The organism is Paracoccus sp. S3-43 (assembly GCF_029027965.1).
GTDB lineage: Bacteria > Pseudomonadota > Alphaproteobacteria > Rhodobacterales > Rhodobacteraceae > Paracoccus.
This window is the reverse complement of sequence record NZ_CP119082.1, coordinates 2741172-2796088: the sequence shown is the minus strand read 5'-3', so window position 1 is coordinate 2796088 and position 54917 is coordinate 2741172. Positions and strand designations below refer to the sequence as shown.

The window sequence follows — 54917 nt, the reverse complement described above, 5'->3', positions numbered from 1 at the left end:
GCGTTCTTCGACCCGCGCCTGCTGGAGTTCGACCGCGTCTGGGCCGCTGCGGGCACGCCGCGCCACATCTTCGCCATCGCCCCGCAGGTGCTGCTGGACCTGACTGCGGCGAAGCTGGCGGATTTCACCGGCTGAGCAGGCGGTCCATCAGCGGGCTGTCCGGCCGCTCCAGCCCCTCGATCACGTCGTAATGGTGGCGTTCCGGTTCGACCAGGCAGTCGGTCGCGGCGCCCAGGCCCGCCCAGATATCGGCCAGCAGCCGGGCCTGGCGGAGGAATTCGGGCCGCTCGTCGGCGCCGACCCAGGTGGTGACCGGGATGCCGGGGCGGGGCGCCAGCAGGGCCGGGCTGTCCGCCGCCGCCTCGGCCGCATCGAGGCGCAGCGTGGCGTTCATCGCCGTGTGCAAAAGCGGCCGCAGGTCGGCCAGCGGAGAGATCGGCACACAGCCCGTCACCCGCGCCGCCACCGCATCGGGCAGGGTGGCGTCGTCGCAGATCATCCGCGCGGCCAGATGTCCGCCCGCCGAATGGCCGGTCAGGACGATGGGCCCGCCGATGCGCCCGGCGGCCTCGGCGATGGCGGCGGCGACCTGATGCACCATCTGCGCGATCCGGGCCTGGGGCGCCAGGGTATAGCCGGGCAGGGCCGCCGCCCAGCCGCGCGCCAAGGCGCCCGCCGCCAGATGCGACCACAGATCGGGCGTGGTCTCCATCCAGTAGCCGCCGTGGACGAAGACCATCAGGCCCCGCGCGGGTCCGTCGGGGTGGAACAGGTGGCCCCGGCCCACGGCCTGGGGCGGGTGGGCGTCGCGGAACCGGGCGGCCGCGTCCTGCCAGCGGGCAAAAAAGCCCTTGCCCCCCGGAATATGGACGGTATTGGCATAGGCGTCGTCCCAATCGGTGACGTGATACGGCATCCTGCCCTCTCTTTCGCGCAGGAGAGGCTGCTGCTAGCCTGCGGTCAAGAGGGAGAGGACCATGACCGATTTCGCCGCCACCCGCCGCGCCTTCCACCTGCCGCAGGGCATCACCTATCTGGACGGCAATTCGCTGGGACCGATGCCGGTGGCGGCCAGGGACCGCGTGGCCCGGATGATGGCCGAGGAATGGTCGCAGATGCTGATCACCGGCTGGAACAAGGCGGGCTGGTATGTCCAGCCGCGCCGCATCGGCGACCGCATCGCCCGGCTGATCGGCGCGGGACCGGGGCAGGTGGTGATGGGCGACACGCTGTCGATCAAGGTGTTCCAGGCGCTCAGCGCCGCGCTGCGGCTGCGGCCCGGCCGGCGGGTGATCCTGTCGGACAGCGGCAATTTCCCGTCCGATCTGTATGTCGCGCAGGGCCTGGCCCAGGCGGTCGGGGCCGAGCTGCGCGTGGTCCCGCCCGAGGAGGTCGAGGCCGCGATCACCCCTGACTTGGCCGTCCTGATGCTGACCGAGGTCGATTACCGCACCGGGCGGCGTCACGACATGGCCGCGCTGACCGCCCGCGCGCATGAGGCTGGCGCGCTGACGGTGTGGGATCTGGCGCATTCGGCGGGGGCGGTGGATGTGGACCTGACCGGGGCGGACGCCGATTTCGCGGTCGGCTGCACCTATAAATACCTGAACGGCGGGCCGGGGGCGCCCGCCTTCATCTGGACCCATCCGCGCCATGCCGATGCCGCCCAGCCGATCCTGCAAGGCTGGATGGGCCATGACGCGCCCTTCGCCTTTGACCTGGATTACCGCCCGGCTTCGGGGGTCGAGCGGATGCGTGTCGGCACCCCGCCCGTGATCGCGCTGACCGCGCTGGACGCCGCCCTGGATGTCTGGGAAGAGGTCAGCCTGTCCGATCTGCGCGCCCGGTCCATCGACCTGACCCAGGCCTTCGTCGCCGGGGTCGAGGCGCGATGCCCGGACGTGACGCTGAATTCGCCGCGCGATCCGGCCCGGCGCGGGTCGCAGATCGGCTTTCGCCATCCCCAAGCCTATGCGGTGATGCAGGCGCTGATCGCGGCGGGCGTGGTGGGCGATTTCCGCGCCCCCGATGTGCTGCGATTCGGCTTCGCGCCGCTGTATAACGACCTGGACGACGTGGAACGGGCGGTCGACGCGCTGGCCCGCCTGTTGCAGGGCGGCCTCTGGGATGATGAAAAGTTTCGGCAGAAGGCCGCGGTGACGTAAAGGCAGGGGCTTCCCTTGGCGCCGATTGTGACGCAGACATGTCATATTTCGATGGGACATTTTGATGGGCGGCTGGCGGTTGGCATGGGGCATTGCGGTTGCGGGATTGTCGGCATTTCCGGCGGTTGCGCAAAATGACCTGTTGCGCGTCGAGCTGGTCTCGGCCCGCGAACAGCCGGTGCAGATCGACCTGCAACTGTCGGGCAGCCTGACCGCCGCCGACAGCGTGCAGATGAGCTTTCGCCAGCCCGGACGCGTGACCGACGTGCTGGTCGACGAAGGCGACCGCGTGACCGAGGGCCAGGAACTGGCGCGCCTCGATTCGGTCCAGCAGGACCAGGCCCTGCGCGTGGCCCAGGCGGGTCTTGACGCCGCCCGCGCGGGCTTGGCGCAGGCCCGCCTGGCCAGCGAACGGGCCGATGCCCTGCTGGCGCGCGGCGTCGGCACCCGCGCCGCCCGCGACGACGCCCTGCGCGCCCTGTCCGAGGCGCAGGGCACCGTCGAACGCGCCGAAAGCAGCCTGGACCAGACCCGCCGCGCGGTCGAGGATACGGTCATGCGGGCGCCCCAGGATGCGGTCGTCACCGCCCGCGACATGGCCCCCGGCCAGATCGTCGGCGCCGCGCAGCCGGTCCTGACCCTGGCCACGCTGGACGGGCTGGAGGCCGTGTTCAACGCCCCCGACCATCCCGGCCTGGACAGCGCCAAGGGCGCAGTCGTGCGGCTGGACACCCTGGACATCGACCGCCCCGAGATGCGGGGCACCGTGTCCGAGATCTCGCCCCTGGTGGATCCGGCCTCGGGGACGGTGGCGATGCGGGTCCGGATCGACGGTGTGGCGGCCGATACCGCGCTGTTGGGCGCGGCGGTGCGGGGGCATGTGGATATCGCCGTGGACCGGGGCATCGCGGTGCCCTGGACGGCGCTGATGCGCGAGGGCGGCCGGCCCGCCGTCTGGCGCGTCGATGCCGACAGCCGTGTCAGCCTGGTGCCCGTGACCATCGCACAGTTCGCCGACGGCGTGGTCTATCTTTCGGACGGGATCGCGGCGGGGGATGTGGTGGTCGGCGCGGGCTCTCAGCTTCTCTATCCCGGACGGCAGGTCCGGCAGGCCAGGGTCTTGCCATGATCCGGACGACATGCCTGCTGGCCGCCTTGTCCCTGGTTCTGGCCGCACCGGCCGGGGCGCTGGATCTGCCCGGATGGCTGGATTTCCGCTCTCATGCCGAAGCTGCCGCCCCGATCCGGCCCATCGTGTCCGAGATCGTCGAGGATCGCGGCCGGGACGCGCGGTGGATCCCCGGCGTGGTGGCGTCGCGCACGCAGGTCACGATGGCGTTCCAGACGCTGGGCCGGATGGTGTCGCGCCCCGTCGATCTGGGCGACCGGGTCCGGCAGGGCGATGTGCTGGCCAACCTGGCCGCCGAGGATCTGGAGGCAACCACCCGCGCCGCCGAGGCCGCCCTGGCCGCGGCCGAGGTTCAGCGCGACACGGCCCGCCTGACGCTGGAACGGACCAAGGCCCTGGCGGCCCGCAACGTCGCCAGCGCCGCGCAGCTGGAGCAGGCCCAACGCGCCGCCACCGCCGCCCAGGCCGGGGCCGAACAGGCCCGCTCGGCCTTGGTGCAGGCGCGCGATTCCCAGGGCCATGCGCGGATGACCGCGCCCTTTTCGGGCGTCGTCAGCGCGGTCTACGAGGCCCCCGGCAGCGTGCTGGGCGCGGGAACGCCGGTCCTGCAACTGTCGGCCGAGGATCAGCGCGAGGCGGTGATCGACCTGCCCGAATCGGCGCTTGCGGGCCTTCCCGACAATGCCGTCTTCACCCTGTGGCAGCGCACCGACCCCGACCGGCAGGTGCAGGCCGTGCTGGACCGGATCGACCCCGTGGCCGACATGGCGACCCGCACCCGCAGGCTGTATCTGACCCTGCCGCCCGACGCGCCCTTCCGCCTGGGCGCGCTGATCCGCGCCCGGCTGGGCAGCGCCAGCGAACCCGCGCTGATGCTGTCCCAGGCGGCGATCTTCCTGCGCGACGGCGCGCCGCATGTCTGGCGCGTGGTCCGTAACGAGGGCGGCGCCCATGTCGAGGCGGTTCCCGTCACCCCCAGCGTCGCCTTCCAGGGCCGCGTCCTGATCGGCGCGGGGCTGTCCCCCGGCGACGAGGTGGTGATCCGGGGCGTCAATTCGCTGACCGACGGCCAGCCCGTCGGCGAAAGGGTCGATCCGTGAAGCGTTTCAACCTGTCCGACTGGGCGCTGAACCACCGCAGCTTCGTGTGGTTCCTGCTGATCGTCTCGCTGGTGGCGGGGACGCTCAGCTATACCAAGCTGGGGCGCGAGGAAGACCCGAATTTCACCATCAAGATCATGGTGATCAGCGCCGCCCTGCCCGGCGCCACCGTGGACGAGACGCTGACCCAGGTCACCACGCGCATCGAAAAGAAGCTTGAGGAACTGGACGAGCTTTACTTTACCCGATCCGTCACCATGCCGGGCCAGGCGGTCGTCTATCTGGAGCTGCTGCCCACCACGCGCGGTCCCAAGGTGCCCGAGATCTGGAAGCGCGTGCGCGAGATGATGTCCGACATCCGCCCGGATTTCCCGCAGGAATTCGCGGGCTTCCAGTTCAACGACGATTTCGGCGATGTGTTCGGCAACATCTATGCCTTCACCGCCGACGGATACAGCCCGCGCGAATTGCGCGACCGGGTGGAACGCATCCGCAAGCAGGTGACGGGTCTGGACGCCGCCGGCAAGACCGAATTGCTGGGCGAACAGAAAGAGCAGATCTTCCTGGAATTCTCGGCCGCGCGGCTGGCGGCCCTGGGTCTCAACCAGCAGCAGGTGATCGCCACCCTGGCCCAGCAGAACGCCATCTCTCCCTCGGGGGTGATCCAGGCCGGGCCGGAACAGGTGCTGGTCCGCGTCGGCGGGCAGTTCGCCGACGCCCAGTCCATCGCCGCCGTGAACCTGCGGGTGGGCGAACGGTTCTTCAACCTGGGCGATGTGGCGACCGTCACGCGCGGCTATGAGGATCCGCCGCAATCGCTGTTCCGATACAACGGCAAGCCCGCGATCGGCTTGCAGGTGGGGATGCGCGAGGGCGAGAACATCCTGGAATTCGGCAAGGAACTGGACGCGCTGATGACCCGCGTCGCGGCCGGGCTGCCCATCGGGATCGAGATGGCCAAGGTCGCCGACCAGCCGCATGTGGTCGATTACGCCGTCGGCCATTTCGTGAAGGCCCTTGCCGAGGCGGTGCTGATCGTGCTGGTCGTCAGCTTCATCAGCCTGGGCTTCCGTGCCGGTTTCGTCGTGACGCTGACCATCCCGCTGGTGCTGGCGATCACCTTCGTGATCCTGGATCTGTACGGCATCACCTTGCAGCGGATTTCGCTGGGGGCGCTGATCATCGCGCTTGGCCTGCTGGTCGACGACGCGATGATCGCCATCGAGACGATGATTTCCCGCCTGGAAATCGGCGAACCGCTGGAAAACGCGGCCAGCTATGCCTGGACCTCGATCGCCTTCCCGATGCTGACCGGCACGCTGGTCACGGTGGCGGGCTTCATTCCCATCGGGCTGAACAATTCCGCGGCGGGGGAATTCACCTTCTCGCTGTTCGTGGTGATCGCGGTGTCGCTGGTCGTGTCCTGGATCGTGGCGGTGCTGTTCGCGCCGCTCTTGGGCGTGACCCTGCTGCGCCCCCACATGGTCCACCACGAGCCCCGGCCCGGCTGGCTGCGCCGCCGTTTCCACGGGCTGCTGCTGTGGTCGATGCGGTTCAAGTGGATCGTGATCGCGGTCACGCTGGTCCTGTTCGCGCTGTCCGTCTGGGGGATGCGCTTCGTCGAACAGCAGTTCTTTCCGACCTCGGACCGGACCGAGGTTCTGGTCGATATCGCGGAACGCCAGAACGCGTCGATCGCCAGGACGCGCGCCGACATGGACCGGCTGGAACAGATCCTGGCGGGCAATGACGACGTGCTGTTCTGGACATCCTATGTCGGCAGCGGGGCGCCGCGCTTCGTGCTGGCGATGGATGTGCCGACGCCGGGGCCCTATATGGGCCAGATCGTCATCCAGACCCCGGACCTGGCCGCGCGCGACCGGCTGAAGGCGCTGCTGATGGAGCGGGCGGCGCAGGATTTCGCGGGCGTCGACATCTATGTCAAGGATCTGGAAATCGGCCCTCCGGTCGGCAAGCCCGTGCAATACCGCATCAGCGCCCCCGATCCCGACGCCGCCCGCGACGCCGCGCGCGACCTTGCCGCCGTGCTGGCGAAAGAACCGCGCCTGCGCGACATCTCGATGGACTGGAACGAACCGGCGCGGGTGGTGCGCCTGGAAATCGATCAGGACCAGGCGCGCCGGCTGGGCGTCCCCACGCAAGAGGTCGCCGACACGCTGTCGGCGCTGTTCTCGGGCACGACGATCACCCAGCTTCGCGACGACATCTTCCTGATCGACGTGGTCGGGCGCGGCGAGGCGGAGGACCGCACCTCGATCGAATCGATCCGCAACCTGCAAATCCGCCTGCCCGACGGAGGGAGCACGCCGCTGATCTCGATCGTGTCGCTGGATTACGTCACCGAACAGCCGCTGATCGCGCAGCGCAACGGCCTGCCGACCGTGACCGTCAAGGCGGCGGTATCCACCAAGGACCAGCCCGCGACCCTGGTCGACGCCCTGGTTCCGGCGGTGGCGGAGTTCCAGGCCGGCCTGCCGCCCGACGTGACCATCACCGTGGGCGGCACGGTCGAGACATCGGCCGACAGCCAGGAACCCATCGCCGCCGTGGTGCCGGTGATGCTGCTGATCATGGCGCTGCTGGTGATGGCGCAGATGCAAAGCTTCCGGCTGGCGATGATCGTCTTTGCCGCAGCCCCCGTGGGCCTGATCGGGGTGGTCGCGGTGCTGGTGCCCTTCGGCGTGCCGATGGGCTTCGTCGCGATCCTGGGAATCCTGGCGCTGATCGGCATCCTGATCCGCAACTCGGTCATCCTGGTCCACGAGATTCAGGAGCTGCGGCATCGGGGACATACGCCCTGGAGGGCCGTGTTCGAGGCGTCGGACAGCCGCGCCCGGCCGATCCTGCTGACGGCGGCGGCGGCGTCGCTGGCGCTGATCCCGATCTCGCGCCAGGTGTTCTGGGGGCCGATGGCCTTTTCTATGATGGGCGGCATCATCGCGGGGACGCTGATCACGCTGGTCTTTGTCCCGGCGCTCTATTGCGCGGTGATGCGGGTCAGGCCGGATCCGGCTTGACGCCGGATCGCGGGCGGCGGGGCCGGTCACTCCAGGTCGGTCAGTCCAGGTCGGGGAAGAACCTGTCCGAGGGCGTGAAGATCTCGCAGCCCGTCGCCGTGACGCCGATGGAATGCTCGAACTGCGCCGACAGCGACTTGTCGCGGGTCACGGCGGTCCAGTCGTCGGCCAGCACCTTGGTTTCCGGGCGGCCCAGATTGATCATCGGCTCGATGGTGAAGAACATGCCTTCCTCCAGCACCGGGCCTTTGCCGGGGCGGCCGAAATGCAGCACGTTCGGCGGCGCGTGGAAGACCCGGCCCAGCCCGTGGCCGCAGAAGTCGCGCACCACCGACATGCCGCGCCCTTCGGCATAGGACTGGATCGCCGCGCCGATATCGCCGAAGGTGGCGCCGGGGCGCACGGCCTCGATCCCCTTCATCAGCGCGTCATGCGTGACTTGGATCAGCCGCTTGGCCTTGATCGGGGCCTTGCCCGCGACATACATGCGGCTGCTGTCGCCATACCAGCCGTCGACGATCACCGTCACGTCGATGTTCAGGATGTCGCCATTGGCCAGCACCTTGTCGCCCGGAATGCCGTGGCAGACGACATGGTTCACGCTGATGCAGCTGGCATGTTCATAGCCGCGATAGCCGATGGTGGCGGATGTCGCCCCCAGTTCCGTCACGCGGCGGGTGATGAAATCGTCAAGCGCGCCGGTGGTGACGCCGGGCCGGACCAGCGGCCCCACCTCGTCCAGGATCTGCGACGCCACGGCCCCGGCCTTGTGCATTCCCGCAAAATCCTCGCGCGCGTGGATGCGGATGCCTTCCTTGGTGATATGGCTCTGGTCCATCGGTGATCCTTTCGTCTGGCGGCATAGATAGACCCGGATGATCCCTTGTTCCAGCCCCGCGCGTGCGCATAGATGCAGGCAAGCACAGGTTTCAGGGGACGGAACGATGCAATCCGACAATCCGACGGCGGCGATCCTGGTGATCGGGGACGAAATCCTGTCGGGCCGCACGCGCGAGGGCAATGCCCATCACCTGGCGCAGGTGCTGTCCGCGACCGGCTTCGACCTGCGCGAAATCCGCGTCGTGGCCGACGATCACGACCGCATCGTCGCGGCGATCCGCGCCCTGGACGGCAGCCTGGGCGGGGATTACGACCTGCTGTTCACCTCGGGCGGGATCGGGCCGACCCATGACGACATCACCGCCGATGCCGTGGCCGACGCCCATGGCACCACGGTCGAGATCAACCCCGACGCGCGCGCCATCCTGCAAGCCCGCTGCGACCGCCTGGGGTATGAGCTGACCGAGAATCGCTTGCGCATGGCGCGCATCCCGGTGGGGGCCAGGCTGATCGACAACGCCGTATCCGGCGCGCCGGGTTTTTCCATCGGCAACACCCATGTGATGGCGGGCGTGCCCGAGGTGTTCCGGGGCATGGTGGACTGGCTGATCCCGCGCCTGTCCGGCGGGCGCCCTGTCCGGTCCGAAAGCGTCGAGGTGCGGCGCGGCGAAAGCGACGTGGCAGAGGATCTGAAGGCCGTGGCGGGCGACTATCCCGACCTGTCGCTGGGATCCTATCCCTTCCAGGACCAGACCGGCTGGGGCACGAACCTGGTGGTGCGCGGCCTTGACGCGGATCGCGTCGCCCAGGCGATGGCGGCGCTGAAAGACCGGCTGGGCCTGTGATGGACGCCGCCCTGGCCCAGGCGTTCGAGCGGACCTGGCCCGCCGCCGATCACGCGGATGCCGGGGGGTTCCGGGTGGGCCGGGGCCTGGGGGCGGGCGGCCGGGTCAGTTCCGCGCGCGCCGTGGGCGCATGGTCGCCCGAGGACTTCGCCGGGGTCGAGGCGATCCATCGCGGCTGGGGCCAGCAGCCGATGTTCCGCGTCCCGGACGGCGACGCTGCCCTGGCCGAGGCCCTGGCCGCTGCCGGATACCGGCGCGAATCCCCGACCGCGATCATGCAGGCGCCGGTCGCCGCGCTGACCGGCGATCCCATCCCGCCGGTGACCGCCTTCGCGATCTGGCCGCCGCTGGCCATTCAGCGCGACATCTGGGCGGCGGGAAACATCGACCCGGCGCGGCAGGCGGTGATGGACCGGGTGGCGGGGCCAAAGACCGCGATCCTGGGGCGCATGGACGACCGTGCGGCGGGGGCGGCCTTCGCCGCGATCCACGGCGAGGTGGCCATGGTCCACGCCGTCGAGGTTCTGCCCGCCTTTCGCCGCCGGGGCATGGCGGGCTGGATGGTGCGCCAGGCGGCGATCTGGGCCGCCGGACAGGGCGCGACGCGGATCGGCCTGGCCGTCAGCCGGGGCAATGCGGGCGCATGGGCGACCTGGAACCGGCTGGGCTTTGCCGAGGCCGCCGGTTACGCCTATTACGCCCTCGCGCCCTGAGGGCCGAGCTTATTCCACCTGGCCCGGCACCGTCGCCTCCTCGGGCTTTTCGATCCTGTGCTTGAGGTCGTCCAGGCGTTCCACGGCGCTGCGGGCATACTCGCCGATCCAGCGGTCATGGATGCGCTTGATCGGGATCGCGTCCAGATGGTTCCAGCGCTGCCGCCCGACGCGGCGGACCACGACGATCCCCGCACCCTCCAGCACCCCAAGATGCTGCATGACGGCGCAGCGGCCGATGTCGGTCAGGGTCGCCGCCAACTCGCCCGTGGTCTGCGGCCGGTCGCGCAGCGCGTCCATGATCCGCCGCCGCACCGGCGCCGCAAGCGCCCGAAAAACCTTGTCGTCGTCATCCATATCTGACATGTTATATTTCTATAACATGATTCGAGGCCTGGCAAGGCAAGGATGGCATCATGGAACTGAGATTCGAGGTGAGCGCGCGCATCGCTCGGCCGGTGGCCGAGGTGTTCGAGGCGGTCGCGGACCCGGCGAAGCTTTCGGGCTATTTCACCACCGGCGGCGCCCAGGGGCGGCTTGAGACGGGGGCGACCGTGACCTGGGACTTCCACGATTTTCCGGGCGCCTTTCCGGTCAAGGTGGTCGAGGTGCAGCCGGAACGCAGCATCGTGCTGGAATGGGAGGCGTCGGACAGCCGCCCCGGCGCGCCCCGCATGACCCGCGTCACCATGCGCTTCGAACCGCTGGACGGCGGGACGCGCACCCTTGTCTCGATCGCCGAGGAAGGCTTCAGCCAGACCGAGGCCGGTCTGAAGGCAAGCTATGGTAACTGCATGGGATGGTCCCAGATGCTTGCCGCGCTGAAGGCGTATCTCGAATACGGCCTGAACCTGCGCGAGGGCATGTATAAGTGACTGCCCGACAGGTCACAGCGCCGCGCGGAGGCTGGCGGCGATCAGGCCCGGCACCTCGGGCGCAAGGCCGATGGGGGGCAGGCGCGGGCCGGTGAAGCCCGCCCGGTCCAGGGCCGTGGGCAGGTCGTCCAGGACGTGATCCGCCCGCAGCGCGAACAGCGGCAGGCTGACCGCGCGGCTCAGCCCGCGCGCGGCATCGGCGATGAAGGGTTCCTGTTCGACAAAGCCGGTGACGACGCGGGCGACATGCGGGGCGACGGTTTCCGCAAGCGCGGTGGTGATGGCGAAGGACGCCTGCGACCGCTGCGATCCATGCGCCGTCAGCAGCAGCGTCGTGTCCCGCGGCGCCCAGCCCTGGGTCGCGGCCGCCCTTTGGGCTTGGGCCACGATCAGGCCGGGCAGGGCGGGATCGGTGCCGAAGGGGCGCAGCACCCGCGCGCGCCCCGCGCCCGCCTGGGCAAGCCGCCGGGGCAGTTCGGTGCGGGTGAACCAGCCCTCGGCCATGAACATCGGATAGATCAGGCTGTCGTCCTCGGCCACCGCCGCCAGCGCGCCGGGCATCGCCAGCGTCGCGCCCGCGACCGGGCAGCCGGGATCGCAGGCGGCGACCTGGGCGGCCAGAGCCTCGATGGCCCGCTGCTGCGGGCCGGGATCGCCGGGCTGACCGTGGGAGACGATGACCGCCCGCATCAGTCGCGGAAATATCGGGCGAAAGCCTCGGGCATGGGGAATTCCCGCAGCGCGCGGGCGCGGCCTTCGGGCGACATCTTGGCGGCGGTCTTTTCGATGATGCGCGGCATCTTCTCGTCCGGCTGCTCGGCCATGAAATCGCCCAGATACCAGCGGATGAAGGTGAAGCAGATCACGTCCTCCAGCGCCTGCACCTGATCGTCGCGCTTGAGGCCCTGCTTGGTCAGCATCTTGCGGGCCTGGGCGATGTCGTCCTGCTCGTAGCCCGCATCGGCCATGATCCCGGCAATGCGCTCGGCATGGCGGCGGCCCTGTTCCTGGCGCCATTGCAGATAGCCCGCCCGGTCCATCGGATAGGCGTCGCGCGGCAGCAGCCAGCGTTCGATATGCTGGCCCCGGCAGGCGATCCGCAGCGCGTCCGGGGCGTCGGGGAACAGCCGCTGCTGCTGTTCCGTCATCCGCTGGCCGTAGAGCAGGTTGGCGGGCTTGCCGTCCTCAAGGTTCGGATCCCGGGCATTGGCGGCGTCGATGGCTTGGAAGGCATGGTCCAGTCGGGTTGTCATGGGCGCGTCCTTTTTGCCGCAGTTTCACCCGCTGGCGGTCCCGCCCGCAAGCCGCTAGATGAGGGGCATGAGTGGATGGGGCGAATATCTGGCCGCCTGGGCCTGTTTTCTGGGCGCGCACCTGATTCCGGCGCTGCCCGGCCCGCGCGGCTGGCTGGTGGCGCGGCTGGGGCGGCGCGGCTATCTGGTGGCCTTCAGCCTGCTGTCGATCGGGCTTCTGTCCTGGTTGATCCTGGCGGCAGGACGCGCGCCCCATGTCCATCTGTGGGACCAGCCCCTGTGGAGCCGCTGGCTGGTCAATATCGCCATGCCGCTGGCGATTCTGGTCGCCGTCCTGGCGGTCGGCTTGTCGGGGCTGATCGTGGCCTTTACCTTGTGGGCGGGCGCGCATCTGGTCGCGAACGGCGATCTGGCCCATGCGATCCTCTTCGGCGGGATGCTGGTCTTTGCGCTGTCTGGCGTGGCGCGGTCGGGGTTGCCGGGGGTGTTCCGGGTGACCTGGCAGCGGCTGGTGCTGGCGGTTCTGATCTGGGCGGCGCTGCTGCATCTGCATCCGCTGCTGATCGGCGTGTCGCCGCTGCCTGCCTGACGGCAGGCGAAGGCCGGGGGCGCTTCGCCCCCCGGACCCCCCGAGGATATTTCTGCCAAAGTGAAATCAGGTCAGGCGGAAGCCCTCGGGGATGGAGGCATGGCCGTCCAGGATCAGGTCGGCCATCGCCTGGGCGATCTTCGGGGCCATGCCGAAGCCGATCTTGAAGCCGCCATTAGCGACGAAATGGCCGGGGCGGCCCGGCCACGGTCCCAGAATCGGGGCGCGGCTTTGCGCGCGGGGGCGGACGCCCGCCCAGCGGTCGATCACCGGGGCGTCGCGAAGCTGCGGGCAGATCGCGCGGGCCTGGGCGATCAACGCCTCGATCCGGTCGTCGGGGTCCAGGTGGTCATAGTCGTTTTCCGAGGTCGAGCCGATCGCCACCGTGCCGTCCGCATGGGGCACGACATGCAGGCCGTCGGCGAAGACCTGCGGCGCGTCGGGGGCGGCGTGGCGCAGCAGCGCCGACTGGCCCTTGACGCCCTTGCCGATGGGGCGGCCGAGGTCGCGGGACAGATCCGCCAGGCCCGGCGTGCCGGTCGCCCAGATAACCGGGCCGATGAGGGGGCCGGGCTGCTGGCCTTCGATGATCTCTCCGCCGCGGGTGCGGATCGCGGCGGCCAGCGCCGCGCCCGCCGCGCGGGGGGACAGGCGCGCGGTCAATCCGTCGAACAGCCACAGGCCCGAGGGGCTGTCGGGGATCAGGCCGCCCGCCGGGGTGTCGGTCAGACGCATCGCGCAGTCCTGGGGCCAGCGGGCGGCGGCGGCGATGCGGTCTTGCAGGCGGTCGGCGGCGGCGACGGGTTGCAGGCGGCCGGTGCGGGCGTAGCCGCTGGGCAGGCCGGAGGCGGCCTCGACCCCCGACCAGAAGGCCGGGGCCATCAGCAGGCTGTCCAGCTGGAATTGTTTCTTGGGGTTCCAGTTTTCCGGCGCATGGGGGGCCAGGGCGCCGACATGGCCGCCCGAGGATCCGGCGCCGATCCGCGCGGCCTCGAACAGGCGGACGGGGGCGCCGCGCCGGGTCATCTCCCAGGCGCAGGTCAGGCCGAAGATGCCGCCGCCGATGATCGTGACGCTTGTCAAGGCCCCTGCCTTTCCCCTAGCTGCCGTCATGAGCGCGTTACCCGATCCCGACCCCGCCCGCCACCCGCAGCTTGACTGGCGCGACGGCGGCGTGCCGGTTTCCACCCGCTTCGACGATCCCTATTTCAGCCTTGCGGGCGGGCTGGCCGAGACCCGGCACGTCTTCCTGGACGGCAACGGCCTGCCCGCGCGGCTGCGGCCTGGGTTCCATGTGGCGGAACTGGGCTTCGGGACCGGGCTGAACTGCCTGGCCCTGGCGCAGGTGGCGGCGGTGCCGGTGGTGATGACCAGTTTCGAGGGCTGGCCGATGTCCCTTGCGCAACTGGAACAGGCCCATGCGGCCTTCCCGGAACTGGCCGATCCGGCGGCGCAACTGCGCGCGGGCTGGGGCCGAGAGGTGATCCGCGTGGGGCAGGTGGAACTGCATCTGCGGATCGGCGACGTGGCGCTGACCCTGCCCGGCTGGGACGGGCGGGCCGATGCCTGGTTCCTCGACGGCTTTTCGCCCGCCAAGAACCCCGAGATGTGGTGCGACGAGATCATGGTCCATGTCGGGCGCTGCACGGCGCCGGGGGGCAGCTTCGCCACCTATACGGCGGCGGGCGGGGTGCGGCGCGCCCTGGCCCAGGCCGGGTTCCGGGTCGAGCGCCGCCCCGGCTTCGGCCGCAAGCGGCACATGAGCGCCGGCGTGAAACCCTAGCGCCCGACCGGCGGGATGCGGGTCGGAGCATAGACGGCCTCGGGGTGGGGCGGGTGGCCGTGGGTGCGCGCCCAGAACCCCGGACCGCCCAGCCGCAGGAAGCGGGGCAGGGCCAGCAGCGCCCCGGCCAGAAACCCCCCGGCATGGGCCCAATAGGCGGTCCCGCCCTGATCGCCGGGCGAGGACGAGCCGCCGAAGATCTGGATCGCCAGCCAGACGCCCAGAACGATCCAGGCGGGCAAGGTGAAGACCTTGAAGAAGACGATGAAGATCGCGACGGTATCGACCCGCGCGCGGGGAAACAGCAGCAGATAGCCGCCCATCACCCCGGCGATCGCCCCCGATGCGCCGACCATCGGAATGGGCGACAGCGGCTCGGCCAGGGTCTGCGCCGCAGCCGCCGCGAGGCCCGCGATCAGGTAGAAGGCCAGAAAGCCCATATGGCCCAGCTGTTCCTCCATGTTGTCGCCGAAAACCCACAGGAACAGCATGTTGCCCGCAAGATGCAGAATCCCGCCATGCAGGAACATATGCGTCAGAAGGCCCCACAGCAGCTCGCCATGCGTCACCGCCAGCGGATAGAGCGCCAGCCGCGTCCACAGCCATTCGCCGCCCTGCACCGCCGGCAGGGTCAGCAGGAACATCGCGATATTGGCGGCGATCAGCGCATAGGTGATCCGCGGGCTTTGCTGCGACGGATTGTGGTCGCGGATCGGGAACACCGGGTCAGCGTCCGGCCGCGATCAGGCCGATTCGTTCCTTGCCCTCGGGGTCGGTCAGGGCGATGCCCTCCGCCGTGCCGCGCGCGGCGGTGACGCTGCCCAGGGCGGTGGCGAAGCGCGTCTCGGCCAGGTTGCGGTCGGTCTCGACGCAGGCCATGCGGGTCATCACCATGCCGCTGACGGCCATCGCCCCGCCGCTTTCGGTCAACTGGCCGCTGTAGCGGTTGCAGGGCGCGCGGCCGCTGACGCGTCCGTCCTCGCCCACTTCCAGCGTGACGCCTGCGGGGGCGGGGGCGCCGTCGATGCGGGCGACGGTGAAGCTGCCGCCGGGCCGCAGCAGGGCGACCGACCGTTCGCCCGCGTCCTGGCAGGCGGCAAGGCTGGCGATGACGGCAAGACCGGCGATCGTTCGGGCGGGGGGCATCGGGAACCTCCTTGGTTGGGGCAAGCATCGCCCGGCCCGTCGCCGGACGCAAGCCGGGCCTGTTCGGCGCCCTGCCGCTGCGCTAGCATCGCGCGAACCGAAGGGGGATTCCGATGACCAGCATGACCGACCGCAAGAACGCCGCCATTTCCCGTGGCGTGGGCATGACGACGCAGATCTATGCCGACCGCGCCGAGAATGCCGAGATCTGGGACAAGGACGGCAACCGCTATATCGACTTTGCGGCGGGCATCGCGGTGGTGAACACCGGCCACCGCCATCCCCGCGTGATCGAGGCCGTGCGCGCGCAGCTGGACCGTTTCACCCATACCTGCCACCAGGTCGTTCCCTACGAAAACTATGTCGCCCTGGCGGAACGCCTGAACGCGCTTGTCCCCGGCGATTTCGAGAGAAAGACCATCTTCGCCACCACCGGGGCCGAGGCGGTGGAAAACGCCGTCAAGATCGCCCGCCATTACACCGGCCGCCCCGGCATCGTCAGCTTCGCGGGCGGTTTCCATGGGCGGACCTTCATGGGCATGGCGCTGACCGGCAAGGTCCAGCCCTACAAGGCGGGCTTCGGGCCGATGATGCCCGATGTCTGGCACCTGCCCTTCCCGAACCCGCTGCACGGCGTTTCCAAGGAGGACGCGCTGAAGGCCCTGCAACAGCTGTTCAAGGCCGATCTGGAACCCGCCCGCGTCGCCGCGATCATCGTCGAGCCGGTCCAGGGCGAGGGCGGCTTCTACGAGGTGCCGCAGGGCTTCATGGCGGAACTGCGCGCGCTGTGCGATCATCACGGGATGCTGCTGATCGCGGACGAGGTGCAGACCGGCTTCGCCCGCACCGGCAAGCTGTTCGCGATGGAGCATCACGGCGTCGCCGCCGATCTGGTGACCATGGCCAAGGGCCTGGGCGGGGGCCTGCCGATCAGCGCGGTGACGGGCCGGGCCGAGGTGATGGACAGCCCCGATCCCGGCGGCCTGGGCGGCACCTATGCGGGCAACCCGCTGGGCGTCGCCGCCGCCCATGCCGTGCTGGACGTGATCGAGGACGAGGGGCTGTGCGACCGCGCCACCCGCCTGGGCCAGCGGCTGAAGCAGCGGCTGGCCGCCGCGCGCGACCAGATCCCGCAGATCGCCGACATTCGCGGCCCCGGCTTCATGAACGCGGTCGAATTCACCCTGCCGGGCACCGACAGCCCCAATCCCGACTTCACCAACCGCGTCCGGGAAGAGGCGTTGAAGCGCGGGCTGATCCTGCTGACCTGCGGGGTCTATGGCAACGTGGTCCGGTTCCTCGCGCCGCTGACGATCCCGGACGCGGTGTTCGAGGAAGCCCTGGACATCCTGGACGAAAGCCTGCTGGCGGCGCGGGGATAATCACCCGGCCAGCGTCATCGCCGCCCCCGCGCCAGCCGCCAGCAGCACGACTGCCCAGGACGGGGCCTTCCAGACGATCAGCGCCAGGAAGCAGGTCAGGGCCAAGGCGAAATCGGCCCGGCCGCCGATCGCGCTGACGAAGACCGGATCATAGAGCGCCAGCCCCAGGATCCCCACAACCGCCGCATTGGCGCCTGCCATCGCCGCCTGCGCGCCCGGTTGCCGGCGCAGCCGGTCCCAGAAGGGCAGGGCGGCGGTCAGGATCAGGAAGCCCGGCAGGAACAGCGCCAGAAGCGCGATCGCCGCGCCGGCGATGCCGTTGGGCGGAACGGCCATCAGCGCGCCCAGCCAGGCCGCGAAGGTGAACAGCGGGCCGGGAACCGCCTGCGCCAGCCCGTATCCGGCCAGGAAGGCGTCGGGACCGATCCAGCCTGTCGCGACCGTCCCGGCCTCCAGCAGCGGCAGGACGACATGGCCGCCGCCGAAGACCAGCGATCCGGCGCGGAAGAAGCTCTCGGCCAGGGCGAATCCCTGGCTCCAGGGCGCCAGCAGCGGCAGGACGGCCAGCAGGATCGCGAAGACGATCAGCGCCGCCAGCCCCGTCCGCCGCGAGACTCGGGTCGCGAAGGCCGCCGGGGCAGGGGCGTCGGGCGCGCGGCACAGGACCAGCCCCGCCGCCGCGCCTGCGGCGATGGCGCCCATCATGCCCACCGATCCCGGCAGCAGGATCAGCACCAGGACCGCCGCCAGGGCGATGCCCGCCCGCGTCCGGTCGGGGCAGAGGCTGCGCGCCATGCCCCAGACGGCCTGGGCGACGATGGCGACGGCCACGATCTTCAGCCCGTGGATGACGCCCGCCGCGGCCTCGCCGCCGCCCAGGCCCAGCCCGGTCAGCGCCAGCCCCGCCAGCAGCAGCGCCGAGGGCAGGGTGAAGCCCAGGAATGCCGCCGCCGCCCCCGCCCAGCCCGCGCGCATCAGCCCCAGGGCGAAGCCCACTTGGCTGGAGGCCGGTCCGGGCAGGAACTGGCACAGCGCCACCAGATCGCCATAGGCGGCGTCCGACAGCCATTGCCGCCTGACCACGAATTCGTCGCGGAAATAGCCCAGATGGGCCACCGGCCCCCCGAAGGATGTCAGGCCCAGCTTCAGGAACACCAGGAAAACCTGGATCGGCGTGCTGCGGGCGGGCATGGCTGGTTTCCCCTGATCGGCGGCATCGCGGGTTTCTTGCACGGGCGGGAGCGGCAGGGCAATGGGGCGCGCCGGAACAAGCAGGGACATTTTCGCCTTGTCCTCGGCCCGCGACGATTGTCTTTAGGGCCGGAGCCTTACAGAGCGCGCAAGGGACAGGCGATGGCGGAACGCAAGTGCATCGGGGTGATCCTGGGGTCGATCCGCGAGGGGCGGATCAACGACCGGGTGGCCTTCTGGGTGATCCGCCAACTGGAAGGCCACGGCTTCGCCACGCGGATGATCGACCCCGCCGACCCCGACCTGCTGCCGGTGCAGATCGGCGATGCCGAGGCCATCGCACGGCTGCGGAAACGGATGGCGGATCTGGACGGCTTCGTCATCGTGACCCCTGAATACAACCATGCCGAACCGGGCCACCTCAAGACGCTGATCGACAGCGTGACCGCCGAATGGTGGGCGCGGCCGGTGGGGCTGATCGGCTATGGCGGCCTCTCGGGCGGGCTGCGCGCGGTCGAGGCGCTGCGGATCATCCTGGCGGAACTGCATACGGTCACGCTGCGCGACACGGTCAGCTTCGCCTCGCCCTGGCGGCGGTTCGACGAACTGGGCCATATCACCGATCCGAACGAGGCTGCGGCGGCCGAGGCGGCGATGGCGGTCTTTGCGCACCGGCTGGAATGGTGGGTCGAGGCGCTGGCCGATGCACGCCGCGCGCGCCCCTATCACCCCTGGGACGACGGCTGATGGACCGCCTACTGTCCGATCCGCGAAGCTGGGGGCTGATGCTGGCCGCGACGCTGACGGTGATGTCGAACGCGACGATCACTCCGTCCCTGCCGGGGCTGGAAGCCGCTTTCGCCGATGATCCGCTGGCGCCCACCATCACCCGGCTGCTGATCACCGCGCCGTCGCTGCTGGTCGCGGTGGTGGCGCCGCTGGCCGGGGTTCTGGCCGACCGGCTGGGCCGCCGCCGCCCGCTGCTGTGGGGGCTGGCGATCTATGCCGTCGCGGGAACCGCCGGGCTGTATCTGCCGACGCTGGAGGCGATCCTGGCCAGCCGCCTGGCGCTTGGCCTGGGGGTGGCGCTGATCATGACGGCGCAGGCGGCGCTTGTGGGCGATTACTTCGACGGCCCGGCGCGCGGGCGGCTGATGGGATACCAGATGGCCGCGACCAATGTCGGCGGGCTGGCCTTCGTGACCACCGCAGGGCTGCTGGCCGCCAGCGATCCCCGGCTGCCCTTTGCGATCTATGGCCTGGCCGTGCCGCTGTTGCCGCTGCTGTGGCGCATCCTGCCCGAACCGCACCGGCACGGATCCGCGCGCGGTCCCTCTGCCGCCCTGGAACTGCCCGCCGATCCCGGTTGGCGGATGGTCGCGGGGGTCATGGCGGGGGCCGCCGGGCTGACCTTCGTGATCTTCTATGCGGTTCCCACCCAACTGCCCTATCACCTGCGCGGGATCGGGCTGGAGGATCCGCGCCATGCGGGCACGGTGATGGGGGCGATGATGGCCTCGGCCGCGGTGATGTCGGTCATCTCGGGCCTGGTGCGGCTGGGCCGGATCGCCACGCCGGTGCTGGGCTATCTGATGCTGGCCCTGGGTTTCGCCGCGATCGCCCTGGCGCCTGGGCTGGCGGTGGCGATGGCGGGCGCGGCGCTGATCGGGGCGGGGCTTGGCTTCTGCATGCCCACCTTCATCACCACGGCGCTGAACGCGGCGCCCGCGCGCTATCGCGGGCTGGTGTCGGGGCTGATCACCTCGGCCATTTTCCTGGGGCAGTTCCTGTCGCCCCTGGCGTCGACGCCCCTTGTCGCCCATCTGGGCTATTCGGGGGCTTTCCTGACCGGGGCGGCGGGCTTCGGTCTGCTGGCCCTGGCCCTGGCCGCGATCTTGCGGCGGCAGGCCCCCGCGTTGCATGTGAAAAGGACTGCCGAATGACCGCGATCATCCAGATCGACAACCTGTCCAAGCAATATGACAGCGGCACCCGCGCGCTGAGCGATGTGTCGCTGGACATCCATGAAGGCGAGATCATCGCCCTGCTGGGACCGAACGGTGCGGGCAAGACGACGCTGATCTCGATCATCTGCGGGCTGGTGGTGCCGACCGGCGGCACGGTCCGCGTGGGCGGCCACGACATCCGCAGCGACTGGCGCGCGGCGCGCAGGCTGATCGGCCTGGTGCCCCAGGAAGTCGCGCTGGAGCCGTTCGAAACGGTGATCGCCTGCGTCCGCTTCACGCGCGGCCTCTATGGCGAAGGCCCGGACGAGGCCTATATCGAACAGGTGCTGCGCAGCCTGGCCCTGTGGGACAAGCGCGACGCCATGACCCGCGAATTGTCGGGCGGCATGAAGCGCCGCGTGCTGATCGCCAAGGCCCTGGCGCACCGGCCCAAGGTGCTGTTCCTGGACGAGCCCACGGCGGGCGTGGACGTGGCCCTGCGCCGCGAGATGTGGGAGGTCGTCGACCAGCTTCGCCGCGACGGCGTGACCATCATCCTGACCACCCATTACCTGGAAGAGGCCGAGGAAATGGCCGACCGCGTCGGCGTCATCAACAAGGGCCGGCTGCTGCTGGTCAAGCCCACGCACGAGTTGATGGGCGAATTCGGCAAGAAGACCCTGACCGTCGAACTGTCCGAGCCTTTGACCATGATCCCCGACGAACTGACCGGCCGGGGCCTGCGGCTGTCGCTGGACGGCCGGGCGCTGACCTATGAATACGACACGCGGGCGGAACGCACCGGCATCGCGCATCTGCTGGGCGATCTGGCCGCCCAGGGGATCCTGGTGCGCGACGTCTCGACCCGGCAGTCCAGCCTGGAAGAGGTGTTCATCGCCCTGGTCAGCGAACCCCGGCAAGAGGTGACAGCATGAGCGCGGTCAACTGGCCCGGCGTCTGGGCGATCTTCCACCACGAGATGACGCGCTTCTTCCGCACCGTCATGCAGTCGCTGCTGTCGCCGGTCCTGTCCACCGTGCTGTATTTCGTGGTCTTCGGCGCGGCCATCGGCGGGCGCATCCAGTCGGTCGAGGGCGTTGAATACGGCGCCTTCATCGTGCCGGGCCTGATGATGCTGACGATCCTTCAGCAATCGGTCAGCAATGCCAGCTTCGGCATCTATTTCCCGAAATTCAGCGGCACGATCTATGAATACCTGGTCTCGCCGGTCGGCTGGATCGAGGTGACGCTGGGTTTCGTCGGCGCCGCCGCCATGAAGGCCGTGCTGATCGCCCTGGTGATCCTGCTGACCAGTTTCTTCTTCGTGGGCGTCCATATCCTGCACCCGTTCTGGATGCTGACCTTTCTGGTGCTGACCGCCACCGGCTTCAGCCTGCTGGGCTTCATCATCGGGCTGTGGGCCAAGTCGTTCGAGCAGTTGCAGATCGTGCCGATGATGGTCATCACGCCCTTGGTGTTCCTGGGCGGCGCCTTCTATTCGTCCGACATGCTGCCGCCCTTCTGGGAGGCGGTGGCCAAGCTGAACCCGGTCCTCTATCTGGTGTCGGGCTTCCGCTGGTCGTTCTTCGGGCTGGCCGACGTGCCGGTCGGCGTGTCGCTGGTGGCCGTCAGCCTGATGATCCTGGCCTGCTGCCTTGCGATCCGCTGGATCTTCGCGACGGGCTGGCGGCTGCGGGAATGATCAGCCGCAGATCTTCGTCTGCGGGTCCAGCCGCACATAATCGCGCGCGGACAGGATCGTCATCGTCATCGACCGGTTCCAGCCGCCGAACCAGCGGTCGCGGATGCCGCCGCGATAGAAGCTGCCCATGATCTCGTCCACCAGGGGCGGGATGATCTGGGTGTTCGGAAGGCGCGGCGCGTGAAAGCCGATGCGCGCATCCGCCGCGAGGCAGGCGTTCGGCATCGTCGTCAGGATCGTGCAGGCCGACCGGCAATAGCCCCGGATCCGCACGGTCTTGCCGGATCGCGCCAGCCGTTCGCGCAATTGCACGGTCTGGATGACGTTGCCGCCGCGATGGTCGTTCACGTCGATGAAACGGCCGCGATCGACGATCTCGGCCTGGCTGGCGACGGGCAGGGCGGCCAGCAGGGCGGCGGCAAGGATCGTGACAAATCGGGTCATGCGCCCATCTTGCCGATTGGCCGGGGCCAAGGAAATCACGTTCCGGCGACGCCGCCGTCAGGCCGGGGCCGCCTGCTGCGCCATGGCCATGTCCGCCATGATCATCGACCCCAGGACCAGGGCCGCCACGATCCATCCGGCAATCTTTTCCAGGGGCTCATGGCCGGGGGGACGGGGCATCCTGAAAACCCCCGCGCAGGCCCGCTCGCGCGATTGTCAGGGGCGGGGCGTCTCGGCTCTTTTCCGGCGGCCCCGAATCGCCTATTTGCGGCGGATGCACATGAACCCGCCCGATCTGCGCCCCGACCTGGCCCGCGCCCGCATCCCCGCCGACAGCCTGGGGGAGCGGCGCGAAGGCCAGCCGACCATCGGCATGGTCAGCCTCGGCTGTCCCAAGGCGCTGGTGGACAGCGAGCGGATCCTGACCCGCCTGCGGGCCGAGGGCTATGCGATCAGCCCCGACTACAAGGGCGCCGACGCGGTGATCGTGAACACCTGCGGCTTCCTGGACAGTGCCAAGGCGGAATCGCTGGATGCCATCGGCGAGGCGCTGCGCGAAAACGGCAAGGTTCTGGTCACCGGTTGCCTAGGGGCGGAACCCGACTATATCACCGGCGCCCATCCCAAGGTTCTGGCCGTCACCGGCCCGCATCAATACGAGGCGGTGCTGGATGCCGTCCACCGGGCGGTGCCGCCGCAGCCCGATCCCTTCATCGACCTGCTGCCCGCATCGGGCGTCAGCCTGACGCCGCGCCATTACAGCTATCTGAAGATTTCGGAAGGCTGCAATCACAAGTGCAGGTTCTGCATCATCCCCGACATGCGCGGGCGTCTGGTCAGCCGCCCGGCCCATGCCGTCGTGCGAGAGGCCGAGAAGCTGGTCGCGGCCGGGGTGCGCGAACTGCTGGTCATTTCGCAGGATACCTCGGCCTATGGGGTGGATCGCAAGTTTGAAACCGAACGCGGCCACCGCGCCCATATCACCGACCTGGCCCGCGATCTGGGCGGGCTTGGGGCCTGGCTGCGGCTGCATTACGTCTATCCCTATCCGCATGTGCGCGACCTGATCCCGCTGATGGCGGATGGCCTGGTGCTGCCATATCTGGACATCCCCTTCCAGCACGCCCATCCCGACACGCTGCGCCGCATGGCCCGGCCTGCGGCGGCCGCGCGCACCCTGGACGAGATCGCCGCCTGGCGCGCCATCTGCCCCGACATCACCCTGCGATCCACCTTCATCGTGGGTTACCCCGGCGAGACCGAGGCCGAGTTCCAGACCCTGCTGGACTGGCTGGACGAGGCGCAACTGGATCGCGTCGGCGCCTTCCAATACGAAAACGTCAAGGGCGCGCGGGCCAACGACCTGCCCGACCATGTCGCACCCGAGGTCAAGCAGGACCGCTTCGACCGCTTCATGGAAAAGGCCCAGGCCATTTCCGAGGCCAAGCTGGCCGCCAAGGTGGGCCAGCGCCTTGAGGTGATCGTGGACAGCGTGGACGACCAGGGCGCCACCTGCCGCACCAGGGCCGATGCGCCGGAAATAGACGGCAACCTGTTCATCGACGAAGGGTTCGGAAAGCTCACCCCCGGCGATATCGTGACCGTGACGGTGGACGAGGCCGGCGAATACGATCTCTGGGGCCGTTTGTGACGCTTCGCAACCGGCTGCCCGCCTTCATCGCCGATCATTACGAGGTCCACGAATGGCGCCATGCCAGCGCCATCCTGGCCCATGACTTTCCCGACGAATGGCGCGACATCATCGACGTGCTGACCGCCTTCCGCCTGAAGCGCGAATGGATCGAGGTGGCGGGCGGCAACAAGTCGCGCGTGTCCGCCTTCATCGACGGGTTTCTGGAAACGCGCGGCTGGCGCGAACGGCAGTTCCGCACCGGCATCGTCGTCGATGACGCGCTGAAGGAAAGCCCCACCCACAAGGTCGATTGCTTCAAGCGCGGTATCGGGCTGGAGATCGAATGGAACAACAAGGATCCCTTTTACGACAGGGATCTCAACAACTTCCGCCTGCTGTTCGACCTGCGCGCGCTGTCCGTGGGCGTGATCGTCACCCGCGCGGACGAATTGCAGCAGATCTTCCGGCAGTTGGGGCGCGGGTCGTCCTATGGCGAATCCACCACGCATATGTCGAAGCTGCTGCCGCGAATTGAAGGTGGCGGCGGGGCGGGCTGTCCGCTATTGGTGTTCGGGATCACCAAAGCCCTTTACCTGGATACCGGAGGCCAGTCATGAGCAGCGCGTCTGACGACCTTCTGGCCACCGCGGGCGCGGTCAAGTTCGGCACCATCCTGGCCGATCCGCCCTGGCAGTTCCAGAACCGCACCGGCAAGATGGCCCCCGAACACAAGCGCCTGTCGCGCTATCCGACCATGGGCCTGGACGAGATCTGCGACCTGCCGGTCGAGGCCATCGCGGATGCCCGGTCACATCTCTACCTGTGGGTGCCCAACGCCCTGCTGCCCGAGGGGCTGAAGGTGATGGAGCACTGGGGTTTCAAATACAAATCCAACCTGATCTGGTACAAGGTCCGCAAGGATGGCGGCCCCGACCGGCGCGGCGTCGGCTTCTATTTCCGCAACGTGACCGAGATCCTGCTGTTCGGCGTGCGCGGCAAGGACGTGCGCACGCTGGATCCGGGCCGGACCCAGGAAAACATCATCGCCACGCAGAAGCGCGAACATTCGCGCAAGCCCGACGAACAATACGGCCTGATCGAGGCGTGCAGCTGGGGCCCGCGGCTGGAGATGTTCGCCCGCGGCCCGCGCAAGGGCTGGACCGTCTGGGGCAACCAGGCCGAGGAATACGAACCCGACTGGCCGACCTATTCCAACCACTCGCAAAGCAATGTCGTCAAGCTGCGCCAGGACTGAACCGGCGGAGGCGTTGGCCCCGATGATCACCACCAGCCCGGCCTTCGGTCCCCAGGGCCAGCCCCGGCAGGCCCCGCGCGCAGAGAACCCGGACAGGCTGGCTGGCGCAGATGCCGGGCCAGCATCCGATTTCCCGGCCGGGACGCGCTGACCTTTCACCCGGCCCCGCTTTCGCCTACATAGCACCCAAAGTTTGCAGGAGATTCCGATGGCGTCCTATCAGTTCGTCTACCACATGGACGGCGTGTCCAAGACCTATCCCGGCGGCAAGAAGGTGTTCGAGAACATCCACCTCAACTTCCTGCCGGGCGTCAAGATCGGTGTCGTCGGCGTGAACGGCGCGGGGAAATCGACGCTGCTCAAGGTGATGGCGGGGATCGACAAGGATTTCCAGGGCGAGGCCTGGGCCGCCAAGGGCGCGCGCGTGGGCTATCTGTCGCAGGAACCCTGGCTGGATCCGCAGCTGAACGTGCGCGGCAACGTCATGGAGGGCGTCAAGGCCAAGCAGGCCAAGCTGGACCGCTATAACGAACTGGCCATGAACTACTCGGACGAGACCGCCGAGGAGATGGCGCGGTTGCAGGACGAGATCGACGCCGAGAACCTGTGGGATCTGGACAACCAGGTCGACATCGCGATGGAGGCGCTGCGCTGCCCGCCGGACGATGCCGATGTGGAAACCCTGTCGGGGGGCGAGCGCCGCCGCGTGGCGCTGTGCAAGCTGCTGCTGGAAGCGCCCGACATGCTGCTGCTGGACGAGCCGACCAACCACCTGGACGCCGAAACCATCGCCTGGCTGCAAAAGCACCTGATCGACTACAAGGGCACGATCCTGACCGTGACCCACGACCGCTATTTCCTGGACGACATCACGTCCTGGATCCTGGAACTGGAACGCGGCCGCGGCCTGCCGCACGAGGGCAACTATTCGTCGTGGCTGGAGGCCAAGGCCAAGCGGGTCGCGCAGGAAGCGCGCGAGGACAAGGCCAAGCAGAAGGCCATGGAAAAGGAACTGGAATGGATCCGCGCCGGCGCCAAGGCCCGGCAGGCGAAATCCAAGGCCCGGATCTCGGCCTATAACAAGATGGCCGACGAATCGGTCAAGGAACTGGTCGGCAAGGCGCAGATCGTCATCCCGCACGGCCCCCGCCTGGGCGGCAAGGTGCTGGAGGTCGAGGGCCTGAAGAAGCACATGGGCGACAAGCTGCTGATCGAGGATCTGTCCTTCAGCCTGCCGCCCGGCGGCATCATCGGCGTGATCGGCCCGAACGGCGCGGGCAAGTCGACCCTGTTCAAGATGATCACCGGGCAAGAGGCGCCCGACGAAGGCACCATCACCATCGGCGAGACGGTGAAGATGTCCTATGTCGACCAGTCGCGCGACAGCCTGGACCCGGAAAAGACCGTGTGGGAAGAGATCTCGGGCGGGGCCGAGGTGATCGAGCTGGGCGACGCGCAGGTCAACAGCCGCAACTATGTGGGGTCGTTCAACTTCAAGGGCGGCGACCAGCAGAAAAAGGTGGGCCTGCTGTCGGGCGGCGAACGCAACCGCGTCCACATGGCCAAGCTGCTGAAATCCGGCGGCAACCTGCTGCTGCTGGACGAACCGACCAACGACCTGGACGTGGAGACGCTGCAAGCCCTGGAAACGGCCATCGAGAATTTCGCCGGCTGCGCGATCATCATCTCGCACGACCGGTTCTTCCTGGACCGGCTCTGCACGCATATCCTGGCCTTTGAAGGCGATGCGCATGTCGAGTTCTTCGAGGGGAACTTCGAGGATTACGAGAAGGACAAGGTGCGGCGGCTGGGGCCGGATTCGATCGAGCCGAAGCGGGTGAAGTATAAGAAGTTCACGCGGTGAGACAGCGGCAGGATGCGTGAAATCGCGCGCCCGGCCAATTGCGGCTCAGCAGGCCGAACTTCTTTCCGCCGCTGATCCTTAGAAAGACACGCAACGCCTTTCGGCGTTGCGCATCCGTCAAGCATTCACCGGCGGCTTGCCGGGGCAGTTGGCCAGCACCACCGGGCCGGTGGCCGACGCCTCGGGCGCGGTGATGGGGGCGGCAAGGACCGGGCCCGCCAGCAGGCAGGCGGTCAAAGTGACAAGGGAAAGTCTTTTCATCGGTGGTCCTTTCCTGTTGGGACGGCCAAGCCTGACCCGAATCGCTGCTGGCACAAACACACAGCCGCGTTACCGGATCTTGCCCTTCCAGCAGGCAGGGCGATTAAAGCGGGATCCTCGCGCGCGCCGTCATGCCCAATCCCAGGGCCGGGTGAATTCCCCCAGCTTCGCCCTGACGGCGCTTTCGTCCACGCCGTTCTCGCGGGCAAGCCGCGCCACCAGGCCGCGCTTCTTGTCCTCGACCACCTCGGCGACATGGGTGCCGGTGCCGGACAGGGCCGCGTCGTAGACGCGCTTGATGGCCAGGCGGCGCAGGTCGGGCTTGAAGATCTTGCCCACGGCGGTCTTGGGGAGTTCGGGCAGGATCTCGATATGCTTGGGGATGGCGGCGCGTTCGTGGATGTGCGCCTTGGCGTGGTCCAGCAGGTCGGATTCCGTCACCGAGGCGCCCGCCACCAGTTCCACATAGACGCAGGGCAGTTCGCCCGCGAAGCTGTCGGGCTGGCCGATGGCGCCCGCGAAGGCCACGGCGGGATGGGACAGCAACGCCTCTTCGATCTCGGCGGGGTCGATGTTGTGGCCGCCGCGGATGATCAGATCCTTGGCCCGCCCGGTGATCCACAGATAGCCGTCCGGATCCAGCCGCCCCAGGTCGCCGGTGCGCAGATAGATGTCCTCGGCGAACAGGTGGTGGTTCTTGTCGGACTCGGTATAGGTCGATCCGGGAAAGACGCCGGGATTGGCGACGCAGATCTCTCCGACCACATCAGTGGGGCATTCGTGGACGCGGCCGCCGTCGTCATGCTTCAGGATGCGGACATGGGTATAGGGCAGGGGGATGCCCACCGAGCCGACCTTCTTGACGCCGTCCACCGGGTTGCAACTGACCAGGCAGGTGGCCTCGGTCAGGCCATAGCCTTCGGCGATCTCGACCCCGGTGGCGGATTTGAAGCGGTTGTAAAGCTCGATCGGCAGCGGGGCAGAGCCCGAGATCGCGGTTCTCAGCGAACTGACATCGGCATTGACCGGGCGCTGCATCAGCACGGAAATGGCGGTCGGCACGGTGATCAGGAAGGTCGCCTGCCAGCGTTCGATCAGCTTCCAGAAATTGTCGAAGACGCCCTCACCCCGGTATCCGGCGGGGGTCGGCATCACCACATGCGCGCCCGAGGCGATGCAGGACATCAGCACCGGATAGGCCGCGAAGACGTGGAACATCGGCAGCGGGCACATCAGCACGTCGGTTTCGTCGAACAGCAGCGTGCCGCCCAGCCAGCCGTTATAGATCATGCCGGAATACTTGTGCTGCGCGATCTTGGGCGTGCCGGTGGTCCCGCCGGTATGGAAGAAGGCCGCCACGCGGTCCTGCTGCACATCCTCGAAATCCAGGCGGGTGTGCTTCTCGGCACTGGTCGCGGCCTCGAAATTCAGCATCCTGGCCTTGTGGCGGCGCTTCACGCGCGGGCGGATCAGCGGCACGATCCAGCGTTTGAGGCCGCGCAGGTGGCGGTTCAGGTCGATCTCGATCACATGGGTGACGCCGGGGGCCTGGGCCACGGCCTCGGCGGCCTTCTGCGCGACATCGGTTTTCGGGAAGGCGCGCAGCGTCACCAGCACCTTGGCGCGGGTTTCACGCAGGATGCCCGCGATCTGCTGGGCGTCCAGCAGCGGGTTGATGGGATTGACGATCCCCGCCGTCGCGCCCGCCAGCAGGACCACCGGGGTTTCGATGCTGTTGGGCAGCAGATAGGCCACCGTATCGGTCGGGCCGACGCCCAGCTTGCGCAGCAGGTTGGCGGTTTCCGTCACGCGTTCCAGCAATTCGCGCCAGGTCAGGGTCGTGGCATGGTCGCCCGCACCGGACAGAAGCTGGAAGCTGATCGCGGGCCGGTCGGGAAAGCGTTCGGCGGTGCGGGTCAGAAAGCCATAGATCGTGACCGGCAGATCCCGCGCCTGATACGGCATCTCCGCTTCCAGCGCGTTGCGGTCGTCATAGCTGATGAAACGGGTCATCCATCCTCCCCCCAAGTCCTGGGATCACCCTCCTGATCCCGCTTTTGCATACCATGGTCCATGGGCGGGAAAGGCGGCAAGAGGCTTGGCGCCCCGCTGTGTCGGGACGCGGCGTCAGGACACAGCCGACGCCGCGTCAGGGGCCTCAGCCCTGCGGGATGCGCAGGGTCTGGCCGGGATAGATCTTGTCGGGATCGGTCAGCATGGGCCGGTTCGCCTCGAAGATGGCGTTGTATTTGCTGGCATTGCCCAGATAGGCCTTGGCGATGGCCGACAGCGTCTCGCCCTTCTTGACGGTGTGGAAGACGGGCGCCTGCCCGGCCTCGACCCCCGCCCCCGCATCGGGCAGATCGGCCTCGACCTTGGCGATGCCCTCGATATTGCCGACGGCCAGCACCAGCTTTTCCAGAGTCTCCCTGTCGGCGCCCTTGCTGTCGATCCTGACGGTGTCGCCGCGCAGGGTCAGGTGCACGTCGTCCTTGTCCAGGTTCAGCGTGCGCAGTTCCGCCTTGAGCGCCGCGACCTTGCGGGTCGTGTCGGGATCCTGGGCGGGCTTTCCGGCTGCGGCTTCGGGCTGAGAAGTGGGCCTTGCTTCGGCGGCTTCGGCCTTGCCGAAGACCGACTTTCCGGCGTCCTTGACGAAATCCCAGATGGCCATGCTGCGTCCTTTCAAGCATGTTACGGAACGATTTGAATAAAAAACGCGGGCATTATGCAAGCGTTCCATCCGGTCATTCCGCGCTCGGGAACCCGTATGTCAATCGTGCATTGTTAATTCATTCATAATTTCACCCGCAGGGTGCGCATCGCTTCGAAAGGTGAAAGCCAATGACACGTCTTCCCCTGCTTCCCGCCGTCGTCCTGTGCGGTGCCATCCTGACCGGCTGCGCGCAAACCGCGTCCGATGCCCGCAGCGGCGATCCGCACGCCATGCAGCTGATGGCTGCGGGCGCGGCGACCTGCCTGGCCACCACGCCCGGCCAGAACGAACAGGGCGCGGCGGCCACCAATACCCTGCGCCGCAGCGCCGGCCTGCCCCCCGTGCGGCCCAGCCCGGTCCTGGCGCAGGTCGCCGCCCGGCACGCCTGCGACATGGCGCAGCGCGGTCGCATGACGCATCTGGGCAGCAAGACGACCGGGCCGGGACCTCGCGTCAAGGCGGCGGGCTATGCGCCCTCGATCACGGCCGAGAACATCGCCGCGGGGCCGTTTCCGCAAGGCCGGGTGCTTGCCGAATGGAACGGGTCTGCCGGACACCGGGCCAATATCCTGATCCCGCAGGTCCGCGACTATGGCATCGGCCAGGCCATCGGGCCGGACGGCAAGACGCGGTTCTGGGCGGCCATCTATGCCGCGCCCCGATAGGCGGGCCGCCGGTCAGGCGGGTTCCGGCAGGCTGGGCGTGTCCATGAACTGCATCCGCGCCAGCCGGGCGTAAAGCCCGCCCTCGGCCACCAGGGCGTCATGGGTGCCTTGGGCCACGATCCGGCCGCCGTCGAAGACCACGATGCGGTCGGCCTTCTTCACCGTGGCCAGCCTGTGCGCCACGACGACCGTGGTGCGGCCTTCCGACAGACGGTTGACGGCCGCCTGGACCAGCGATTCGGATTCCGCGTCCAGGGCGCTTGTCGCCTCGTCCAGCAGCAGGACCGGGGCGTCGCGCAGGATCGCGCGGGCGATGGCGATGCGCTGGCGCTGGCCGCCCGACAGCATGACGCCGCGTTCGCCCAGCGGCGTGTCGTATCCCTGCGGCAGGGTGCTGATGAAGTCATGGGCATGGGCGGCGCGAGCCGCGGCCTGGACTTCGGAAGGCGAGGCGTCGGGGCGGCCCAGGCGGATGTTGTCCAGGGCCGTCGCCGCGAAGATCACCGGATCCTGCGGAACCAGGGCGATCGCCTGCCGGAAATCGGCGCGCGCCATGTCGCGCAGGTCGATGCCGTCCAGCGTGACGCGGCCCGACTGCGGATCCCAGAACCGCTGGATCAACTGGATCACGGTCGTCTTGCCCGCGCCGGACGGGCCGACCAGGGCCACCGTCTCGCCGGGCTGGATGGCCAGGCTGACCCCCTCTAGGGCCGAGACGTCGGGCCGGGTGGGATAGTGGAAGCCGACTCCCTCCAGGGTGATCCGGCCGCGCACCGGGCGGGGCAGGGGAACCGGTCGGGCGGGATCGGTCAGCGCGTCCTCGGCCGCCAGCAACTCGCCCAGCCGTTCGGTGGCGCCCGCCGCGCGCTGCAGCTCGCCCCAGATCTCGGACAGGGCGCCGGTCGATCCGGCCACCAGGATCGCATAGATCACGAACTGCACCAGCTGCCCGGCGGTCATCGCCCCGGTCTGGACGTCGCGCGCGCCGATCCACAACACGCCGATCACGCCCGCGAAGATCAGGAAGATCACGATGGCCGTCATCAGCGCCCGCGTGCGGATCCGCGTCAGCGCCACGTCGAAGGACCGTTCGGTCACCTCGTCGAAGCGCGCGATGCTGCGGCCCTCATGCGTATAGGCCTGCACCGTCTGCGCGGCCAGCAGCGTCTCGGACGCGGCGCCGGAGGACGCGGCGATCCAGTCCTGGGCCTTGCGCGACAGCCCGCGCAACCGGCGGCCCAGCACGATGATCGGCACCAGGATCACCGGGATCATCAGCAGGACCAGCCCCATCAGCTTCAGCGAGGTGAAGGCCAGCATCGCCATGCCGCCGGCCAGGATGATCATGTTGCGCAGCGCGATGGACAGCGACGACCCGATCACCGACTGGATCAGCGTGGTGTCGGTGGTGATGCGCGACAGGATCTCTCCGGTCATCACGCGTTCGAAAAAGGCCGGGGACAGGGTGATGACGCGCGCGAAGACCGCCTTGCGGATGTCGGCCACGACCCGTTCGCCCAGGCGGGTGACAAAGTAATACCGCGCCGCCGTGCCCAGGGCCAGCAGCGCCACGATGATCAGCGCGGCGCCGAAATATTCGTCCAGCAGCCCCGCGCCATCGTCGAAATTGTCCACCACGCGGCGCGCGGCCAGCGGCAGGATCAGGCTGATCGCCGAGGTCGCGGCCAGCGCGAACAGCGCCAGCACCACCTGCACGCGATAGGGCCGCAGGAACGGCCACAGCGCGCCCAGGGCGCCCACCCGCCTGCTGGAGGGCCGGTCGGAAATGATCGTCGTGCCGCGTGCCATGTCTGCCTTGTCCGGAAGCTGCGCCCCCTGCGTTTAGGGGCTGGCGGCGGTCAGGACAAGCGCGGGGCGCCGGGGATCAGACTTCCGTCCGCAAGCTGATCGGCGATCCGGTCCACCGCCAGGGCCAGCTTTTCGTCGATGACATGCAGGTATTGCGTCCAGTCCGACAGGTGCTGCAACTCGGCCGCGCCGTCGGAAATGCCGCGCAATCCGATCAGCGGCACCCCGAAATGCTGGGCCGCGCGCAGATGGGCGAAGGTTTCCATGTCCACCATGTCCTCGGCCACGGCGTCATAGGCGGGGCCGCTGAGGATATTCGCCCCGGTGGACAGCGTCGCCGTGGCGATCCCGTCGATGTGGTGGGGCAAATCGACGCGGACCGGCAGGGCCAGGAACGGCGTCCGCCCCTTTTCGAATCCCAGGGCCGAGGCGTCCATGTCGCGATAGGCGACCGCCGTGGCCTGATAGACCTCGGCCTGTTCCAGCCGCGCCGACCCGGCCGATCCCAGCGACACGATCAGCCGGGGCAGGGCGGGCATCGCGGCCAGGGCGGCGGTCAGCTGCACCGCGCCCTCGACCGGGCCGATGCCGGTGATCAGCGGGTCGATCCGGGCGCGCAGGGCCGGGCCGTATTCGGCCTTGGCCGCCATCACGAACAGGACGGGAATGTCCGCGATCAGGGTGGGGGTCTTGGTCATGGAACCTCTCGCGCTGTCGGGGCAGGGGTGGCACAGGCGGCGGCGGGCGGTCAAGCATTGGGTCTTGCGGGGCGGCGGCCAACCGTGGCAAGGGCGCGCCATGGGCAAGGTCAGCGATCTTTATCGGCAGCGCGTGGCAGAGGGTCGGATCCGCCCCGACGCCGCGCAGCAATCGGTCCTGCCGCATCTGGACCGGGTGGTGGACGACATCGCCGCCGCGCCGGTCCCGGAAAGGCGGTCGGCCTGGCGGGTCTTCCTGGGCGTCGGCAGCCCGCCGCCCGCGCCCGCCGCCCGCGGGCTGTATCTGTGGGGCGGCGTCGGGCGCGGCAAGTCGATGCTGATGGACCTGATGGCCGAGGCCGCGCCGGTTCCCGTGCGGCGCGTGCATTTCCACGAATTCATGCAGGAGATCCAGGCCGGGCTGAACCGCGCCCGCCTGCGCGGCGACCAGGACACCGTGCGCCCCGTCGCCATGGAGGTCGCGGCCAGGGTCCGGCTGCTGTGCTTTGACGAGATGCAGATCACCGACATCGCCAACGCGATGATCGTCGGGCGGCTGTTTCAGGTGCTGCTGGAACAGGGGGTGGTGATCGTCACCACCTCGAACCGGGTGCCCGAGGATCTGTACAAGCATGGGCTGAACCGGCAGTTGTTCCTGCCCTTCATCGACCTGATCCGCCAGCGGCTGGAGGTCGTGTGCCTGGACAGCCAGGTCGATCACCGGCAGGGCAGGACGACGGGCGGGCAGGTGTGGTTCTGCCCCGCCGATGCCGCCGCCAAGGCCGCCATGGACGGGGTCTGGGACGACCTGACCGGGGGCGAGGGCGCGCCGCGCCGGATCGAGGTCGGCGGGCGCGGCTTTGATCTGCCGCTGTTCGCGGATGGCGTCGGGCGGGCCGGTTTCTGGGATCTGTGCGGCAAGCCGCTGGGACCGGCGGATTACCTGGCCCTGTCGCGCGCGGTTCGGGTGCTGATGATCGACGGCATCCCGCGCCTGTCGGCGTCGAACTACAACGAGGCCAAGCGCTTCGTCACGCTGATCGACGCGCTCTATGAGGCGAAGGTGCGGCTGATCGCCAGCGGCGCCGACCAGCCCGAGCAGTTGTATAACGAGGGCGAAGGCAGCTTCGAATTCGAGCGCACCGCCAGCCGGTTGCGGGAAATGCAGGACGCGGATTGGGGGCAACAGGCGGACTGACCGCCTCTCGCCGGATCAGCCGTTCTCGCGCAGCACCCGGCCCGCCAGATACAGCGATCCGCAGATCAGGATCCGCGCCTTGGGGTCGCGGCCCGCGATCGCCGCGATCGCCGTCCCCGCATCCGCCGCCACCCCCGAGATCATGCCCACGCTGGCCGCCACCCCCGCCGTTGTCTCGGCCGGCAGAGTGTTCGGTTCACCCGGAATGTCGATGGCGGTGAGGGAACAGGCATGGGGCGCCAGCGGCCGCAGATAGCCCGCGATGTCCTTGGTGTTCAGCATCCCGCAGACCAGATGCGTCGGGCGGGGCGGCATGGCGGCAAGGGTCGCGGCCAGGGCCTCGCCCCCTGCCGGGTTATGGCCGCCGTCCAGCCAGAGTTCGGCCTGCGGGCCTGCCAGATCGACCAGGGGGCCGTGGCGCAACCGCTGCATCCGGGCGGGCCATTCGGCCTGCGTGACCGCCGCGCGGGCCTGGGCGTCGGTCGCGCCCAACTGGCGCAGCGCGGCAAGGGCGGTGCCCGCGTTCTGGATCTGGTGCGGGCCGATCAGGTTCGGCAGCGGCAGATCCCACAGCCCGTGATCGTCCTGATAGACCATGCCGCCGCGTTCGGGTGCGGCCATCCAGTGCTGGCCCTGGGCCAGGACCGGCGCCGTCAGGCCCAGGGCTTTCGCCTCGATCACCCGCAGGGCCTCGTCCTGCTGCGGGCCGACGATCACCGGCACGCCGCGCTTGATGATGCCCGCCTTTTCGGCGGCGATCAGCGGCAGGGTGTCGCCCAGATATTGCGTATGGTCGATGCTGACCGGGGTGATGACCGTCAGGCGGGGTGCGTCGATCACGTTCGTCGCATCCAGCCTGCCGCCCAGCCCGACCTCCAGCAGGGTATGGTCGGCGGGTCTGCGCGAGAAGGCCAGGAAGGCCGCCGCCGTGGTGATCTCGAAGAAGGTGATCGGCTGGCCGGCATTCGCGGCCTCGCATTCCTCCAGCGTCACGGCGAGGTCGGCTTCGGCGATCAGGTCGCCCGCCAGGCGGATGCGTTCGTGGAACCGCGCCAGATGCGGCGAGGTATAGGCATGGACCCGCGCCCCCCCGGCCTGAAGCCCGGCGCGGATCATCGCCTGGGTGCTGCCCTTGCCGTTGGTGCCTGCGATATGGATCACCGGTGGGATGCGGCGTTCGGGGTTGCCCAATGCCGCAAGCAGGCGGTGCATCCGGTCCAGCGACAGGTCGATGACCTTGGGATGCAGCGCCATCAGGCGGTCGAGGATGGCGTCGGAATGGCTCATGCGGCACAAGCCGGGGGCTGTCTGCCCCCGGACCCCCGAGGATATTTGCGTGAAAAAGAAGCCTAGTCGGCCTGTGCCGGTTCGGGTCGGGCGGGTTCCGGCGCGGGCGCCGGCAGGGCGGCGCGGGTCGGCGCGGGCATCCGGCCGACCATCCGCAGGATCGAGATCAGCTCGTCGCGCAGATGCTTGCGATGCGTCACCCGATCCAGCATCCCGTGTTCCAGCAGGTATTCGGCCCGCTGGAAGCCCTCGGGCAGCTTTTCGCGGATGGTCTGTTCGATGACGCGGGGTCCGGCGAAGCAGATCAGGGCGTTGGGTTCGGCGATCTGGATGTCGCCCAGCATCGCATAGCTGGCGGTGACGCCGCCGGTGGTCGGATGGGTCAGCACGACGATATAGGGCAGCCCGGCTTCGCGCAGCATTTCCACCGCCACCGTGGTGCGGGGCATCTGCATCAGCGACAGGATGCCTTCCTGCATCCGCGCGCCGCCTGCGGCCGAGAACAGCACCAGCGGGCGTTTCGTCTTGACCGCCCGTTCGGCGGCGGCGACGAGGGCGTTGCCGACATACATGCCCATCGACCCGCCCATGAAGCTGAAATCCTGGGCGGCGGCGATGATCGGGGTGCGGCCGATCTCGCCCTCGGCGACCAGCATCGCCTCTTTCTCGCCGGTGGCCTTTTGCGCGGCCTTCATGCGGTCGGGGTATTTCTTCTGGTCGCGGAAGCCCAGCGGGTCGGCGATCGGTTCGGGCACCTTCACGTCCAGGAAGGCGCCGCCGTCGAACAGCGCCGTGAAGCGGTCGCGCGGGCTGATCGCCAGGTGGTGGCCGCAATTCGTGCAGACGTTCAGGTTGTCCGACAATTCGCGGTGGAACAGCATCGTCCCGCATTCGGGGCATTTTGTCCACAGGTTCTCGGGCACCTCGCGGCGCGAGAACAGCGAATTGATGCGCGGACGGACATAGTTGGTGATCCAGTTCATTCGCGGGCGGCCCCTGCTGCTTTCAAGTCCCCGAGATAGGCCGCGACGGGGGGAATTGCAATTGCCGTGGCGCGCGGGAATGATGCGCGGCATGTGGGCCTCGTTTCTTGTCATCCTTCACACGACGGTCACACTGGCCCTGATCGCGCGGGTGCTGATCCGTCCGCGGCTGGACCCGTCGGTGCGGCTGGCCTGGATCATGGTGATCGAGGCGGTGCCCTTGGTCGGCATCCTGGCCTATGTCCTGTTCGGAGAGGTGCGGATGAACCAGGCCGAGGTCCAGCGCATGGCCGACGTGCGCGACCGGCTGACCAACCTGCGCGTCCCCAACCCCGCCGTCATCGCCGAGCCGCCCGATTACGCCCAGCCGGTGGTCGCGGCCAATGCGGCCGTGGGCGGCATGTCGGCGCTGTCGGGCAACCGCATCCACCTGCTGGACGAGGGCGACGAGGCCATCGACCGGATGATCGACGCCATCGACCGGGCCAGGGATCACGTCCATATCCTGTTCTATATCTGGCTGCCCGACCATTCGGGCGGCAAGGTCGCCGAGGCCGTGGCCCGCGCCGCGCAGCGCGGCGTGGAATGCCGGGTGATCGTCGACGCGCTCGGCTCGCGTTTGCTGGCCCGGTCGGCGCTGTGGACGCGGATGCAGGACGCGGGCGCCGAATGCGTCACCGCCTTTCCCTGGGGGCTGCCCTTCATCAGCGTGCTGTTCCGCAGGCTGGATCTGCGCAACCACCGCAAGATCCTGGTCGTGGACAACAGCGTCGCCTTTTCGGGCAGCCGCAACTGCGCCGACATGGCCTTTGCCATCAAGCCGCGCTTCGCGCCCTGGGTCGATATCCTGATGTCGGTCGAAGGCCCCGTCGTGCGGCAGTTCCAGTCGGTCTTTCTGGGCGACTGGATGAGCTATACCGGCAAGGATCTGGGCGACATGCTGCAACCCGTGGCACCGGTCGCCGATCCCGGAGAGGTCGCGCAGGTCATCCCCACCGGGCCGGACCGGCGGCAGGGGTCGATTTCCGACTGCCTGGCGGGGATGCTGCACGCGGCGCGCGACCGGGTGGTGATCACCACGCCCTATTACGTGCCCGACGTGGCGCTGGATGCCGCGATCCGCGCCGCCGCCCGGCGCGGGGTCGAGGTGACGATGATCCTGCCCGCCCGCAACGATTCCCTGGTCGTCGGCGCGACCAGCCAGGGCTTCTATTACGGTCTGCTGTCGGCGGGCGCGCGGATCATGCTGTTCCAGGACGGGTTGCTGCATTCCAAGATCCTGACGGTCGACGGCCGCATGGGCATGGTCGGCAGCGCCAACCTGGACCGCCGCAGCTTCGAGCTGAACTATGAGGTGAACATGGCGGTGTTCGACCGGGAATTCGTGGCGGAACTGGACGCGCGGCAGGACAGCTATGCCGAGCGCGCGCGCGAGATCACGCTGGACGAGGTCCGCAACTGGTCGGTCCTGCGCCGGCTGCGCAACAACCTGCTGGCGCTGGCCTCGCCATTGCTGTGAGGAGGGGACATGGATACCGACAAGATAACGGCACGGCTGGAATCCCTGGACGGCTGGCAGCTTTCGCCGGACGGCCGGGCGATCATCCGGCGCTTCGATTTCAAGGGCTTCGCCAAGGCGGTCGAGATGGCGAACCTGGCCGCCTGGCTTGGCAACAAGCGCGGCCATCACCCCGACGTGGCCTTCGGCTGGGGCTATTGCCAGGTGTCGTTTACCACCCATGACGCGGGCGGGCTGACCGAGGCGGATTTGGCCGCCGCCGCCCATCTGGACGCCCTGGTCGGATAGGGGATCTGCCGCCAGATGGACCTGAGGGGGATGGACCGCCCCCGGACCGGCCGGGCGCGGCTTCTGCATCGGTCGTTGTCGCGGTTCCGACGACCTGCGGGCCGGGGCCGCGCAGCCGCGCGCCGAACGGCATCTGCTGAAACGCTGGCGGCTGGCGGCGGACGGCCGCGCGGCAGTCACCCGGCTGTCACGCTTTCTTGCGAAAAGCCGGGGTCGTGGCTATATCGGCCCTTTCTCTTTCGACCCCAAAGGTTCCCGCATGGCCGTGATGCAGACGCCCTTCTACCTGATCGACACGTCCGCGTTGCGCCGCAACATGGAAAAGGTCGCGCATCTTCGCGAGGCGTCGGGGGCCAAGGCTCTGCTGGCGCTGAAGTGCTTTGCCACCTGGTCGGTCTTCGATCTGATGCGCGACTACATGGACGGCACGACCTCGTCGTCCTTGTTCGAACTGCGCCTGGGGCACGAGGAGTTCGGCAAGGAGACCCATGCCTATTCCGTCGCCTGGGCCGATCACGAGATCGACGAGGCGATTTCCTATGCCGACAAGATCATCTTCAACAGCCTGTCGCAGCTTGACCGTTTCGGCGACAAGGCAGCCGGGATCGCGCGCGGCCTGCGGCTGAACCCGCGCTTTTCGACCAGCGGCTTCGATCTGGCCGACCCCGCGCGGCCCTTCAGCCGCCTGGGCGAATGGGATCTGCCGCGCCTTGAGGCGGCCCTGGACCGCATCAGCGGCGTGATGATCCACTATAACTGCGAGAACCGCGATTTCGACCTGTTCGACCAGCAACTGACCCGGATCGAGACCGAATTCGGCGCCATCCTCAAGCGCCTGGACTGGGTCAGCCTGGGTGGCGGCATCCATTTCACCGGCGAGGGCTATCCGATCGACCGCCTCGCCGACCGGCTGAAGGCCTTCCAGGACCGCTTCGGCGTCCAGGCGTTCCTTGAACCGGGCGAGGCCAGCATCACCGGCACCACCACGCTGGAGGTCAGCGTGCTGGACATCATCGACAACGGCAAGCAGGTGGCCATCGTCGACAGCAGCATCGAGGCGCATATGCTGGACCTGCTGATCTATCGCGAAACCGCCAAGCTGCCGCAGACGGGCGATCACGCATACCAGATCGCGGGCAAGACCTGCCTTGCGGGCGACATCTTCGGCGAGGCGCACTTCGACCGCCCGCTGGCTGTCGGCGACCGCATCAGCATCGCCGACGCGGCGGGCTATACGATGGTCAAGAAGAACTGGTTCAACGGCGTCGCCATGCCCGCCATCGCCATCCGGGAAGAGGACGGGGCCATCCGCACCGTCCGCAGCTTCCCCTATGAAGACTACAAGTCCAGCCTCTCGTAAGGCACCCTCTCTGCAACCCCGGAAAGGATCCGCAATTGGCCAAGAAGAACGTCCTGATCATCGGCGCGGGTGGCGTCGCCCAAGTCGTGGCGCACAAGGTGGCGCAATCGGCCGCCGAATTCGGCGCCCTGCATATCGCCAACCGCACGCAATCCAAGGCTGATGCGATCATCCAGACCCTGCGCGACAAGGGCCACCGGATGCCCTTTGCCAGCCATGCCCTGGACGCGATGGATCCTGCCGCGGTCGAGGCGCTGATCCGGCAACTGGACGCCGGGATCGTCATCAATGTCGGGACGGCCTTCATCAACATGACCGTGCTGGAAGGCTGCATCCGCGCGGGCGCCGCCTATATCGACACGGCCATCCACGAGGATCCCGCCAAGATCTGCGAAACGCCGCCCTGGTATGGCAATTACGAATGGACCCGGCGCGAGGATGTGGCCAGGGCCGGGATCACCGCGATCCTGGGCGCGGGCTTCGATCCGGGCGTGGTCAACGCCTATGCCCGTCTGGCCGAGGACGAGTATTTCGACAGGATCGACAGCATCGACATCGTGGACATCAACGCGGGCTCTCACGGCCGCTGGTTCGCCACGAATTTCGACCCCGAGATCAATTTCCGCGAATTTACCGGCACCGTCTATTCCTGGCAGGGCGGCGAATGGCGCGAGAACAGGATGTTCGAGATCGGCCGCGAATGGGATCTGCCGGTCGTCGGCAAGCAGAAAGCCTATCTGTCCGGCCATGACGAGGTGCACAGCCTGTCGGCCCGCTACAAGGATGCCGATGTGCGGTTCTGGATGGGTTTCGGGGACCATTATATCAACGTCTTCACCGTCTTGCAGAACCTGGGCCTGCTGTCCGAACAGCCGGTCAAGACCGCCGAGGGGCTGGAGGTCGTGCCGCTGAAGGTGGTCAAGGCGGTGCTGCCCGATCCGGCCAGCCTTGCGCCCGATTACACCGGCAAGACCTGCATCGGCGATCTGGTCAAGGGCAGCCTGGACGGCAAGCCGGGCGAGGTCTTCATCTATAACGTCGCTGACCACAAGCAGGCCTTCGAAGAGGTCGGGTCGCAAGGCATCAGCTATACGGCGGGCGTGCCCCCGGTCGCGGCGGCGGTCCTGGTCGCGCGCGGCACCTGGGACGTGAAGACGATGGTCAATGTCGAGGATCTGCCCGCCCGGCCCTTCCTGGAACTGCTGGGCCGGATGGGCCTGCCCACCCGCGTCATCGACGCGACGGGCGATCACCCGATCTGAGCCGCCCGCGACGCGGCAGTCCCGCGCCATTCTCACGGCACTCCTGCGGCATTCCCACCGCCTTCCCGCAGCGGCCCGGAACGACTGGGCCGTCGCTTGCGTTCGGCGCCGTGACAAGTGCGTGGGGGCGCGGGGATCATGGCCGAGAAATTCAGCTTTCCGCGTTTCCGATCCGACAGCAGCGGCGCCAGCGAGCGCGCGGCCAACTGGGCCGTCATCGGCATCTTCCTGATCATGGCCTTCGCCGCCATCGCCGCCGGGCGCGATTTCCTGATGCCGGTCACGCTGGCGGCGCTGCTGTTCTTCGTGTTCACGCCGCTGCGCCGCCTCGCCCGCCGCAGGGGCGTCCCCGACGCGCTGACCGCCACCGCCGTCAGCCTGGGGCTGGTGGTCGCCGTCGCCCTGGTCGCCCTGGGGGCCAGCGGGCCGATCAACCAGGCGGCGCGGAACCTGCCCACGATCAAGATCCAGCTTGAGGAAAAATTCACCGACCTGCGCGAATCCTTCGCGGAACTTCAGCAGGCGGCGGAAGAGATCGAGAATGTCCAGGCAGGCGGCGAGGACCAGCAGGCCGTCATCGCGGTCGAACAGAACGGCGACAGCCCGCTGACCTCCTTGATGAAATTCACCCCCGCCATCGCGGGCCAGGTGGTCTTCACGCTGTTTCTGCTGTTCTTCATGCTGGCCTCGGGCGATCTGCTGTATCTCAAGATCGTGCAAAGCTTCGATTCCATGGCGGAAAAGCGCAGCGCCTATCTGGCCCTGCGCCAGATCGAGGATTCGCTGGGCAATTACCTGGGCGCCATCACCATCATCAATGCCGGGCTGGGGCTGGCCGTGGGGCTGGCGATGTTCGCCTGGGGGCTGCCCGGCGCGCTGCTGTTCGGGATCGGCGCCTTCATCCTGAACTTCATCCCCTATCTGGGGGCGATCACGGGCGTCGTCACCTCGGGCGTCGTCGCCCTGGTGGTGATGCCGGGGATCTTCTGGCCGCTGATGGTCGCGGGCAGCTATATGCTGCTGACCGCGCTGGAGGGGCAGGTGATCACGCCCTATTTCGTGTCGCGACGCTTGCAGATGAACACGGTGGTGGTGTTCCTGGCGGTGGCGCTGTGGGCTTGGCTGTGGTCGGTGATCGGCATGATCATCGCCGTTCCGGTCCTGGTCGTGCTGCGCGTGCTGGCGGACTATGTCCCCGGATGGGAGAAATTCGGCAACTTCCTGGCAGGTGAAGACCCCCCCGCCATCGAGGACGAGGACGAAGAGGAAGCCCGCGACATCATCGAGGTCGGCAGCGGGGCCGAGGACGAACCCGCAGCCCGCGAAGCCACCGCCGAGGTGGTGCCCGATGTGGTGGTCGAGGGGGATGCCAAGCCCTGACCCTGACGCCGCCGGGTTTTTCCAAGTCGCAGAAAATTTTTTCACTCTACTTGGAAACGGAGCCCGCCTGCCGTAAAGGAGGCGCCAAAGTGTGCGATGGCATACCGTTGCCCCGGCCAAGGAGATGATCCAGATGAGCGTGACCCCCTCTACCCGAAGGCATGGCCTGGACGTGGCCACGGAGCTTGCGGATTTCGTGGAAAACCGCGTCCTTCCCGGCACCGGGGTGGATGCGGACCGCTTCTGGTCGGGCTATGCGGATCTGCTGGCCGAGTTTGCGCCTGAAAACCGGGCGCTGCTGGATCGCCGCGCCGAATTGCAGGGCCGGATCGACGCCTGGCACAAGGCGCGCGGCAATCAGCCCTGGGACGTGGCGGCCTATCGCGCCTTCCTGACCGAGATCGGCTATCTGGTGCCCGAGCCTGCGCCCTTTGCCATCGACAACGGCCGGATCGACCCGGAAATCGCCCAGGTCGCGGGCCCGCAACTGGTGGTCCCGGTCAGCAATGCCCGGTTCGCGCTGAACGCCGCCAATGCCCGCTGGGGGTCGCTGTACGACGCGCTTTACGGATCCGACGTGCTGGGACCGCCCCCGGCGCCCGGCCCCCTGGATCCGGCGCGCCGCGACGCCGTGGTGGCCCGTGCCGCGCAGTTCCTGGACGAGGCTTTCCCGCTGACCACCGGCAGCCATGCCGAGGTGTCGGGCTATCGCGCCGATGCCGGCGGGCTGACGGCCACGATCGAACGGTCCGAGGTGACGCTGCGCGATCCCTCGGCCTTCGTGGGCCGCCGGGTCGAGGGGGTGGAGACCGGGCTGGTCCTGCGCCATAACGGGCTGCATGTCGAACTGGTCGTCAACCCCGACCATCCCATCGGCGCGGCCTCGGCCTCGGGCCTGCGCGACGTGGTGGTGGAAGCCGCCCTGACCGCGATCCAGGATTGCGAGGACAGCGTGGCGGCCGTGGATGCCGAGGACAAGGTCGGCGTCTATGCCAACTGGCTGGGGCTGATGAAGGGCGACCTGACCGACAGTTTCGAAAAGAACGGCAGGACGATGACCCGCCGCCTGGCCCCCGACCGCATCGTCACGCGCCCCGACGGCAGCACCGTCATCCTGCCGGGCCGGGCGCTGCTGCTGGTGCGCAACGTGGGCCTGCTGATGACCACCGACGCGGTGCGCCTGAACGGCCGGGACACGCCCGAGGGGCTGATGGACGCCATGGTCACCGTGGCCTGCGCGATCCATAACCTGAAGAAGACCGAAGGCCCGCGCAACAGCCGCGTCGGCGCCATCTATGTCGTCAAGCCCAAGATGCACGGCCCGGACGAGGCCGCCTTCGCCGACCGGACCTTCACCCGCGTCGAGGAGATCCTGGGCCTGCCCGCCAACAGCGTCAAGCTGGGCCTGATGGACGAGGAGCGCCGCACAAGCGCCAACCTTGCCGCCACCCTTCACGCGCTGCGCAACCGGCTGTTCTTCATCAACACGGGCTTCCTGGACCGCACGGGGGACGAGATCCATACCTCGATGCAGGCGGGGGCCTTCGCCGGGCGGGACGCCACGCGCCGGTCGGGCTGGCTGAAGGCATACGAGGATCGCAACGTCCTCATCGGGCTGGCGGCGGGCCTGCGGGGCCGGGCACAGATCGGCAAGGGCATGTGGGCGAAACCCGACGCGCTGGCCGAGATGCTGGAGACCAAGATCGCCCATCCGCAGGCGGGCGCCAACACCGCCTGGGTGCCCAGCCCCACGGCCGCGACCCTGCACGCGCTGCATTACCATATGGTCGACGTGACCGCACGCCAGGACGAATTGGCAGGCCAGCCGGTCCCCGACCTGGACGTCCTGCTGACCCCGGCGCTTGTCGGCGACAGGCCGCTGCCGCAGGACCAGATCCTGCGCGAACTGGACAACAGCGCGCAGGGGATCCTGGGCTATGTGGTCCGCTGGGTCGATCAGGGCGTCGGCTGTTCGAAGGTGCCCGACATCGACGACGTGCCGCTGATGGAGGATCGCGCCACCTGCCGCATCAGCGCGCAGCTGCTGGCGAACTGGCTGGAACAGGGGCTGGTCAGCCGCGATCAGGTCGAGGATGCGCTGCGCCGCATGGCGCTGAAGGTCGATGCGCAGAACGCGGGCGATCCCGGCTATACCCCGATGGCCCCCGGCTTCGATGGCCCGGCCTTCCAGGCCGCGCGCGATCTGGTGCTGACCGGGATCGCGCAGCCCTCGGGCTATACCGAACCGGCGCTGCATGCCCGGCGCAGGCAGGCCAAGGCGCTGCGGCGCGGCTGATGACAGATAACCGCCGGCGCGACGGCACCGGCGGGTTTTCCTGCGGGCGGGGCGGCGGGATCAGCCCTGCTTCTGGAACTCCAGCTGCCGCACCAGCCACAGCGCCACCACCGTGGCGACCGCCCCCGACAGCAGGTACAGCCCCGCCGCGAACAGCCCCAGCGTCGTTGACAGGAACAGCGCGGTCAGCGGCGCCAGGCCCGCCCCGAACAGCCAGCCCAGGGCCGAGGCGAAGGCGGAATCGGTATAGCGGTTGCGGCTGTTGAACATCGACGCCAGCGCACCCGAGGACTGGCCGAAGCTGATCCCCAGGATCATGAAGCCCGCGATCATATAGACCGATTCGCCGGTCTTGCCGCCTTGCAGCAGCAGCGGCGCCATCAGGCTGAAGGCGCCGATGGCGGCCGCGCCCCAGATCAGCACGCGGCGGCGTCCGAACCAGTCCGCCAGCCAGCCCGACAGCAGCACCGATCCCAGGCCGAAGGCCGCGCTGACCGCCGTCAGGTTCAGGAAGAAGGTCAGCGTCTCCTCGGTATACAGATAGACCCAGGACAGCGGGAACACCGTCACCATGTGGAACATCGCGAAGCTGGCCAGCGGCACGAAGGACGCCAGCCAGATCGCGCGCCAGTCGCTGCGGAAGGTCTCGCGGATGCGCGAGGGCTGCAATTCGCGGGTCTCGAACGCCGCCTGGAACTCGGGCGAGGCGATGATGCGCAGCCGCGCGAACAGCGCCACCACGTTGACCGAGAAGGCGACGAAGAACGGATAGCGCCAGCCCCAGTCCAGGAAATCCTGTTCCGACAGGTTCGACACCAGATAGGAAAACAGCAGCGCCGCGACGATCAGCCCGATGGGTGCGCCAAGCTGCGGGATCATCGCATAGAAGCCCTGCTTCCTGGGCGGCGCGCTCAGCGCCAGAAGCGAGGCGAGGCCGTCCCAGCTGCCGCCGATGGCAAGGCCCTGGCCGATCCGCAGCAGCGCCATGACCACGATGGCCCATTCGCCAAGCACCGCATGGGACGGCACCAGCCCCATCGCCACGGTCGAGGTGCCCAGCAGGAACAGCGCCAGCGTCAGCTTGGCCACGCGGCCCTGCTTGCGGTCGACATACATGAAGATCGCCGTGCCGACGGGCCGCGCGACAAAGGCCAGCAGCACCAGCCCGAAGGACAGCAGCGTTCCGGTCAGCGGGTCGGCGAAGGGAAACAGCCGCGCCGGGAACACGATGACCGAGGCGATGGCGAAGACGAAGAAGTCGAAGAACTCCGACGCCCGCCCGATCACCACCCCCACCGCGATGTCGGAAGGCGAGACGTGGATGTCGTCGGCATCCTTGCCATGGCGGGGGCGGGCAGGGGTTTCGGCAGATGTCACCATTGCGGGAACCACTTGGGGTTGGGCCAGAAGGCGTGAAAGGCAAGCGCGTCATCGGTGGGATTCGCGGCGGTCTTGCAGCCATGCTATAGAATGGCGCCGATGGATACGCGACAAATTGTCGTATGTTTGATCTATCTCATGGCGGGTATCCGGGCCGCGATCTCAGGGCGTCGCCGCCTGCACAACCGCGTGATTCGCGCGGTCAACGGGGTGATCATGGACATGATACATCTTCTCAAACGTCTTGCCTTCGCCGCGCCGGTCCTGCTGTTGCCGGGATGCGAGGCGGTCGTGCTGCGCCCGTCGGGCGATGTCGCCGCCCGGCAGGCGCATCTGCTGGTGCAGTCGACGGCCCTGATGCTGGTCATCATCCTGCCGGTGATGGTGCTGACCGTGTGGTTCGCCTGGCGCTATCGCGCGTCGAACCGCAAGGCGACCTATGATCCCGACTGGGATCATTCGACCAAGCTGGAACTGGTGATCTGGGCGATCCCGCTGTTGATCATCGTCTGCCTGGGCGCGCTGACCTGGGTCGGCACGCATCTGCTGGATCCGTATCGCCCGCTGGACCGGATCAGCGCCGGCCAGCCGGTCGGGGAGACCGCGCCGCTTCAGGTGCAGGTCGTGGCGATGGATTGGAAATGGCTGTTCATCTATCCCGAACAGGGCGTGGCGGCGGTCAACGAACTGGCCGTGCCGGTGGACCGGCCGGTCGAATTCACGCTGACCTCGACCTCGGTCATGAACGCCTTCTACATCCCGGCGATGGCGGGGATGATCTATGCCATGCCGGGAATGCAGACGACGCTGCACGGGGTGTTCAATGACCCCGGCGAATACCAGGGCCTCGCCTCGCATTATTCCGGCCACGGCTTTTCGGGGATGCGGTTCAAGGCCCATGCGCTGGACGATGCGGGCTTCGAGGACTGGGTCGCGCAGGCCGCCGGCAGCGGTGAGACCCTGGACCGCGCCCGCTATCTGGAGCTTGAAAAGCCCAGCGAGAACGTGCCGCCCATGACCTTTGCCCAGGTCGATCCGCAACTGTTCAGCCGGGTCGTCAATATATGCGTCGAGGAAGGCCGCATGTGCATGGCCGAGATGATGGCCCTGGACGCGCAAGGCGGGCTGGGCCTGCCGGGCATCGCCAATGTCGCGGCGCTGTCCGATCCGGGGCGCGGCACCCCCCGCCCGGTGCTGGGCCTGCCGCCCTTCCAGGTGACCGGCATCTGCACGGTCGAGGAACTGGACCGGATGCTGGCAAGCGCCCCGCCCGAAAACAGTGCGCCGCGCGACCCGTCGCCGATGCGCGGGCGGGGGCTGGACACGCCGCAGGGGATCCTGGGCAAACAGCCGAACCAGTTGACCCAATCCGTGCCGCAGGGCGCGGGACAGAACCTCTAGGCGGATCCGACGATGGCAGTTCCCTCGCATATCGAAACCACCTTCCTGCTGGGCCGGCTGGACTGGCACGCGATCCCCGCCGATCCGATCATCTGGGCGACCGGCGTCGTGGTGGCCATCGGCGGCGTGGCGATGCTGTGGCTGCTGCACAAGCATCGGCTGTGGTCGTATCTGTGGCACGAATGGTTCACATCGGTCGATCACAAGAAGATCGGCATCATGTATATCGTGCTGGCGCTGGTGATGTTCGTGCGCGGCTTTGCCGACGCGATCATGATGCGCCTGCAACAGGTGCTGGCCTTCAACGGATCCGAGGGCTATCTGAACGCCCATCACTACGACCAGATCTTCTCGGCCCATGGGGTCATCATGATCTTCTTCGTGGCGATGCCCTTCGTGACCGGGCTGATGAACTTCGTCGTGCCCTTGCAGATCGGCGCGCGGGACGTGTCGTTCCCGTTCCTGAACAATTTCAGCTTCTGGATGACGGTCGGCGGCGCGGTGCTGACGATGATGTCGCTGTTCCTGGGCGAATTCGCGCAGACCGGCTGGCTGGCCTTCCCGCCCCTGTCGGGCCTGGGGGCCAGCCCCTATGTGGGCGTGGATTACTACATCTGGGGCCTTCAGGTCGCGGGGGTGGGGACCACGCTGTCGGGCATCAACCTGCTGGTGACGATCGTCAAGATGCGCGCGCCCGGCATGACCATGATGCGGATGCCGATCTTCACCTGGACCTCGCTGTGCACGAACATCCTGATCGTGGCCTCCTTCCCGGTGCTGACGGCGACGCTGGTCCTGCTGACGCTGGACCGATACGTGGGCACCAACTTCTTCACCAACGATCTTGGCGGCAACGCCATGATGTATATCAACCTGATCTGGATCTGGGGCCACCCCGAGGTCTATATCCTGATCCTGCCCCTGTTCGGCGTCTATTCCGAGGTGGTGGCGACATTCACCGGCAAGCGGCTGTTCGGCTATACCTCGATGGTCTATGCGACGGTCTGCATCACCATCCTGTCCTATCTGGTCTGGCTGCACCATTTCTTCACGATGGGGTCCGGGGCGTCCGTGAACTCATTCTTCGGGATCACCACGATGATCATCTCGGTCCCCACGGGGGCCAAGATCTTCAACTGGCTGTTCACCATGTATCGCAGCCGCATCCGGTTCGAACTGCCGATGATGTGGACCATCGCCTTCATGCTGACTTTCGTGATCGGCGGCATGACGGGGGTGCTGCTGGCCGTTCCGCCCGCCGATTTCGTGCTGCACAACTCGCTGTTCCTGGTGGCGCATTTCCACAACGTCATCATCGGCGGCGTGCTGTTCGGCCTGTTCGCGGCGGTTTATTACTGGTGGCCCAAGGCCTTCGGCTTCCGGCTGGATCCGTTCTGGGGCAAGGTCAGCTTCTGGTTCTGGGTGGTGGGCTTCTGGGTCGCCTTCGCGCCGCTGTATATCCTGGGCCTGATGGGCGTGACGCGCCGGGTGCGGGTCTTCGACGATCCCAGCCTGCAAATCTGGTTCGCCATTGCGGCCTTCGGCGCGGTGCTGATCGCCATCGGCATCGCGGCGATGTTCATCCAGTTCGGCGTGTCCATCGCCCGGCGCGACCAGTTGCGGGATCAGACCGGCGATCCCTGGGACGGGCGCACGCTGGAATGGGCGACATCCTCGCCGCCGCCCGCATACAACTTCGCCTTCACCCCGGTCAGCCACGGGCTGGATACCTGGTGGGACATGAAGCGGTTCGGCAAGACCCGGCCGCGCGCCGCCTATGTGCCGATCCACATGCCCAGGAATACCGGCGCGGGCGTCGTCATCGCGGGCCTTGCCACCATCTGCGGCTTCGCGCTGGTCTGGTATATCTGGTGGCTGGCGGCGCTGTCCTTCGCGGGGGTGGTGATCGCGGCCATCGTCCATAGCTTCAACTATGGCCGCGACTACCACATCCCGGCCGCCGAGGTCCGCGCGACCGAGGACGCCCGCGACCGCCACCTTGCAAGCGTGGGGGCCTGATCCATGAGCACCGTTTCCCAACAGCCCCCCGGCGAGTTCTGGGAGGTCGAGCCGCATCACCATCACGAGGGCGCGTCCACCGGCATCGGCTTCTGGGTCTATCTGATGAGCGACTGCCTGATGTTCGCGGTCCTCTTCGCGGTCTTCGGGGTGCTGGGCGGCAGCTATGCCGCCGGTCCGGGGCCGAAGGATCTGTTCGACCTGGAACTGGTGGCGCTGAACACCGCCTTCCTGCTGCTGTCCTCGATCACCTACGGCTTCGCGATGCTGGCCATGGTCAAGGGCCACAAGGGCGGCACGCTGGGCTGGCTGGGGGTGACGCTGGTCTTCGGCCTGGCCTTCCTGGGGATCGAGATCTACGAGTTCCGCCACCTGATCCACCTGGGCGCCGGGCCGCAGCGGTCGGCCTTCCTGTCGGCCTTCTTCACGCTGGTCGGCACCCACGGGCTGCATGTCACCTTCGGCTGCCTGTGGCTGGTCACGCTGATGATCCAGGTCGGCCAGCGGGGCTTGACCCTTGCCAACCGCCGGCGCCTGTCCTGCCTGTCGATGTTCTGGCATTTCCTGGACGTGATCTGGATCGGCGTCTTCACCTTCGTCTATCTGCTGGGGATGATCTGATGCCTTCGATTGAAGCCCAGGGCGACAAGCACCGCGCCACCCGCCACGGCGAACGGCATGGCGATCACCACGACGACGGCCACGACCACGGCAGCGTCCGGTCCTATCTGACCGGCTTCGTCCTGTCGGCGATCCTGACCGCGATCCCCTTTGCCGTGGTCATGGGCGGGGGGTTCGAAAGCCGGTTGCTGACCGCCGCCGTGGTGGTCGGGCTGGCCTTCGTGCAGATCGTCGTCCACATGGTCTATTTCCTGCACATGAACGGGCGCAGCGACGAGGGCTGGACGATGATGGCGCTGATCTTCACGGTCGTCATCCTGGTCATCGTGCTGGCCGGGTCGCTGTGGGTCATGTATCACATGAACGTCAACATGATGCCGCAGATGGATCACGAGGCGTCGGGCCTGGGGTCGTGACCGCCCGCCGCCGTCCCGTCGCGGTCCTGGTCGCGGCGGGGATCGTCTTTCTGCTGCTGATGGGGCTTGGCCTCTGGCAGATCCAGCGGCTGGCCTGGAAGACCGACCTGATCGCCCGCGTCGATGCGCGGGTGGCGGCGGCCCCGGTGGCCGCGCCCGGTCCGGCCGAATGGGACGCGCTGACCGAGGAGAACGCCGAATACCGCCGCGTCACGGTGGCGGGGGACTATCTTCCAGACAGCGACGTTCTGGTGCAGGCGGTGACGGAGCGCGGGGCGGGGTTCTGGGTGATGACGCCGCTGCAGACCGAAGGCGGCTGGCCGGTTCTGGTCAACCGGGGCTTCGTCGCCGCCGACCGCCGCGACGACCGGCCGCTTCCTGCGGGCGTGCGGGCCGTGACCGGGCTTCTGCGCATGTCCCAGCCCGGCGGCGCCTTCCTGCGCGCCAACGATCCGCAGGCGGGCCGCTGGTATTCCCGCGACACCCAGGCCATCGCCGCCACGCTGGGCCTGACCGATGCCGCGCCCTATTTCATCGACGCCGACCGGGTGGGCGAGGGCCAGCCCGTCGGCGGCATGACGGTCATCGCCTTTCGCAATCCGCATCTGACCTATGCGCTGACCTGGTTCGCGATGGCCGCCTTGCTTGCGGTGCTGACGCTGCGCGCCCTGCGCCGCTGATGGCCCCTGGGGTCGGGGTTCAGACCAAAGTGGCAGGAAAATCCGGCTGTTTATGCTGGATTTCAGATGTTTGCGGCGGCAGTCTGGTTCCGTTCCAGCGCGAGGGAGGAAGCGATGGACGACCTGTCCGAACAATCCCATGCCGTCCGGCGACTGGGGGCCGAGATCGGCGCCACGCTGATCGGCCATGCCGTTCTGGTGGAACGGCTGCTGATCGCGCTGCTGGCCGGCGGCCATGTCCTGATCGAAGGCCCGCCCGGCATCGCCAAGACCCGCGCCGTCAAGGCCCTGGCCGCGCATCTGCCGGGCAGCCATGCCCGGATCCAGTGCACGCCCGACCTGCTGCCCTCGGATCTGACCGGGACGCAGGTGTTCCGCCCGGAAACCGGCGGCTTCGACTTCATCCCCGGCCCGATCTTCCACAGCCTGGTCCTGGTGGACGAAATCAACCGCGCGCCCCCCAAGGTGCAATCCGCCCTGCTGGAGGCGATGGCCGAAGGGCAGGTGACATCGGGCGGCATCACGCGGCCCTTGCCCGATCCCTTCATGGTGGTGGCGACCCAGAACCCCATCGAACACGAAGGCACCTTTCCCTTGCCCGAGGCGCAGCTTGACCGTTTCCTGCTGCATCTGCGCCTGGATCTGCCGGGGGCCGAGGCCGAGCGCGCCATCCTGGATCTGGTCGAGGCCGAGGCCGTCGCCCCCATGGCGGCGCGCGGCACGATGATCGCGGCCGCCGATCTGGCCCAGGCGCGGACCGAGGTGGCGCGGATTTATCTGGCCCCGACGCTCAAGGACTTCATCGTCCGGCTGGTCTTGGCGACGCGGCCCGGCGGGGCGGTGGCGGAATGGGTGGAACATCCCGTCTCGCCGCGCGGCACGCTGGCGCTGGCGGCCGGGGTCCGGGCGCGCGCCTGGCTGCACGGCCGCGACCACGGCCTGCCCGAGGATGCCTCTGCGCTGGCCGCCGACGCCCTGTCCCACCGCCTGATCCCCGCATGGTCGGCCACCGGAAAGGGGCGCACCAGCCGCAGCCTGGTCGCCGATATCCTGCGCGAGGTCCGCCCGTGGTAGCCTTGCCCGCCGGTTCGCCCCGCGCCGTGCCCGAGGCGCCCGGCATCCGGCTGACCGCAGCCGAACTGCTGGCCTTGCGCGACGCGGCGACGGGCCGGGGCAAGCACCGGCCGCTGACCCGCCGGGCCGGGGCGGTTCCCGCGCGGATGCCCGGCGCGGGCATGGATCTGCGCGAAATCCGCGCCTATGTCGCGGGCGACGATCCCCGCCGGCTGGATCCGGCGGCGACCGCGCGCACCGGCCATCCGCATATCCGCAGCCTGCACGAGGATCGCGACGACACCATCCTGCTGCTGGCCGATTTCCGCGCGCCGATGCTGTGGGGCACGGGCGCGGCGCTGCGCTCGGTCCGCGCCGCCCGGCATCTGGCGCAAGCGGGTTGGACCGTCGCGCTGCGCGGGGGGTCCGTGGCGGCGCTGACGGCGGCGGCGCGGCTGGCGGAACTGCGCGGAGCGGGCGGCGACGGGCAGATGGCCGCTGTCTGCCACGCCCTTGCGCGCCAGCACGACCAGGCCCTGGCCGCCCCCGGCCATGCGCCCCTGTCCGAGGCGCTGGCCCGCGCCATGCGCCTGTCGCCCTCGGGCGGGCGGGTGCTGGTCGCCACCTGCCTGGACGGGCTGGCGGGCGCGGAACCGGCCCTGGCGGAACTGGCCCGGCGCCGGTCGGTCACGCTGGCGCTGATGCTGGACGATGCGGAAATCCGGCCTCCGTCGGGTCCGCTGGCGGTCAGCGACGGCCAGCACAGCCGCATCGCCCGCCTTGCGGCCCCCGATCTGTCAGCCGAGGTGACGCGCCTGCGCGTCCTGGGCGCCGCCGTGGCCGAGATCGCGCCATGACCCGCGACGAGCTGCTGGCCCGGCTTTCGCCGCCGCGCCTGCCCCTGGACATGGCGGTGCCTGGCTGGCGAGAGCTGCTGGCCCTGGCGGGCATCGGGCTGCTGGCGGGGCTGGCCGTCGCGCTGCTGCTGCGCCCGCTGCTGGCGCGCAGGCCGTCGCGGCGCGCGCTGATCCGGGCCACGCGCGGCCAGCCGCCGCAGGACCGGATCCTCGCCATCGCGCGGATCCTGGGGCGGCTGCCCGACCCGCTGCGCCCCGCCGCCTATGGCGCGGCGCCCGCCCCCGACGACGCGACGCTGGAACGCATCGCCCTGCGCCGGGGCCGCCGCCGGGGCCGTCGGTGAGCCTCGCCTGGCCCTGGCTGCTGGCGCTGCTGCCCCTGCCGCTGGTGCTGCGGCGCCTGCTGCCGCCCTTGGCCGTGCCCCGACCCGCCCTGGCGGTGCCCGCCCATCTTCTGCACGCGGCCCGTCCGGCGGGCGCGCGGATGCGGGCGCCCTGGCTGGCGGCGCTGGCCTGGATCGCCCTGGTCCTGGCCCTGGCGGGCCCTCGGGTCGAGGTCGCCAGCGACGTGATCCCTGCCTCGGGCCGCGACATCGTTCTGGTGATCGACCTGTCGGGCAGCATGTTGAAGACCGATTTCTTCCTGGACGGCCAGCCGGTCACGCGGCTGGATGCGGTCAAGCGCACCGCCGCCGCCTTCGTGGCGGCGCGGCGGGGCGACCGGATCGGGCTGGTGATCTTCGGTGAGCGCGCCTATTTCGCCGCCCCCCTGACCTTCGACGTGGACGCCGTCGCCCGCGCCATAGACGAGGCGCAGATCGGCATTTCCGGGCGCGGCACCGCGATCTCGGACGGGTTGGGGCTGGCCGCGAAACGGCTGGCCCGCAGCGACGCGCCGACGCGGGTGATCGTGCTGCTGTCGGACGGGGTGGACACGTCCGGCACCGTGCCTGCGGTCGAGGCCGCGCGGCTGGCCCATGACCACGGCATCCGCGTCCATTCCATCGCCCTCGGCCCCGAGGATCTGGAAAACCAGCCGCAATCGCGCGACGCGGTGGACGTGGCGACGCTGCGGGCGGTGGCCGAGGTGGCGCAGGGCGAAAGCTTCCGCGTCCGCGACGCCGCCGATTTGCAGGCCATGGCGCAAAGCCTGGACCGGCTTGAGCCCAACCCTTCGGCCCGGCCGCCGATGCGGCTGTGGCAGCCGCTATGGATCTGGCCCGCCGCCGTCGCCGCGTTCTGCCTGGCGCTGATCGCAGGGGGGCGGCGCGGATGGACGGGCTGATCCTGCTGCGGCCCTGGTGGCTGCTGGCGCTGCTGCCGCTGGCCGGGCTGGTCCTGCTGGGGGCGGTGCGCGCGCCCGATGCGGGTGGCTGGGAACGGGTGATGGGGCGCGACATGCTGCGGGCGATGCGGGCGCTGGGCGCGCTGGGCGGGCGGCAACCCCTGTGGATGCGGCTGCTGGCGCCGCTGGGGCTGGCGGCGCTGATCCTGGGGCTGTCGGGTCCGGCGGTGCCGCGCAGCGATGCGCCGGTGCTGGCCCAGGCCGATGCGGTGGTGCTGGCGCTGGATCTGTCGCCCTCTGTCGCGCGGGGGCCGGGGCTGGACCAGGCCAAGCTGGCGGCGGCGGGGCTGGCGCAGGATCTGTCGGGGCGTCCCGTGGGCCTTCTGCTGTTCTCGGGCGAGGCGTTCACGGCGGCCGCGCCGACGCTGGACGTGGGCAGCTTGCAGACCCAGATCGGTGTGCTGGACGGCGATACCATGCCCGCCGGGGGCAGCCGCCCCGCCGCCGCCATCGGCATGGCGGGGCAGATGCTGGCCGGCCTGCCGCGCGCCGATCTGGTGCTGATTTCCGACGGCGGCGGCATCGACGGGCAG

At 68.6% G+C, this 54917-nt stretch carries 56 protein-coding genes (2 of these 56 cut by a window edge); 37 read left to right on the top strand and 19 right to left on the bottom strand.

The window, feature by feature from the left end; all coding sequences use genetic code 11:
- Positions 1 to 135, top strand: the 3' end of a protein-coding gene (locus PXD02_RS14450) for a YbaK/EbsC family protein (protein ID WP_275104532.1). The gene continues 336 nt to the left of window position 1, outside the view; 135 of the gene's 471 nt are visible here — the last part of the coding sequence; its start codon lies beyond the left edge, outside the window; it ends in the stop codon at positions 133 to 135.
- Here PXD02_RS14450 and PXD02_RS14445 read toward each other — a convergent pair.
- Positions 125 to 916 (bottom strand): alpha/beta hydrolase, encoded by a 792-nt coding sequence (locus PXD02_RS14445; RefSeq protein ID WP_275104531.1) that lies wholly within the window; start codon positions 914 to 916, stop codon positions 125 to 127. The two genes, PXD02_RS14450 and PXD02_RS14445, sit on opposite strands and share 11 nt — an antisense overlap.
- A 61-nt stretch (positions 917 to 977) precedes the next feature.
- Between PXD02_RS14445 and kynU the strand changes: the two genes are divergently transcribed.
- The 4 genes from kynU (at position 978) to PXD02_RS14425 (ending at position 7432) form a co-directional block, all read left to right on the top strand.
- Entirely contained in the window at positions 978 to 2165 is a 1188-nt protein-coding gene (gene kynU, locus PXD02_RS14440; protein ID WP_275104530.1) for a kynureninase, read from the top strand.
- A 142-nt stretch (positions 2166 to 2307) separates the two neighbouring features.
- Positions 2308 to 3294, top strand: coding sequence for an efflux RND transporter periplasmic adaptor subunit (locus tag PXD02_RS14435; protein WP_275104529.1), 987 nt, complete (start codon positions 2308 to 2310; stop codon positions 3292 to 3294).
- Complete coding sequence (locus PXD02_RS14430; protein ID WP_275104528.1) at positions 3291 to 4394, top strand: efflux RND transporter periplasmic adaptor subunit; 1104 nt, start codon at positions 3291 to 3293, stop codon at positions 4392 to 4394. The genes PXD02_RS14435 and PXD02_RS14430 overlap by 4 nt, the downstream gene beginning before the upstream one ends.
- Positions 4391 to 7432: an efflux RND transporter permease subunit gene (locus PXD02_RS14425; protein ID WP_275104527.1), complete on the top strand. Its 3042-nt coding sequence runs from the start codon at positions 4391 to 4393 to the stop codon at positions 7430 to 7432. Before PXD02_RS14430 ends, PXD02_RS14425 begins: the two co-directional genes overlap by 4 nt.
- Positions 7433 to 7472: 40 nt before the next feature.
- Here PXD02_RS14425 and map read toward each other — a convergent pair whose 3' ends face one another.
- Entirely contained in the window at positions 7473 to 8270 is a 798-nt protein-coding gene (gene map, locus PXD02_RS14420; RefSeq protein ID WP_275104526.1) for a type I methionyl aminopeptidase, read from the bottom strand.
- 106 nt (positions 8271 to 8376) lie between these two features.
- On the opposite strand from map, the gene PXD02_RS14415 reads away from it, so the two are divergent.
- Both PXD02_RS14415 and PXD02_RS14410 read left to right on the top strand, forming a co-directional pair.
- Complete coding sequence (locus tag PXD02_RS14415; protein WP_275104525.1) at positions 8377 to 9117, top strand: competence/damage-inducible protein A; 741 nt, start codon at positions 8377 to 8379, stop codon at positions 9115 to 9117.
- Complete coding sequence (locus tag PXD02_RS14410) at positions 9117 to 9830, top strand: GNAT family N-acetyltransferase (RefSeq protein ID WP_275104524.1); 714 nt, start codon at positions 9117 to 9119, stop codon at positions 9828 to 9830. The genes PXD02_RS14415 and PXD02_RS14410 overlap by 1 nt, the downstream gene beginning before the upstream one ends.
- Before the next feature lie 9 nt (positions 9831 to 9839).
- On the opposite strand, the gene PXD02_RS14405 is transcribed toward PXD02_RS14410, so the two are convergent.
- Positions 9840 to 10196 carry an ArsR/SmtB family transcription factor gene (locus tag PXD02_RS14405; RefSeq protein ID WP_275104523.1) on the bottom strand — a complete coding sequence of 119 codons (357 nt, stop codon included), beginning with the start codon at positions 10194 to 10196 and terminating at the stop codon, positions 9840 to 9842.
- A 50-nt stretch (positions 10197 to 10246) separates the two neighbouring features.
- Here PXD02_RS14405 and PXD02_RS14400 point away from each other — a divergent pair, with 50 nt between their 5' ends.
- Positions 10247 to 10705 (top strand): SRPBCC family protein, encoded by a 459-nt coding sequence (locus tag PXD02_RS14400; RefSeq protein ID WP_275104522.1) that lies wholly within the window; start codon positions 10247 to 10249, stop codon positions 10703 to 10705.
- A 12-nt stretch (positions 10706 to 10717) separates the two neighbouring features.
- Here PXD02_RS14400 and PXD02_RS14395 read toward each other — a convergent pair whose 3' ends face one another.
- Complete coding sequence (locus PXD02_RS14395; RefSeq protein WP_275104521.1) at positions 10718 to 11395, bottom strand: sirohydrochlorin chelatase; 678 nt, start codon at positions 11393 to 11395, stop codon at positions 10718 to 10720.
- The gene (locus PXD02_RS14390) at positions 11395 to 11958 is read right to left on the bottom strand and encodes a DUF4202 domain-containing protein (RefSeq protein WP_275104520.1); all 564 of its coding nucleotides are present in this window, start codon (positions 11956 to 11958) and stop codon (positions 11395 to 11397) included. The genes PXD02_RS14395 and PXD02_RS14390 overlap by 1 nt, the downstream gene beginning before the upstream one ends.
- A gap of 67 nt (positions 11959 to 12025) precedes the next feature.
- Here PXD02_RS14390 and PXD02_RS14385 point away from each other — a divergent pair, with 67 nt between their 5' ends.
- Positions 12026 to 12547: an NnrU family protein gene (locus tag PXD02_RS14385; RefSeq protein WP_275104519.1), complete on the top strand. Its 522-nt coding sequence runs from the start codon at positions 12026 to 12028 to the stop codon at positions 12545 to 12547.
- 66 nt (positions 12548 to 12613) lie between these two features.
- Here the strand turns inward: PXD02_RS14385 and PXD02_RS14380 are convergent, their stop codons facing one another.
- The gene (locus tag PXD02_RS14380) at positions 12614 to 13660 is read right to left on the bottom strand and encodes an NAD(P)/FAD-dependent oxidoreductase (RefSeq protein WP_473092030.1); all 1047 of its coding nucleotides are present in this window, start codon (positions 13658 to 13660) and stop codon (positions 12614 to 12616) included.
- Here PXD02_RS14380 and mnmC2 point away from each other — a divergent pair.
- Positions 13659 to 14330: a tRNA (5-methylaminomethyl-2-thiouridine)(34)-methyltransferase MnmC2 gene (gene mnmC2 / locus PXD02_RS14375; protein WP_275106443.1), complete on the top strand. Its 672-nt coding sequence runs from the start codon at positions 13659 to 13661 to the stop codon at positions 14328 to 14330. The two genes, PXD02_RS14380 and mnmC2, sit on opposite strands and share 2 nt — an antisense overlap.
- Here mnmC2 and PXD02_RS14370 read toward each other — a convergent pair.
- Both PXD02_RS14370 and PXD02_RS14365 read right to left on the bottom strand, forming a co-directional pair.
- Positions 14327 to 15052, bottom strand: coding sequence for a rhomboid family intramembrane serine protease (locus PXD02_RS14370; protein ID WP_275104518.1), 726 nt, complete (start codon positions 15050 to 15052; stop codon positions 14327 to 14329). The genes mnmC2 and PXD02_RS14370 overlap by 4 nt on opposite strands.
- 4 nt (positions 15053 to 15056) lie before the next feature.
- Positions 15057 to 15476: an META domain-containing protein gene (locus tag PXD02_RS14365; RefSeq protein ID WP_275104517.1), complete on the bottom strand. Its 420-nt coding sequence runs from the start codon at positions 15474 to 15476 to the stop codon at positions 15057 to 15059.
- A 113-nt stretch (positions 15477 to 15589) separates the two neighbouring features.
- Between PXD02_RS14365 and PXD02_RS14360 the strand changes: the two genes are divergently transcribed.
- Positions 15590 to 16858 (top strand): 4-aminobutyrate--2-oxoglutarate transaminase, encoded by a 1269-nt coding sequence (locus PXD02_RS14360; RefSeq protein WP_275104516.1) that lies wholly within the window; start codon positions 15590 to 15592, stop codon positions 16856 to 16858.
- Here PXD02_RS14360 and chrA read toward each other — a convergent pair whose 3' ends face one another.
- Positions 16859 to 18049, bottom strand: coding sequence for a chromate efflux transporter (chrA, locus tag PXD02_RS14355; protein WP_275104515.1), 1191 nt, complete (start codon positions 18047 to 18049; stop codon positions 16859 to 16861).
- Positions 18050 to 18211: 162 nt separating this feature from the next.
- Here chrA and PXD02_RS14350 point away from each other — a divergent pair, with 162 nt between their 5' ends.
- The 4 genes from PXD02_RS14350 to PXD02_RS14335 are packed head-to-tail and all read left to right on the top strand — an operon-like array spanning position 18212 to position 21697.
- Complete coding sequence (locus tag PXD02_RS14350) at positions 18212 to 18796, top strand: NADPH-dependent FMN reductase (protein ID WP_275104514.1); 585 nt, start codon at positions 18212 to 18214, stop codon at positions 18794 to 18796.
- Complete coding sequence (locus tag PXD02_RS14345; RefSeq protein WP_275104513.1) at positions 18796 to 19992, top strand: MFS transporter; 1197 nt, start codon at positions 18796 to 18798, stop codon at positions 19990 to 19992. Before PXD02_RS14350 ends, PXD02_RS14345 begins: the two co-directional genes overlap by 1 nt.
- Complete coding sequence (locus PXD02_RS14340; RefSeq protein ID WP_275104512.1) at positions 19989 to 20930, top strand: ABC transporter ATP-binding protein; 942 nt, start codon at positions 19989 to 19991, stop codon at positions 20928 to 20930. Before PXD02_RS14345 ends, PXD02_RS14340 begins: the two co-directional genes overlap by 4 nt.
- Complete coding sequence (locus PXD02_RS14335; RefSeq protein ID WP_275104511.1) at positions 20927 to 21697, top strand: ABC transporter permease; 771 nt, start codon at positions 20927 to 20929, stop codon at positions 21695 to 21697. Before PXD02_RS14340 ends, PXD02_RS14335 begins: the two co-directional genes overlap by 4 nt.
- On the opposite strand, the gene PXD02_RS14330 is transcribed toward PXD02_RS14335, so the two are convergent.
- Together PXD02_RS14330 and PXD02_RS14325 are read right to left on the bottom strand one after the other, a co-directional pair.
- Positions 21698 to 22141: a hypothetical protein gene (locus PXD02_RS14330; protein WP_275104510.1), complete on the bottom strand. Its 444-nt coding sequence runs from the start codon at positions 22139 to 22141 to the stop codon at positions 21698 to 21700.
- A gap of 57 nt (positions 22142 to 22198) precedes the next feature.
- The gene (locus PXD02_RS14325) at positions 22199 to 22321 is read right to left on the bottom strand and encodes a hypothetical protein (protein ID WP_275104509.1); all 123 of its coding nucleotides are present in this window, start codon (positions 22319 to 22321) and stop codon (positions 22199 to 22201) included.
- Between the two features lie 94 nt (positions 22322 to 22415).
- On the opposite strand from PXD02_RS14325, the gene rimO reads away from it, so the two are divergent.
- The 4 genes from rimO (at position 22416) to ettA (ending at position 26893) form a co-directional block, all read left to right on the top strand.
- Positions 22416 to 23792, top strand: coding sequence for a 30S ribosomal protein S12 methylthiotransferase RimO (rimO, locus tag PXD02_RS14320; RefSeq protein WP_275106442.1), 1377 nt, complete (start codon positions 22416 to 22418; stop codon positions 23790 to 23792).
- Positions 23789 to 24391, top strand: a complete 603-nt coding sequence (locus tag PXD02_RS14315; protein WP_275104508.1) for a BglII/BstYI family type II restriction endonuclease — start codon at positions 23789 to 23791, stop codon at positions 24389 to 24391. The genes rimO and PXD02_RS14315 overlap by 4 nt, the downstream gene beginning before the upstream one ends.
- Positions 24388 to 25029 carry an MT-A70 family methyltransferase gene (locus tag PXD02_RS14310; protein ID WP_275104507.1) on the top strand — a complete coding sequence of 214 codons (642 nt, stop codon included), beginning with the start codon at positions 24388 to 24390 and terminating at the stop codon, positions 25027 to 25029. Before PXD02_RS14315 ends, PXD02_RS14310 begins: the two co-directional genes overlap by 4 nt.
- Positions 25030 to 25237: 208 nt before the next feature.
- Complete coding sequence (gene ettA, locus PXD02_RS14305; protein ID WP_275104506.1) at positions 25238 to 26893, top strand: energy-dependent translational throttle protein EttA; 1656 nt, start codon at positions 25238 to 25240, stop codon at positions 26891 to 26893.
- 117 nt (positions 26894 to 27010) lie between these two features.
- Here the strand turns inward: ettA and PXD02_RS14300 are convergent, their stop codons facing one another.
- From PXD02_RS14300 to lysM, 3 genes are all read right to left on the bottom strand, one after another.
- Positions 27011 to 27154 (bottom strand): hypothetical protein, encoded by a 144-nt coding sequence (locus PXD02_RS14300; protein WP_275104505.1) that lies wholly within the window; start codon positions 27152 to 27154, stop codon positions 27011 to 27013.
- A 129-nt stretch (positions 27155 to 27283) separates the two neighbouring features.
- On the bottom strand, positions 27284 to 29167 hold the full coding sequence (locus PXD02_RS14295) for an acyl-CoA synthetase (RefSeq protein ID WP_275104504.1): 1884 nt from the start codon (positions 29165 to 29167) through the stop codon (positions 27284 to 27286).
- 145 nt (positions 29168 to 29312) lie between these two features.
- Positions 29313 to 29825, bottom strand: coding sequence for a peptidoglycan-binding protein LysM (gene lysM, locus PXD02_RS14290; RefSeq protein WP_275104503.1), 513 nt, complete (start codon positions 29823 to 29825; stop codon positions 29313 to 29315).
- Positions 29826 to 29995: 170 nt separating this feature from the next.
- Here lysM and PXD02_RS14285 point away from each other — a divergent pair, with 170 nt between their 5' ends.
- Entirely contained in the window at positions 29996 to 30532 is a 537-nt protein-coding gene (locus PXD02_RS14285) for a CAP domain-containing protein (RefSeq protein ID WP_275104502.1), read from the top strand.
- A 12-nt stretch (positions 30533 to 30544) separates the two neighbouring features.
- Here PXD02_RS14285 and PXD02_RS14280 read toward each other — a convergent pair whose 3' ends face one another.
- Positions 30545 to 32341, bottom strand: coding sequence for an ABC transporter transmembrane domain-containing protein (locus PXD02_RS14280; protein ID WP_275104501.1), 1797 nt, complete (start codon positions 32339 to 32341; stop codon positions 30545 to 30547).
- Between the two features lie 50 nt (positions 32342 to 32391).
- A complete protein-coding gene (locus PXD02_RS14275; RefSeq protein ID WP_275104500.1) occupies positions 32392 to 33039 on the bottom strand; it encodes a 5'-methylthioadenosine/S-adenosylhomocysteine nucleosidase in 648 nt (215 codons plus the stop codon).
- 100 nt (positions 33040 to 33139) lie between these two features.
- On the opposite strand from PXD02_RS14275, the gene zapE reads away from it, so the two are divergent.
- Positions 33140 to 34237 carry a cell division protein ZapE gene (gene zapE, locus PXD02_RS14270; RefSeq protein ID WP_275104499.1) on the top strand — a complete coding sequence of 366 codons (1098 nt, stop codon included), beginning with the start codon at positions 33140 to 33142 and terminating at the stop codon, positions 34235 to 34237.
- Between the two features lie 15 nt (positions 34238 to 34252).
- Here zapE and PXD02_RS14265 read toward each other — a convergent pair whose 3' ends face one another.
- A complete protein-coding gene (locus PXD02_RS14265) occupies positions 34253 to 35524 on the bottom strand; it encodes a bifunctional folylpolyglutamate synthase/dihydrofolate synthase (RefSeq protein WP_275104498.1) in 1272 nt (423 codons plus the stop codon).
- 62 nt (positions 35525 to 35586) lie between these two features.
- A complete protein-coding gene (accD, locus tag PXD02_RS14260; protein WP_275104497.1) occupies positions 35587 to 36507 on the bottom strand; it encodes an acetyl-CoA carboxylase, carboxyltransferase subunit beta in 921 nt (306 codons plus the stop codon).
- Between the two features lie 91 nt (positions 36508 to 36598).
- Here accD and cls point away from each other — a divergent pair, with 91 nt between their 5' ends.
- The 6 genes from cls to PXD02_RS14230 all read left to right on the top strand — a co-directional run bounded on the left by cls (position 36599) and on the right by PXD02_RS14230 (position 44612).
- Positions 36599 to 38026 (top strand): cardiolipin synthase, encoded by a 1428-nt coding sequence (gene cls, locus PXD02_RS14255; RefSeq protein ID WP_275104496.1) that lies wholly within the window; start codon positions 36599 to 36601, stop codon positions 38024 to 38026.
- 9 nt (positions 38027 to 38035) lie between these two features.
- A complete protein-coding gene (locus PXD02_RS14250; RefSeq protein WP_275104495.1) occupies positions 38036 to 38314 on the top strand; it encodes a 4a-hydroxytetrahydrobiopterin dehydratase in 279 nt (92 codons plus the stop codon).
- A gap of 259 nt (positions 38315 to 38573) precedes the next feature.
- Complete coding sequence (gene nspC, locus PXD02_RS14245; RefSeq protein WP_275104494.1) at positions 38574 to 39674, top strand: carboxynorspermidine decarboxylase; 1101 nt, start codon at positions 38574 to 38576, stop codon at positions 39672 to 39674.
- Between the two features lie 35 nt (positions 39675 to 39709).
- Positions 39710 to 40936: a saccharopine dehydrogenase family protein gene (locus tag PXD02_RS14240; RefSeq protein WP_275104493.1), complete on the top strand. Its 1227-nt coding sequence runs from the start codon at positions 39710 to 39712 to the stop codon at positions 40934 to 40936.
- A 138-nt stretch (positions 40937 to 41074) separates the two neighbouring features.
- Positions 41075 to 42316 (top strand): AI-2E family transporter, encoded by a 1242-nt coding sequence (locus PXD02_RS14235; RefSeq protein ID WP_275104492.1) that lies wholly within the window; start codon positions 41075 to 41077, stop codon positions 42314 to 42316.
- Positions 42317 to 42455: 139 nt separating this feature from the next.
- Entirely contained in the window at positions 42456 to 44612 is a 2157-nt protein-coding gene (locus PXD02_RS14230) for a malate synthase G (protein ID WP_473092087.1), read from the top strand.
- Positions 44613 to 44672: 60 nt separating this feature from the next.
- Here the strand turns inward: PXD02_RS14230 and PXD02_RS14225 are convergent, their stop codons facing one another.
- On the bottom strand, positions 44673 to 45992 hold the full coding sequence (locus PXD02_RS14225; RefSeq protein WP_275104490.1) for an MFS transporter: 1320 nt from the start codon (positions 45990 to 45992) through the stop codon (positions 44673 to 44675).
- A gap of 222 nt (positions 45993 to 46214) precedes the next feature.
- Here PXD02_RS14225 and cyoA point away from each other — a divergent pair, with 222 nt between their 5' ends.
- From cyoA to PXD02_RS14175, 10 genes are all read left to right on the top strand, one after another.
- On the top strand, positions 46215 to 47393 hold the full coding sequence (gene cyoA / locus PXD02_RS14220; RefSeq protein ID WP_275104489.1) for a ubiquinol oxidase subunit II: 1179 nt from the start codon (positions 46215 to 46217) through the stop codon (positions 47391 to 47393).
- Between the two features lie 12 nt (positions 47394 to 47405).
- A complete protein-coding gene (gene cyoB, locus PXD02_RS14215) occupies positions 47406 to 49412 on the top strand; it encodes a cytochrome o ubiquinol oxidase subunit I (protein ID WP_275104488.1) in 2007 nt (668 codons plus the stop codon).
- Positions 49413 to 49415: 3 nt separating this feature from the next.
- Entirely contained in the window at positions 49416 to 50033 is a 618-nt protein-coding gene (gene cyoC / locus PXD02_RS14210; RefSeq protein WP_275104487.1) for a cytochrome o ubiquinol oxidase subunit III, read from the top strand.
- On the top strand, positions 50033 to 50449 hold the full coding sequence (cyoD, locus tag PXD02_RS14205) for a cytochrome o ubiquinol oxidase subunit IV (protein WP_275104486.1): 417 nt from the start codon (positions 50033 to 50035) through the stop codon (positions 50447 to 50449). The genes cyoC and cyoD overlap by 1 nt, the downstream gene beginning before the upstream one ends.
- Complete coding sequence (locus PXD02_RS14200; protein ID WP_275104485.1) at positions 50446 to 51129, top strand: SURF1 family protein; 684 nt, start codon at positions 50446 to 50448, stop codon at positions 51127 to 51129. The genes cyoD and PXD02_RS14200 overlap by 4 nt, the downstream gene beginning before the upstream one ends.
- 114 nt (positions 51130 to 51243) lie before the next feature.
- A complete protein-coding gene (locus tag PXD02_RS14195) occupies positions 51244 to 52203 on the top strand; it encodes an AAA family ATPase (RefSeq protein WP_275104484.1) in 960 nt (319 codons plus the stop codon).
- The gene (locus PXD02_RS14190) at positions 52197 to 53039 is read left to right on the top strand and encodes a DUF58 domain-containing protein (RefSeq protein ID WP_275104483.1); all 843 of its coding nucleotides are present in this window, start codon (positions 52197 to 52199) and stop codon (positions 53037 to 53039) included. The genes PXD02_RS14195 and PXD02_RS14190 overlap by 7 nt, the downstream gene beginning before the upstream one ends.
- Positions 53036 to 53383: a hypothetical protein gene (locus PXD02_RS14185; protein WP_275104482.1), complete on the top strand. Its 348-nt coding sequence runs from the start codon at positions 53036 to 53038 to the stop codon at positions 53381 to 53383. The genes PXD02_RS14190 and PXD02_RS14185 overlap by 4 nt, the downstream gene beginning before the upstream one ends.
- Positions 53380 to 54324, top strand: coding sequence for a VWA domain-containing protein (locus PXD02_RS14180; RefSeq protein WP_275104481.1), 945 nt, complete (start codon positions 53380 to 53382; stop codon positions 54322 to 54324). Before PXD02_RS14185 ends, PXD02_RS14180 begins: the two co-directional genes overlap by 4 nt.
- Positions 54312 to 54917: the 5' portion of a vWA domain-containing protein gene (locus PXD02_RS14175; protein ID WP_275104480.1), read on the top strand. The gene runs 294 nt beyond the window's last position; only the first 606 of its 900 coding nucleotides appear in the window; it begins with the start codon at positions 54312 to 54314; its stop codon lies beyond the right edge, outside the window. The genes PXD02_RS14180 and PXD02_RS14175 overlap by 13 nt, the downstream gene beginning before the upstream one ends.

Coding starts and splice junctions, on each gene's coding strand:
- PXD02_RS14380 (WP_473092030.1), bottom strand. CDS start 13,660: ATGACGGCAGCTAGGGGAAAGGCAGGGGCCTTGACAAGCGTCACGATC.
- nspC (WP_275104494.1), top strand. CDS start 38,574: ATGGCCGTGATGCAGACGCCCTTCTACCTGATCGACACGTCCGCGTTG.
- PXD02_RS14310 (WP_275104507.1), top strand. CDS start 24,388: ATGAGCAGCGCGTCTGACGACCTTCTGGCCACCGCGGGCGCGGTCAAG.
- PXD02_RS14325 (WP_275104509.1), bottom strand. CDS start 22,321: ATGCCCCGTCCCCCCGGCCATGAGCCCCTGGAAAAGATTGCCGGATGG.
- PXD02_RS14410 (WP_275104524.1), top strand. CDS start 9,117: ATGGACGCCGCCCTGGCCCAGGCGTTCGAGCGGACCTGGCCCGCCGCC.
- cyoA (WP_275104489.1), top strand. CDS start 46,215: ATGATACATCTTCTCAAACGTCTTGCCTTCGCCGCGCCGGTCCTGCTG.
- PXD02_RS14430 (WP_275104528.1), top strand. CDS start 3,291: ATGATCCGGACGACATGCCTGCTGGCCGCCTTGTCCCTGGTTCTGGCC.
- PXD02_RS14280 (WP_275104501.1), bottom strand. CDS start 32,341: ATGGCACGCGGCACGACGATCATTTCCGACCGGCCCTCCAGCAGGCGG.
- PXD02_RS14395 (WP_275104521.1), bottom strand. CDS start 11,395: ATGCGGGCGGTCATCGTCTCCCACGGTCAGCCCGGCGATCCCGGCCCG.
- rimO (WP_275106442.1), top strand. CDS start 22,416: ATGCACATGAACCCGCCCGATCTGCGCCCCGACCTGGCCCGCGCCCGC.
- PXD02_RS14400 (WP_275104522.1), top strand. CDS start 10,247: ATGGAACTGAGATTCGAGGTGAGCGCGCGCATCGCTCGGCCGGTGGCC.
- PXD02_RS14335 (WP_275104511.1), top strand. CDS start 20,927: ATGAGCGCGGTCAACTGGCCCGGCGTCTGGGCGATCTTCCACCACGAG.
- PXD02_RS14365 (WP_275104517.1), bottom strand. CDS start 15,476: ATGCCCCCCGCCCGAACGATCGCCGGTCTTGCCGTCATCGCCAGCCTT.
- zapE (WP_275104499.1), top strand. CDS start 33,140: ATGGGCAAGGTCAGCGATCTTTATCGGCAGCGCGTGGCAGAGGGTCGG.
- cyoC (WP_275104487.1), top strand. CDS start 49,416: ATGAGCACCGTTTCCCAACAGCCCCCCGGCGAGTTCTGGGAGGTCGAG.
- chrA (WP_275104515.1), bottom strand. CDS start 18,049: ATGCCCGCCCGCAGCACGCCGATCCAGGTTTTCCTGGTGTTCCTGAAG.
- PXD02_RS14285 (WP_275104502.1), top strand. CDS start 29,996: ATGACACGTCTTCCCCTGCTTCCCGCCGTCGTCCTGTGCGGTGCCATC.
- cyoB (WP_275104488.1), top strand. CDS start 47,406: ATGGCAGTTCCCTCGCATATCGAAACCACCTTCCTGCTGGGCCGGCTG.
- cls (WP_275104496.1), top strand. CDS start 36,599: ATGTGGGCCTCGTTTCTTGTCATCCTTCACACGACGGTCACACTGGCC.
- map (WP_275104526.1), bottom strand. CDS start 8,270: ATGGACCAGAGCCATATCACCAAGGAAGGCATCCGCATCCACGCGCGC.
- PXD02_RS14330 (WP_275104510.1), bottom strand. CDS start 22,141: ATGACCCGATTTGTCACGATCCTTGCCGCCGCCCTGCTGGCCGCCCTG.
- PXD02_RS14250 (WP_275104495.1), top strand. CDS start 38,036: ATGGATACCGACAAGATAACGGCACGGCTGGAATCCCTGGACGGCTGG.
- PXD02_RS14300 (WP_275104505.1), bottom strand. CDS start 27,154: ATGAAAAGACTTTCCCTTGTCACTTTGACCGCCTGCCTGCTGGCGGGC.
- mnmC2 (WP_275106443.1), top strand. CDS start 13,659: ATGAGCGCGTTACCCGATCCCGACCCCGCCCGCCACCCGCAGCTTGAC.
- PXD02_RS14275 (WP_275104500.1), bottom strand. CDS start 33,039: ATGACCAAGACCCCCACCCTGATCGCGGACATTCCCGTCCTGTTCGTG.
- accD (WP_275104497.1), bottom strand. CDS start 36,507: ATGAACTGGATCACCAACTATGTCCGTCCGCGCATCAATTCGCTGTTC.
- kynU (WP_275104530.1), top strand. CDS start 978: ATGACCGATTTCGCCGCCACCCGCCGCGCCTTCCACCTGCCGCAGGGC.
- PXD02_RS14445 (WP_275104531.1), bottom strand. CDS start 916: ATGCCGTATCACGTCACCGATTGGGACGACGCCTATGCCAATACCGTC.
- PXD02_RS14235 (WP_275104492.1), top strand. CDS start 41,075: ATGGCCGAGAAATTCAGCTTTCCGCGTTTCCGATCCGACAGCAGCGGC.
- PXD02_RS14390 (WP_275104520.1), bottom strand. CDS start 11,958: ATGACAACCCGACTGGACCATGCCTTCCAAGCCATCGACGCCGCCAAT.
- PXD02_RS14265 (WP_275104498.1), bottom strand. CDS start 35,524: ATGAGCCATTCCGACGCCATCCTCGACCGCCTGATGGCGCTGCATCCC.
- PXD02_RS14345 (WP_275104513.1), top strand. CDS start 18,796: ATGGACCGCCTACTGTCCGATCCGCGAAGCTGGGGGCTGATGCTGGCC.
- PXD02_RS14185 (WP_275104482.1), top strand. CDS start 53,036: ATGACCCGCGACGAGCTGCTGGCCCGGCTTTCGCCGCCGCGCCTGCCC.
- PXD02_RS14295 (WP_275104504.1), bottom strand. CDS start 29,167: ATGACCCGTTTCATCAGCTATGACGACCGCAACGCGCTGGAAGCGGAG.
- PXD02_RS14415 (WP_275104525.1), top strand. CDS start 8,377: ATGCAATCCGACAATCCGACGGCGGCGATCCTGGTGATCGGGGACGAA.
- PXD02_RS14385 (WP_275104519.1), top strand. CDS start 12,026: ATGAGTGGATGGGGCGAATATCTGGCCGCCTGGGCCTGTTTTCTGGGC.
- PXD02_RS14360 (WP_275104516.1), top strand. CDS start 15,590: ATGACCAGCATGACCGACCGCAAGAACGCCGCCATTTCCCGTGGCGTG.
- cyoD (WP_275104486.1), top strand. CDS start 50,033: ATGCCTTCGATTGAAGCCCAGGGCGACAAGCACCGCGCCACCCGCCAC.
- PXD02_RS14405 (WP_275104523.1), bottom strand. CDS start 10,196: ATGTCAGATATGGATGACGACGACAAGGTTTTTCGGGCGCTTGCGGCG.
- PXD02_RS14225 (WP_275104490.1), bottom strand. CDS start 45,992: ATGGTGACATCTGCCGAAACCCCTGCCCGCCCCCGCCATGGCAAGGAT.
- PXD02_RS14195 (WP_275104484.1), top strand. CDS start 51,244: ATGGACGACCTGTCCGAACAATCCCATGCCGTCCGGCGACTGGGGGCC.
- PXD02_RS14340 (WP_275104512.1), top strand. CDS start 19,989: ATGACCGCGATCATCCAGATCGACAACCTGTCCAAGCAATATGACAGC.
- lysM (WP_275104503.1), bottom strand. CDS start 29,825: ATGGCCATCTGGGATTTCGTCAAGGACGCCGGAAAGTCGGTCTTCGGC.
- ettA (WP_275104506.1), top strand. CDS start 25,238: ATGGCGTCCTATCAGTTCGTCTACCACATGGACGGCGTGTCCAAGACC.
- PXD02_RS14350 (WP_275104514.1), top strand. CDS start 18,212: ATGGCGGAACGCAAGTGCATCGGGGTGATCCTGGGGTCGATCCGCGAG.